Source organism: Streptomyces sp. NPDC050211 (assembly GCF_040656035.1).
Taxonomy (GTDB): Bacteria; Actinomycetota; Actinomycetes; order Streptomycetales; family Streptomycetaceae; genus Streptomyces.
The window spans coordinates 1-55,670 of sequence record NZ_JBFALC010000060.1 but is presented as its reverse complement, the minus strand read 5'-3'; the positions used below and the strand labels follow the sequence as shown (position 1 = coordinate 55,670).

The window sequence follows — 55,670 nt, the reverse complement described above, 5'->3', positions numbered from 1 at the left end:
CAGGCCGCCCCGACCAGCGTGGACAGCATGGTGTTGTCGGCGAGTTGCTCGTCGAAGAGCGCCAGCGTCAACGACCCGGCGGGCAGCGAACCGGCCACCATGAAGATGGTCGCCGAGATCACCAGCGCCCAGCCGCTGATGAATCCGAGAAAGGGATGCAGCGTCCGCCCCACCCAGGAGTAACTGGCGCCCGCGTTCACATCGATCCGGCTGAGATAGCTGAACGCCAGCGCGATGCCCAGCATGGGTATCGCGCAGTACAGCAGGGCCGCGGGACTCGCCACCCCCACCGAACCCACCAGGACCGCCGTGGTCGCCGCGATCGAGTACGCCGGCGCGCTTCCCGCGACCGCCATCACCACGGTGTCGAACGTGCTGAGGGCATTGGCCTGGAGCCCTCTGCCCCTGCTGTTGCTCATGCGTGCGCTGCTTTCGGTCGTGCACGCCGCCCCGGGCATGCCGTGGCGGCGTAAGGGTGGGGGGTGAACCCGCCGCGCACCGGCGAGGGTTGACCTCACTGGCACGGACGGCACAAGGGGGGCGGCGGATACCGGCAGCGTTGTGTCGGCAGATGGTCACGCCTTGTGTGCACGTGATGATAGCCCCACCCGACGACCACTCAAGTCGCGTGTCTCAATCGGTATTCAGGCTCTTTCAGCGTCCACCGAGGAGTCCGGCTGATGATCCGTGTCAGTCCCCGATCCGGTCGATCTGCCGCAGCTTGTTGGTCGCGTCCAGGGCGGCGACCTTGTACGACTCCGCGAGCGTCGGGTAGTTGAACACCGCGTCGACCAGATAGTCCACGGTGCCGCCGCAGCCCATCACGGACTGCCCGATGTGAATCAGCTCGGTGGCCCCGGCGCCGAAGCAGTGCACTCCCAGCAGGGAGCGGTCCTCGGGGGACACCAGCAGCTTCAGCATGCCGTGCGAGTCGCCCACGATCTGCCCGCGGGCCAGCTCCCGGTACCGGGCGACGCCGACCTCGAACGGCACGGAGTCCTCGGTGAGTTGGTCCTCGGTCCGGCCGACGAAGCTGATCTCCGGGATCGTGTAGATGCCGATCGGCTGCAGGTTGTGCATCCGGCCCACCGGCTCCCCGCACGCGTGATACGCCGCCGCGCGCCCCTGCTCCATCGACGTGGCGGCCAGCGCCGGGAAGCCGATGACGTCGCCGACGGCGTAGATGTGCGGAACCTCCGTGCGGTAGTGCTCGTCGACCTTGATCCGGCCGCGCGGATCGGCGCTCAGGCCCGCCTTGTCGAGGTCGAGTTCATCGGTGAGGCCCTGCCGGCCGGCCGAGTACATCACCGTGTCGGCGGGGATCTTCTTGCCGCTCTCCAGAATGGTCAGCGTGCCGCGCGGATGACGCTCCACGGCGGCGACGGTCTCGCCGAAGCGGAACGTGACGGCGAGGTCCCGCAGGTGGTACTTGAGCGACTCGATGATCTCGACGTCGCACATGTCGAGCATCGCGGCCCGCTTCTCGACGACGGTGACCTTGCTGCCGAGCGCGGCGAACATGGAGGCGTACTCCATGCCGATGACTCCGGCGCCGACGATGACCATGGAGCGCGGTACGCGTTCGAGGGTGAGGACGTTGTCCGAGTCCATGATCGTCCGGCCGTCGAACTCGACACTGTCCGGGCGCGCGGGCCGGGTGCCGGTCGCGATCACGATGTGCTCCGCGCTGAGCAGCCGCTCATGGCCGGTGACCTCGCGCAGGGCCACGGTGTGGTCGTCGATGAAGTGGCCGGTGCCGGCGTACAGGGCGATGTGGTTGCGGGAGAGCTGGTTACGGATGACGTCGACCTCGCGGCTGACCACGTGCTGGGTGCGAGCGGTCAGATCGGCGACGGTGATGTCCTCCTTCAACCGGTAGCTCTGCCCGTACAGATCGCGCTGGGTGAGCCCGGTGAGGTAGAGCACCGCCTCGCGCAGCGTCTTGGAGGGGATGGTGCCGGTATGGATGGAGACCCCACCGACCATGTCGGGGCGGTCGACGACGGCGACCCGGCGGCCGAGCTTGGCCGCGGCGATGGCGGCCTTCTGGCCACCCGGACCGGATCCGATGACAAGCATGTCGAAGTCGGGCACCTCCGGAGTCTGTCAGCCGGACGACCTCTCGCGAAAGAGTGACCCGGCAAGCACCTGCTCGGGCGGGGCCACCGTAAGTCCCTGAGGACGGTGGGAAGTTACGCCCGCCGCTGCGCCAACCGGCCTCGCGGCGCGATAATGCCCCCATGGGCCATCGACTCGGTGACGTGAGCGCACCCGCCCGGCTGGCCGACCCCGACGAGGGCATCGGCCGCGACGAGCTGGCCCTCGCCACCCGCAACCACGGACTGCCGCTCGAGGCGCTGCGCTACGACATCACGCCGCCGGGCCTGCACTACGTCCTCACGCACTACGACATCCCGTACGTCCCCCAGGACGAGCCCTGGACCCTGGCCATCGGCGGCCTGGTCGACCGCCCGCTCCGTCTCGACCTCGCCGACCTCCGGTCGTTTCCCCAGGTCACCACCCGCGTCACGCTGGAGTGCGCGGGCAACGGCCGCGCCCTGCTGACGCCCCGGCCGGTGAGCCAGCCCTGGCTCGTCGAGGCGGTCGGCACCGCCGACTGGACCGGCGTACCGCTGCGGCTGCTGCTCGCGGAGGCGGGCCTTGCCTCCGACGCGGTCGACGTGGTCTTCACCGGCGCCGACCACGGCATCGAGCGCGGCGTCGAACAGGACTACCGGCGCGCGCTGCCCGTGGACGCGGCCACGGGCGCCGACCCCGAGGTGCTGGTGGCGTACGCGATGAACGGCGCACCGCTGCCGCCCCAGCACGGCAGCCCGCTGCGCCTCGTCGTGCCCGGCTGGTACGGGATGGCGCATGTGAAGTGGCTGCGCGAGATCACCGCCACCGACACACCGTTCACCGGCTTCCAGCAAGCCGTCGCCTACCGGCTCAGGCAGCACCCCGGGGACGAGGGCGACCCGGTCACCCGTATCGCCCCCCGCGCCCTGCTGGTCCCGCCCGGCTTCCCGGACTTCATGTCCAGAACCCGCATCGTCCGGCCGGGCCCGGTCACCATCGAGGGCCGCGCCTGGTCCGGCCAGGCACCGGTCACCCGCGCCGAGGTCAGCACCGACGCCGCACACACCTGGCACACGGCCGAGCTGACACCGGACGACGGCCACCGCTGGGCCTGGCGCCGCTGGCACTTCACCTGGACGGCAACCCCCGGCGAGCACGTCCTCAGCGCCCGAGCCACCGACACCGAGGGCCACACCCAGCCGCTTGAGGCCCCCTGGAACCGCGGCGGCTTCGCCAACAACCTGGTCCAGCGGGTACCCGTGCTGTGCGTAGCCGCTGACGACGCCGCAAGTTAGCGCCCCGCAGGGGCGCGGGGCTGCATTGAATTATGCGGCTCCGCCGCGCGGGCGCGACCAGCCACGACGGCGCCGCAGACGACCGACGGCGCTATCGCGGCACCCCCAGCGGAGCGTTACGGCAATATCTTGTCGAGTGCCGCAGGCCCCTCCTTCGCCAGCTTCCGCTTCGCCCACTCCATATTGCGCGGCGTGATGTCCTTGCCGGAGGCAAGCACCAGGTCCTCCGGCGACACATCCGTGCCGGTGCGGGCGTGGAGCAGGTCGTCCGGGGTGGCGCGGTCCTCGGACGGCCCCGACGCTGACTGTGACGTCGTCATGATCTCTGCTCCTCGGGTCCGGGTCGCTGCTACGGCCCCGCTGCGTTCATCGGGTCCACTATCACCATCGATCCCGGCGGCCCGCCCTGCATCCGGAGGCGCCGACGGATGTGCCCAGAGGGCCCGGAGAAGCGCATGTGACGCCCGGTGCGCGGCCGCTAGAACGGCGTCAGCGTCAGCCGCACACCCGTGGGCGCCGTGTCCTGGATGTACGACGCGAAGTCGGCGACGTCGTCGAAGGCGAAGCCGTAGGCCTTGCCGTCCTCCGTGGCCGCGTGCATCGCCTTGGCGTAGTGGTTGGTCAGGCCGGTCGTGTAGAAGGACGCGGGATCGGTGACCGGCTGGGCCGCGTCGGCGACCAGCGTCGAGCGGTTGAAACCGGCGCCGAGGACGGCGGCGACGGGACCGGTCGTGCCGTCGTTGGGCGCGGCGAGGCTGCCGTCGCAGAAGAGCACGTCCCGGGTCGACGGCTTGGCGAAGGACACCGCCGCAGGCCCCTCGAAGGCGAGCTGGTCACCGCGGACCCGCCCGGTGAAGGTGCCTGCGTTGGTGGTGACCTTGAGGTCACGCCCGGCGTACGTGCTCCACACCTCGTCGATGTACGGGGCGAGGTAGTCGTCCGCGAACAGGCCGGCGTCCAGACCGTGACCGGGCGCGATGACGCGCGTGTCGTCCACGACGAGGGACCCGAAGCCCTCGGTCTCCCGGACGGCGGCGAAGGCGGCCGCACGGCCTCCGTCGCGCAGCGTGCCGGTCGTCTGGTCCTTGGCGCCGGTCAGCCGGATGCTCAGCGGCACGCTGAACATGTCGACCATGGTCGTGTTGCAGAACATGCCGGCCGCGTTGTACGTGAACTCGGCGCAGTCGTGCAGCACCGGGTAGTTGGGGTCGGACTCGACCCAGCCCGCCGGGTACTGCAGCGCGGCGTTGCCGTTGCCGTCCGTGACCGCCTTGAGCTTGAGCTTCTCGCCCAGGGACACATAGATGCGGCCCGACATGTACGGCAGGGTCAGCCGGGTCTCGCCGCTGCCGGCCAGGCTGATCGCGTAGTCGGTGAAACCGTCGGCGCCGTTGTCGGAGGCGGCGATCGGTGCGAGGGTGCCGTCGGGCGTGACGCGGACCTGCTTGCCGTCCTGGTTGCCGACGATGTAGACGTGGACGGAGGCGTTGTCGAAGGAACCGCTGTTGTTGACGAGCGTCAACGGCAGGGCGCCGTCCGCCGCCTTCGTGGTGTCGCCGGCGAGTGCGTGGGGGGCGATCGCGGCGACGCCGGGCGCGGCCACTGCCGCTCCCGCGAGAGCGAGCAGGAACCTGCGACGGCCGAGGGTGCGCTGGTGACGGGGTGTCATGTGGGGCTGTCTCCCGTGTAGTTGACGAAGATCTGAGAGCGCTCTCAGTCGCATCCCTTTTACCTCTGGCCACTTGGGCAGGTCGATGGGTGGCACGATCACTTAATCCACGAATAAGGCGCGCTTAAGCGACCTCCCCGCGGCGGCTGTTGTGAGGGGAAAAGCGATGGACGGGCCCGGCGGAGCCCCGTACCGTGTGACGCCACGCCCCGAGTTGGCCGGAAGGAGGCGAGCGCCGTGCAGTTCACCACCACCGCCCCGCGCTCCCTTTCCGTTGCCCCGGCGTGCTTCGTGTGACCGACCGGGAGCGCTCCCCGCAGGACATATCCCGGAGGAATCCGTGACCGACCTGGTCATCCGTACGCTCGACGAGAGCGACGCCCATCTTTTCGACACGGCCCCCGACCCGCTGGGCGCCCGCGAGGCCCACCGGCTCACCCACCACCGCCCCGACTGGAAGCGGGTGGCGCTGCGCGACGGCAGGGTCGTCGCCCGCGCGGCCTGGTGGGGCGGCCCCGACGACACCGAGCCCCTCAGCATCAACTGGTTCGACGTGGCCGACGGCGAGGAAGAAGCCGGAGCCGAACTCCTGCGCACAGCGCCCTGGCAGGTCGAGGAACTGGAGTTCAACCTGCCCGGCGGCTGGCGCGACACGCCTCAGCTGCGTGCGGCTGCCGAGGCCCGCTTCACGGCCGTACGAGCCGCCGGGTTCGAGCTGTTGGTGGAGCGCTTCCTCTACCGCTGGACCCCCGAGTGCGGGCTGCCCGAGCGCCCCGGACGCCTGCTCTTCGAGCCCGAGCCGGACGACGCGGTCTTCTACGACGCCCTCCGCCGCATCCACTCCGCCACCCTCGACGCCCACGCCCGAGCCGCCATCGACTCAGGCGGCATCGACCAGGCGGCGCAGGAGGAACTCGACTTCTTCCACTGGTGCCCCTCACCCCGGGAATGGTGGCAGGTCGCCCGCACGCGCGCGGGCGATCCGGTCGGCATCCACATCCCGGCCCACAACCCCTCCGGCCCCTGCATCGGCTTCATCGGCGTCCTGCCCGAACACCGCGGACACGGCTACGCCTACGACCTGCTCGTAGAGTGCACCCGCTTCCTCGCCGAACAGGGCGCCGACTTCATCTCCGCAGCAACGGACCAGGGCAACTTCCCGATGGCGGCGCACTTCGCCAAGGCCGGGTATCCGGTGGTGCGGGAACGGATCAACTTCCGGACGATCCAGACGTAGGCCCGGATTGGAGCGCCCCGAAGGGGCGCGGGGCTGCATTGAATTATGCGGCTCCGCCGCGTGGGCGCGACCAGCCACAACGGACCCGCAGCTGACGCACCGGGCCCAGCGGAGCGCTAACTGTGCTGTCTCATGACGTTGGTTCCACGGCGTCGTCGAATGTGAGCTGCTGTGGGCCGGCCTCGACCGGCCCCGGCGGCTCGTCGAACACCACGCGTTAGTCGCTCCCGGCGGTCCGGCTGATCGGCGGTCGGCCTCCGAGCGCGGCGTGGGAACGCTCGTGGTTGTAGTAGTTCAGGAAGTCGGCGAGCGACTCGTGAAACGACGAACTCCCCTTGCTGCCTGGCTGGCACCTCGCCCCGCTGGCCCGCTGGCCAGAATCGAAGAGGGAGGGGCGCACCGGGTGGCCCGCAGCATTGATGGCGACTTCCTGCGTCGGATAGCGAACGCAGATGCGCCAAGGCCCGCCGCGAGGGCCTCTTCCCCGACCTGATCGACACCGCCCGGGAGGTCCGTGTCGCGGAGATGCCCGGTCGGTTCGGCCTCGACCGCACCGAGGGCCAGGAGTACGCCCTGTACGTCGCGGCGGAGAAGGACACCCTGCGAGCAGCTGACCGGCTGACTCGCCGACGCGGGCGTCCCGGTTGGCTTCGTTCAGGTTTGGCGGCAGCACTTGTGCATGAGTTCCGGAGGCAGTTTCTCGGGCAAGGATGCGGACACTACGTGCAAGCTCGGCAAGGACACCTGGTTCCCTGGTACGCCGCGTGGGCCAGGCGGGCCCCGCGCACGCGGCCGAATGCCGCCTTGCCCGTGCAGGCCACGCTGGTCATTGTCGGTGGCATACCCACACGGTGACTACCTCGTTCGGAGACCGCTATGTTGCGGGTGCACTTCACTGCTGAGGACATCGCGCGGCTGCGTGTCGCGGCCGCCCCCGACCCCCTGTGGGAGATCGCCAACAGTTTCCAGATCCTGATCGGCAGGGACAGCCTGCTGGTGTTCGGCCAGTGGCGCAGCCGGGTCCGGCCGCGCCTGATCCGGGACAGCGCTGCGCTGCTGACCGCGCTCCTGCCGCCCCACGGCTACTCCCCGGACTTCCTCACGCCCGACCTGGGCGGCTACCCGGACCTGGAGAGCGCCGTCGACACCGTGCTCCGCACCCCGAAGACCACCCTGCGAGGCGACTTGTCCAGGCTCGTCGCGTCGCCCACCAGGCCGAAGCCGCCGCCGTCGGCGACCGGTCTGCGGGCCCTGGCGGGCGGGGAGCCCGAAGCGCTGCACGACCTGGGCGCCGCCCTGCACGGTTACTACCGGCGGGCGCTCGATGAGTTCTGGCCGCCCATCTGCGCACAGGTGGCCGCCGACGGCGCGCTGCGTGCCAGGGCGGTGCTCACGGGTGGCACCGAGGGACTGCTGGCGAGTTTTGAGCCGGTCATGCGATGGCGGCCGCCCGTGCTGGAGGTCGACTACCCGGTCGACCGCGAACTGCGGCTCGACGAGCGGGGACTGTTGCTGCAACCGTCCTTCTACTGCGTCCGAAGACCGGTCATGCTCGCCGCGCCCTCGCCCGGCCGGACGCCGGTCCTCGTCTACCCGATCCAGCACATCCTCGGTTGGGCCCAGGGGCCCGATGCCGCCTCCGCCGGTGTGAGCCTGGGCGACCTGATGGGCCGTACCCGCGCCGCCATCCTGGAGGACGTCGTGGCCGGCCGCACCACCGGCGAACTCGCGGATCGGTTCGGCATCTCGGGTTCTGCCGTGAGCCAGCACACCGCCGTCCTGCGCCGGGTCGGACTGCTGCTGAGCATGCGCCGCGGCAAGTACATGCTGCACACGACCACCCCTGCGGGGCTCGCTCTCCTGAACGGCGCGTTCCACACACCGCCCGACAACCACTGGACGGATTCCGTTTAAGGCAGGGCTTCAACGTGTGGCGCCGGTGCCGTCGGCTGTCCCAACCTGGAGCGGCGAAGGGCTGGGACGGTCGCGGGGGAGGCATCACCCGCCCCGCAGTCCTCAGACCCGGACCAGGTCCGTGACCACCGACCGCACATGAATCGGGGAAACTCATGCTGATCCGCAAGATGGCAGGCGCAGCCGCAGCCTGTACCGCCGTCGCCGCACTCGCCCTGACCGGTCCCGGCGCCGCGTCCGCCGCGCCGGCTTCCATGGAGGGCGGCCGGGCCGTCGCCCCCACCGGTACTCCTCCCACGACCAGTGGGCCTACCACCACCTCCGCCACCTCCGCCGACGCCGTCGCGGCCGGCTGCTGGTACAGCGCCTCCCACTGGTGGTGCAACAACATCTCCGGCGCCCCCGTCTACGCCAGCGGCACCTCCACCGTCGTCGGGTACATGTGGTCCAACCCGTCCTGGTTCATCTGCCGCTCCGACAACGGCGGCTACGTCGGCGGTCCACACCCCTACCGGTGGGAGTGGACCCAGGCCGACAACGGGAACTGGGGATGGATGAAGGACACCTGGATCTCCAGCGAGACGGACCCGCTGCCCGTCTGCTGACCCCGCACGACCGTCGGCGCCCTTGCCCCGCGAACGCCCCGCCCCGCGCGGGGCGTTCGTCTAGGAGGGCGGCCACCGCTACGTCGTCCTCAGCGACGCCCTGGTTCGCACGCCCGAGGCGTGTTCGTGACAGTGCAGCCGTCTGCCGGAGTGCGCGAACTTCCCGTGCCCGTGGCCCACCGCCGATCATCAGCGCGACGACCTGATGCGGATCCTCCTGGAAACTCCTGTCGCCCATCCCGCAGCCAACTGACACGGCCGTGACACCAATGTCATGAGATGGCACAGCTAACGCAACTCCGCCTCGGCCGCCGCCAGAATCTCCGTGACCCGCAATGCAAACCCGGCGTCGCACGCATGCGGCTGCCCCGTACGGGCGGCGGTCCGCAGCGCGTCGGCCGCCCGCGTCAGCGCGGCCACCGCCCCCTCCGCGCCCTCCGGCAGCAACGTCACTCCGGCCTCGCCCCGCAGCTCGACCTCGGCCCCGCCCGCCGCGGGCGGGGCCGTGAGGCTCAGCGTCAGTGTGCTCGACGCGCCGCCGGCGTGCTCGAGGACGAGATGCGCGGTGTCCCCGGGACCGGACGCCACGGCCGCCACCCGTCGTACATCGCCCAGCACCGGCAGCAGGACGGACAGGGCGTGCGGGCCGACGTCCCACAGCGCGCCCTTCTCCCGACGCCACGGCGTGGCGAACGGGCTGTCACTGGTGAACACCGAACCCAGCCACTGGGCCCGTGCTGTGAACCAGCCCCCTCGCTCCGCCTGTTCGGTGATCCATGCCTCCGTACGGGTCTGGAACCGGGTGGTGAAGAAGACCACCGAGGCGACACCGGCCTCCCGCACGGCCTCGACGACCGTCCGCCCCTCCTCGACCGTCAGCGCGAGGGGCTTGTCCAGCAGCAGATGACATCCGGCCCGGGCGGCCCGCGCGGCGAGCCCCGCCTGGACGTCCGGAGGCAGGGCGACCGCGACGGCGTCCACATCGGCGAGCAGGGCGTCGACATCGTCGTACGCCCGCGTCCCGTGCCGTTCGGCCAGTTCCTTGGCGGCCTCCGGACGACGGCCCCACACGCCGGCGAAGTCCAGGTCGGGGTGGTCGCTCAGGGCGGGTGCGTGAGCCATCTGTGCCCAGGGGCCGGTGCCGAGCAGTCCTATGCGCATGCCGTCGCCTTTCCGCGATGCCGAGCCGGTGCCGGGCGAGCCTCGCACATGGACCCGGCCAGGGAGCAACCCGGTCGACGCAAAGACGCACGCGAGCGCGGATTGAGTGGCTCGGGTGCTGAATGCGTTCTCTTTCTTCTATTGGACTGCTGGCGGCGGGCCCGTAAGGCTAAGGGGTGATCCGCCACGACAGCCGAAAGGTCACGACCACATGCACACTCGCCGCATCGGTGACGTCGACGTCAGCGCGATCGGCCTGGGCGGTATGCCCATGTCGATCGAGGGGCGACCGGACGAGGCCCGGTCTCTCGCGACCATCCACGCCGCGCTCGACGCCGGCGTGACGCTGATCGACACGGCGGACGCCTACCACCTGCACGCCGACGAGGTCGGCCACAACGAGACGCTGATCGCCAAGGCCCTCGCCTCCCACGACCGGGGAGCGGACGTCCTGGTCGCCACCAAGGGCGGCCATCTGCGCCCCGGCGACGGCAGCTGGACCCTGGACGGCAGCCCCGAGCACATCAAGGCGGCCTGCGAGGCGTCCCTGCGCCGGCTCGGTGTGGACGCCATCGGCCTCTACCAGTTCCACCGCCCCGACCCGCGCGTGCCCTACGCCGAGTCCGTCGGCGCGGTGCGCGATCTGCTGGACGACGGCAAGATCCGCATGGCGGGGATCTCCAACGCCGACCCGGACCAGATCAAGCAGGCGAACGAGATCCTCGGCGGACGCCTGGTCTCCGTGCAGAACCAGTTCTCCCCGGCCTTCCGCTCCAGCGAGCCGGAGCTGCGCCTGTGCGACGAGCTCGGCATCGCGTTTCTGCCCTGGAGCCCGCTCGGCGGCATCGCCCGTTCCGGTGAACTCGGTTCCGTCCACGCGCCGTTCGCCCGCATCGCCGGGGCCCACGGCGTTAGCCCGCAGCGGGTCTGCCTGGCCTGGATGCTCGCCAAGTCGCCGGTCGTCGTACCGATCCCGGGCGCAAGCCGGCCGGAGACGATCTGTGACTCCTGCGAGGCGGCGAATCTGGAGCTCACCCCCGAGGAGATCGCCGAGCTGGACGCAGCCTGAGCCGAACGCCGCTACCGGACCCGGTCACCGTGGCGTTCGCCAAGTCCTTCATCAGGAGGGCCGGTTCGCCGGTGGGCTGGTCGCGCGGGTCGCCGGGTCCCTAGGATGTATCCCCAGTCAGGCCAGTCCAGTTGGCGCGGCAACGAGGCCGGGGGAACGATGCACACCGACAAGCAGCTGTCCACGTCGATCGACGCCGATGTGCCGACCGCCGCCCGGATGTACGACCACTACCTGGGCGGCAAGGACAACTACGCCGCCGACCGCGCGGCCTGCGCGGAACTCGACAAGGTCGTGCCCAGCACCCGCCGGCTCGCCGTCAACAACCGCCGTTTTCTCCAGCGCGTCGTCCGGACGCTCGCCGAGGACTACGGAATCCGCCAGTTCCTCGACCATGGATCCGGCCTGCCCACGCAGGACAATGTGCACCAGGTCGCCCAGCGCGTGCACCCCGACTCCCACGTGGTCTACGTCGACAACGACCCCATGGTGCTGGTCCACGGCCGGGCACTGCTGGAGCAGGACGAGCGCACCGCCGTCATCCACGCGGACATGCGCGAGACCGACGCGATCTTCGCGCACCCCGACACCCGGCGCCTGATCGACTTCTCCCAGCCGGTCGCCGTGCTCTTCAACTCGGTGATGCACTGCATCCCGGACAGTGACACGGACGGCCCCCTCGCCCTGGCCCGCCGCGTGGCCGCACGGCTGGTGCCCGGCAGCTTCATGGTCATGTGCCAGCTGGTCAGCGAGGACCCCGAAGTGCGCGCCTTCGTCACGGACTTCATGGACAAGGCCACCCAGGGCCACTGGGGGCGGGTGCGGCAGGAGAAGGACGTCGCCGCACTCTTCGAAGGACTGGAGATCCTCGAACCGGGCCTCGTGGAGGTGTCCACCTGGCGGCCCGACACCGAGGTGGCGCCCCGTCAGCTCACCCACGAGTGGATCGAGTTCGGCGGCGTCGGCCGCCTCCCCTGAGGTCGAGCAGGTCCTGGACAGGTCCTGGACAGGCCCTGGACAGTCCCTGGCTGTCAGGCCTGGGGATACCGCTGCTCCATCGTCTCGCGCAGCCGCTCCAGCGACGCGCGAGGCGTGAGCGCCTCGTCGGCCAGCCGGTCCAGAGCGAGCCGGTACTCCTCCGTCTCGTCCTGGTCCTCCAGGAAGTTGGCGCTCCTGATGTGCTCCAGATAGACGACGTCGGGCAGATCGACACCGCCGAAGCGCAGATACGTGATCGGTATGGCCGGCGCCGACGCGTTCGTCACGTCCAGCGGCACGATCTGCACGGTCACATTCGACCGCTGAGCCATCTCGACCAGATGCGCCAGCTGCTCGCGCATGACGTCCACGCTGCCCAGAACCCGCAGCAGCACCGATTCGTCGATCACCGCCCACAGTTGCGGAGCGTCCGCCCGCAGCAACAACTCCGTCCGCCGCGTGCGTAGTTCGACCCGGCGCCGAACCTCGGCGGCGGGCGCGGTCGGCAGACCCCGCCGCACCACGGCCCGGGTGTACTCCGGAGTCTGCAGCAGACCCGGTACGTACTGGATCTCGAAGGTACGGATCGCGGCCGCCGCTTCCTGCAGCCCCACCAGCCGGTCGAACCACTCGGGCATCAGACGCTTGTCGTAGCGCTGCCACCAGCCCGGCTCACCGGCCCGGTGCAGCAGCTTCAGCAGCACCGACGCCTCGTAGTCGTCCGTGCCGTACAGCTCCAGCAGCGCGCGGACGTCGCTCTCCGCCGGGGGACGGCGGCCCTTGCCCGCCTCGATGCGGGAGAGCTTGGCGGGACTGAAGCCCAGGGCGCGTGCCGCCTGGTCCTGGGCGAGTCCGGCGTCCTCACGGAAGCCCGCCAGCTGCACACCGACCAGCATTTTCAGCAGAGTCGGCGCGGGCTCGGGCCGGTCGAGATAGGGTTCGAGCAGGGAGATGCGATGCGACTCTGCTGACATCCTGACTCCCGCGGACCGGCATGAGGGTGACTCACCCTATCGCACCGGACACAACTGCGGCATGCCCGTCGCAGCAAGGGAGTTGACCGGTCCGGCTACAGCAGATGGTCGAAGTCGCCGTCCTTCGCCCCGGCCAGGAAAGCCGCCAACTCGGCCGCCGTGTAGACCAGTGCGGGACCGTCGGGGTCGCGGGAGTTGCGCAGCGCGACGCCTCCGTCGACCAGAGGGGCGAGCTCGACGCAGTTGCCCTCGGCGTTGCTGTGCCGGCTCTTGATCCAGCGGGCGTCCAGCGAACTGGCCCGCACTCCGTTGTGTACTGACACCGCAGTCTCCTCGCTGTTCACGACCCATGTCCCTGCACATGGGGCATCGCGACGGTCCTACCCGCTCGGGCCCGCTTCTCACGCAATTTCCCGTGCAATTGCACGCGGGCGCGTTCGCTGTGGATAATAGCTGCGGCGTCAACACTGCGTCTGGCGCCCCGTTCTGACGTCGCATCGGGGAGATGCCGTGTCATCACCTGCGGACCGACCACGCCACACGTCGAGCGCGGCAGCACAGCGCGACGTTCGGCCGACGGGCGTGGCACGCACCACGCCCCTGATGGCGCTGGGGCGGATTCCGTGGTGCGAGATCAAGGACTCCACCGGCTCCGCAGCGGCCATCCCGCTGCTTCTCAACAGCGTCGCGTGGGGTGACGCCGCCACCGCCCGCTCCGCACTCGACGACCTGCGCACCCGCATCTGTCAGTACGGCTTCGTGGTGGAGCAGGCGACGGCAGCCACCGTGCCCTTCCTGTGGGAACTCGCCCAACTTCCCCATGTGACCTGCCGCGCGCAGATCATCCAGCTGCTCAGGAGCATCGCCGACGCCCGCCAGTGGGAGAGCACCGCGGCCGTCTACCCGAAACTGCTTCACCACCGCGAGAACCACGTCGTGTGGGAGCGCCAGGCACGCCAGGCCGTGCGTGACCGTCGCGGCGAACTGCGGCGGCTGATGAACGACGAGGACGCCGAGATCGCCCAAGCCACGACGGAACTGGCGCGGGCCATAGGGGCCTGATCGCAGCGGACCTCCACAGGCTGGTGTACGTCCGGTCGGCCGGGGAAGGAAGCGCCGGGGAGAAAGCGCTTGCTCCCCTTGCCCGCCGCACCGTCACCGGCCACCGGGGAGGAAAAGCCGCCCATGGCTTCGTCGTTGGAGAGACCGCTCGACCATCGCTACCGGGGCGAACACCCGATCCGCACCCTCGCCTACCTGTTCCGCGCCGACCGCCACCATCTCGCGGCGGCGGTCGGCGTCTTCACGGTCAAGCACAGCCCGGTCTGGCTGCTGCCCCTGATCACCGCGTCCCTCATCGACACCGTGGTCCAGCACCAGCCGATCAGCCGGCTCTGGACCAGCACCGGGATCATCCTCTTCATCCTGGCCGTCAACTACCCCCTGCACGTGCTGTACGTCCGGCTCCTGTACGGCAGCGTCCGCCGCATGGGCACCACGCTGCGCTCGGCCCTGTGCACGCGGATGCAGCAGCTGTCCATCGGCTACCACTCCCGGGTCAGCGCCGGAGTGCTCCAGGCCAAGGTGGTGCGCGACGTGGAGACCGTCGAGCAGATGGTGCAGCAGACCGCCGAGAACGGCCTCGGGGCGACCACCGTGCTCGTCGGCGGCCTCGTCATCATCGCCGTCCGCACACCCGAGTTCGTCCCCGTCTTCCTGGTGGTCGTGCCTGCCGCGGCGCTCGTCGTGGCCCGGCTCAGGGCCCGGCTGCGCACCCACAACGAGCACTTCCGGCACGAGGTCGAGACCCTGTCCTCCCGTGTCACCGAGATGACCCGCCTCATCCCCGTCACCCGGGCCCATGGCCTGGAGGGCAAGGCGCTGCGCCGCATGGACGGCACGCTGAGCCGACTGCTGACCTCCGGCATGCGCCTCGACCTCGTCAACGGCCGGTTCGGCTCCCTGGCTTGGGTGGTGTTGAACGTGGTCGGCGTGCTCGTCCTCGCCGGCGCCGCGCTGGTGTCGTACTACGACGTCTGGGGCGTCACCCCCGGCGACGTCGTGATGCTCAGCGCCTTCCTGACGACGCTCACCAACTCCACGACAACGTTGGCAGGCCTCGCCCCGGTCATCACCAAGGGGCTCGAGTCCGTGCGCTCGGTCGGTGAGGTGCTCCAGGCTCCCGAACTCGAGGACAACGAGGGCAAGGCCGAACTGACCTCGCTGCGCGGGTCCGTCACCTTCGAGCACGTCACGCATGCCTACGAGGACGGCGACCGGCCCGCCGTACGGGACTTCTCGCTCTCCGTCGCGCCGGGTGAGACCGTCGCGCTCGTCGGCGCGTCCGGCGCGGGCAAGTCCACTGTCCTCAACCTCGTCATCGGGTTCATCCGGCCGACCTCGGGCCGGCTGCTGCTCGACGGCACCGACATGAACACCCTCGACCTGCGCACCTACCGGCGCTTCCTCTCCGTGGTGCCGCAGGAGTCGATCCTGTTCGACGGCACGGTCCGGGAGAACGTCGCCTACGGCATGGACGAAGCCGACGAGGAGACGGTGCGGGCGGCGCTGCGCGACGCCAACGCGCTGGAGTTCGTCGACCGGCTGCCGCAGGGGCTCGAGACGGTGATCGGCGAGCGCGGCGCCCGGCTGTCCGGCGGGCAGCGGCAGCGCCTCGCCATCGCCCGGGCCCTGATCAGGGACCCCAAGGTACTCGTCCTCGACGAGGCCACCTCGGCGCTGGACACCCGGTCGGAGGCGCTGGTCCAGCAGGCGCTCGCCCGGCTGCTGCGCGGGCGCACCACGTTCGTGGTGGCGCACCGGCTGTCCACAGTGCGGGGCGCGGACCGGATCGTTGTGATGCGGGACGGCCGGATCCGGGAGATCGGGACGCACGAGGAACTGCTGCGCCGGGGCGGTGAGTACAGCGCCCTGCACAGCGGGCAGGTCGCCTGACGCCGAGCCCGGTCAGGCGGCGCTGCTCCGTGGGATCCGGTGCGGGCAGGACGCGTCGTGGTCGGTGCCGCAACTCGTCCACCAGCGCTCGCAGCAGGCGGCGTACAGCTCCGAGCGGACGATCTCGTCGGCGGCCCCGTCGCCCCGCCCCCGCGCGGCGGCGGCCTGGGCGCGCAGCGCGGCGACGGTGCGGCGCTCGTCGTGCAGGACCGTTTCCCGTACGACGGCGATGACCGGGACGAGACTGGCGGCCGTGAACAGCAGCGCCGCCCACACGAGACCGCAGAGGAGTTCGAGGACCGCCGTCCAGGCGAGTCCGGCGCTGGTGAGGACGTACAGCCCGCAGAGCAGGCGATGGGAGGCGTGCATGGGCGAAGACCGTTCCTACTGAGGGGGATGCCTCTGGATGCCTCCTGCTCAACTGCCCGCGGTGGCGCGGGGAAGCGGGTGTTTTCGGGCGGATCGTCCGTGACCGGGTGTCTGGCATGACGTTGGTCGGATTCGAGCGGCAATCGTCAGCAATGCGTCAAGTGCGAGCTGGGCAGCGGAAGATGGGCGTCCGAGAGCGGGAGGGCGTCAGGAGCGCTTCGTCGCCCCGGCCTTTCCGTGGAAGGCCGCCCGATATGTCTGCGGACTGGTGCCGACCACCCGGCGGAACCGTTCCCGGAACGCGGTCGCCGAGCCGAACCCCGCCAGCTGCGCGACCCGTTCGACCGGATGGTCGCTGTTCTCCAGCAGATACTGGGCCCGCCGCACCCGCGCCCGGAGCACCCACTGCAAGGGCGTGCTGCCCGTCTGCTCGCGGAAACGACGGCTGAAGGTGCGCTCGCTCATCCCGGAGCGCGCCGCGAGCGCGGACAGGGTGATCTCGTGGGCGAGGTGGTCCTCGATCCACTCCAGCAGCGGCTCCAGCGTCGAGCCGCGCGGCACGGGCGGGTGTTCGTGCACGATGAACTGGGCCTGGCCGCCCTCCCGTTCCAGTGGCATGACGGACAGCCGGGCGGCGTCCGCGGCGACGGCCGACCCCAGGTCCTGGCGGATCATGTGCAGGCACATGTCGAGTCCGGCGGCGGCGCCGGCCGAGGTGAGGATCTGGCCGTTGTCGACGTACAGCACGTCCGGCTCCACCTTGATGTCCGGGAAGCGCTGGGCCAGCACATCGGCGGCCACCCAGTGGGTGGTGGCGCGCTGCCCGTGCAGCAGCCCGGTCTCCGCCAGCACGAACGCGCCGACGCACACGGACGCGATCCGGGTGCCGGCCTGCGCCGCCTGCCGCAGCGCCGCGACCACCCGGTCGGACGGGGGAGGCGCGCCCTGGGCGCAGCCCGGCACGATGACAGTGTCGGCCTCCGCCAGCGCCTCCAGCCCCACGTCGACCTTCAGCGCGAAACCGTGGGTGCGCACCTCCGGGGACTCGGCGCAGAGCCGGACCCGGTAGGGATGGCGGCCGTCGGGCAGCTGCGTCAGCCCGAACACCTGCAGGGGTGTCGCCATGTCGAACGGCACCACCTCGTCAAGGACCAGGATCGCCACACTGTGCATGAAGGCCACGATAGACGGATTCCCGCCACCCCAATTCACCGGCGTGCTCAAGGGAAAGGCCTGGTACACGGCTTGGCGAGAATCCGTTGAAAGCTGTCATTCCAGCCCCTGTGCGGTCGCCCCGAAGATCCATAACGTGGACCGGGCCCGAGGCCCTTCGACCCTGGACGCTCCTCGATGACCAAGATCCTGTTGTCCCTGCACGTCCTCGCCGCGATCGTCGCCGTCGGCCCCGTCACCGTCGCCGCCAGCATGTTCCCGCCGGCGGCCCGGCGCGCGCACGCCGACGGCGAAGGGCCCGATCCCGCGGCGGTGAGCACCGTCCGGATGCTGCACCGCATCTGCCGTGTGTACTCCGGGATCGGGCTGGCGGTGCCGCTGCTGGGGTTCGCCACGGCTGCCGCGATGGGGGTGCTGGGCGACGGCTGGCTGATCACCTCCATCGCCCTGACCGCCGCGGCGGCCGGCGTTCTGGTCGCCTTCGTACTGCCCCGCCAGGACGAGCTTCTCGGCGAACTCGGCGCGAGCCGGCCCGTGGAGCGCGCGCACACGGCCCAACTCGCCATGTTCACCGGCATCTTCAATCTGCTGTGGGCCACGGTCACCGTCCTCATGATCGTCCGGCCCGGTTCCACAACCGGCGCCTGACGTCAAGCCTCCGGGGGAATTCACGCCCCCGTGTGCCGCTGCGCCTACACTCGACAGTCGTGCCCATGCGCATGGGCCATGACTGAAAGGCACGTTGACGGGTGTTCCAGGATTCCCCCATCTACGACCGGCTGGTCGCCGAGCGCGGCGACGTACCCTCCCAGGCCCGCAGGGAGGCCGAACGCGTCAGCAGGGAACTGGAGTTCGCCATGCGGCCGCTACAGTCCCACGGGCATGCGCCCGGCCTTGAGCAACGCCCGTCGCATCCGGGCGCGGGGTGGCAGCGCTCGGCCCTGCCGCCCGCCCCCCGACCGCACTGACCCCCCGCCCGTCCGGCCATCTGTCAAGAAACCGCCCTGTTCGTGCCGTTGACCTGCGAGCGCCGTTCCGGACCCGGTTGCGCCAGCCACTCCGCGATGCTGCGGGCGATCGGCTGACCGGTGTCCACCTCGACGAAGCCGAACTGGCCCGACTGGTTGCACTCCAGGAACCACCAGGTGCCGTCGGAGTCCTCGGCGAAGTCGAAGGCGCCGTAGGCCAGTTCCGCCTCACGGAGATAGAGGCGCACGGCGGCGGCGACACGCGGCGGCACCTCGGCGGGCCGCCACGGGGAGTCGGAGGGGGCGAAGCGGACGTCCACCTGGGCGGGGTCGGTGTCCGCGGCCTTGCGGGCGGCGAGCATCCGGTCGCCGACGGCCGTGAGGCGGATGTCGGCCCGCTTGTCGATACGCCGTTGCAGCAGCGTGGGACCGAACGCGACGGCGGCGAAGTCCGTGCCGGGCGCCACCCTGCTGGTCGGCACCGCCCGCGGCGGGTCCTGCGGGTGCGCCCCGGAGACCGGCTTGACGACCAGATCGGGGTAGCGCTCGGAGAACTCGCGGGCGGCCTGCGGGAACGTCGTGATCAGGGTGGCCGGCACGGGCAGGCCGCACCGCTGGGCCAGCCGGAGCTGCCACGGCTTGTGGCGGGCGCGGCGGGCCGCGTCGGGATGGTTCATCCAGCGCGCGTCCGAACCGCGGAGCATGCCGTACAGAGCCTGTGAGGCCTCCTCCGTCAGCCAGGAGGACGGCGCGGGGGCGCGCGTGGCCGCGGCCCCCGGCCTGCGTACCCAGATCGAGCGCACCCCCTCGATGCTCACCAGCCGCCCCCCGGCCGACAGATGGCCGCGGAACCCGCCGTGCACATACTCCCCGGACAGCCCGACATCGCCGGTCAGGTCGGCCGGGTCGAGCCGGATCACCGGTACCCCGGACACGTTGAGGTGCACCACCACCAGGTCGGCCGTCACATCCGCTTCAGAAGTGAGGATCAGGACGGTCATCGTCGCCGGTCCGTGTTCAGTCGTCGAAGTGAGTCTTCGAGCCCGCGGTCGACGTCGTGGTCCCCAGTTCCCTCAGCAGAGCGAAGTCACGGGCGGCTATCCGCCCGTCCATGAGCACGTTCAACTGCAGTCCGGAGTCATAGATGTACGGAGTGGTGACTTCCAACTCTGCTGCCGGACGTGCGTAGTTGAGCGTGAACGGTTGCATCGTCTCTCCCTCGTCGGTGCTGTGCCGATCAGCTGCGGTCGGCTGGCGGCAAGGCATGGTCCGCCGACTTCCTTCGTTTTCCAGAGACTTATACGAATCGAACGAGTGAATGGTTTCCTTACGCTGCGTAGTCACAGTCAGTTCCCGTTCTTGAGACGCGAAAAGACGTCCTCGGGTTCAGGCGGGACCATTCCGGCGGTCGGCGCGCGAAGCGCCGAGGGGCGCGCGCAGGGAGCGCAGGGCGAGGAGCAGTACGCCGATGTCGTCGAGGTACACCGGGTCCGGAACCAGGTCGGTGGGCAGCACGAAGTAGAGCAGGGCACCCCAGAACACCCAGCGTGGCCCGGTCGGCAGTCCCGCCCGGCGCAGCGCGCGCCGGGCCCGGACCAGCCGCACCAGCAGTGCGACGGCCACGGTCAGCAGGGCCGCCGCCAGGACCGCCGCCACGACGATCCATTCAGTGGTCGAATCCACGGAACCTCCTCGCGCCCGCGCCGGGCTTCCTCTATGCGGATTGCCCGTTTGCGGTGCTTGTATCGCCTGCCGGGGGCAGGACAGTCATACCTGTGGCCCACCTGAGTGGCAGGGTGCCGCGCGTGCGCCTGGAATGGTCAGCGATACGTCGCGTGTCGCGCGTCGGGGGCGCGAGAGCAACCGCACTCTTCCCAGGGAGCCGACCATGACGACCAGTCCCGCATCGCCGGATTCGAACGGACCTGTGATACCCGCCACAGGGGCGCGGTACGGCGACCCGCTCGGCGGCCTCGTGCAGGCCGCCGTCGCCGACCGGCCCCTGGAAGAGGTCGCCCACCTCATCACGCTGTTGGAGCAGTCACCGCAGTACGCGCAGGCCACGGTGGACGCGCTGCGCGCGGTGGGAGTGACCCGGTCCGTGGAGGACGTCACGCGGCTCGTCATCCTGCTGACCCGGCCGCCCCGCGACCCCGGCTGCGCGGACGAGGCGATCCGCGCCGCGGCGGGGGCCCGCCCAGTGGAGGAGGTGACCCGGCTGATGGACCTGATGCACCGGGCGCCCCTGGAACCCCACTGCGGGCAGGAGGCGATACGGGCGGTCGCGACCGGGCGGCCCGTCGAGGAACTCGTGGAGCTGATCGGGCGGCTGGCCGTCGCGCGCAGCGCGGAGAGCGTCGACGAGTCACCCGACTGGCCGCCGTTCGGGCAGGGACCCGACGGCGAACCGACCCCGGGCGCCGTCCCTCCGCCGCCCCCCGGTCGCCCGCCCTCGGTCAACGGGGCTCCCCGCTGGCCGAGCCGGCTCTCCGTCGCGGCCCTCGCCGTCTGCGGCCTGCTCTGGTTCCCGCCGCAACGCGACGGCGCCTCGCCGCAGGTGTACGGCTTCGCGCTCGGCGTATCGGCCCTGTGCCTGGTCCTGGCCCTGCTGCTGACCGTGCGGGCCGCGCTGCCCCTGCTGGCGGCGGCCGTCGTGGTCCCGGCGGCGCTGGCCGCGACCCAGGTCTTCGAGGCCTGGCTGGACTCGCCCGACCTGTCCCGGGCACTGGACCTCACCCTCGCACCGAGCTGGGCCACCGGCCTGACCGCCGTATGCGCGGCACTGGCCGCGCTGATCGCCCTGCTGGTGAACCTGGCGGCACAGTCACCCGGCGCGGACTCCGTGGCACGACTCATGGCGGAGGCGCAGCGCACGGCCGACGCGCCCCGTACGGCGCAGGCGCACCGCACGGGCGACTGACGCCGGCCCCGCTCAGCCGGCGTCGTCCTCCTCACGCCGCCGCGCTCTGGCGGTGCCCTTGAGGCGTCCGAACGTGCGCGTCAGCTGCTGGAGCGGGGAGTTGGCGTGCCCGTCGGGCGCGACCGGTTCCTGGAGTGCGGCGCCGGAGGACTCCCGGTACGCGGCCAGCGCCTCGTTGGCGCGCTCGGCTGCCTCCCGGTACAGATCCCGGGACTTCGTCATGGCGTCGAGTGCTTCGGCGTACATGGCCACCAACTTGCGCTGGCGCACGAGGTCCTCTTCGACCGTCAGCAGCCGCCAGTCCTCCCGGAACGTGCTGATGGCCGCTTCGGCGCCGTCGGGCAGCGGCCGGGCAGAGGCGGCGTACCGCGTCAGGATGCCGATCAGTTCCGTCGGCTCCGACCCGTCCAGGAAGACGCTGCGGACGGCCAGGTCCTCGGCGTCGTCCCCGTCGCGGGCCGACGCCCTGGACAGCACCACGGCGCCGCCGCGCGGCACCTCCACGCCGAACTCGCGCAGCGCCCAGTTCACCGCGCGCAGTTGGTGCGGTGCGGCGCGGTGCTCGACCACGCAGTGCCGCAGGCTCGGCGGCAGCAGCCGGGCGAGCGGCAGCTGTCCGCGCTCGTCGGGGGTCATGGCCTCGTGGACGACGAAGTGGATGCCCCAGCTGCCGCGCACGGAGTCCCGCAGGACGCGCCGCAGGGCCTTGTCGTCCGCGGGCAGGCGGTTGGCGTCCCGGAAGCGCAGTCCCGTGACCGGCTCGTGGTCCCAGGCGGAATCCGGTGCCTCGGGCCAGAACATGGTGACGGGGGAGGGCCAGTCGGGGTCCCACGGCCGCTCCGCCTCCGCGACCAGGACCCAATCCCGTCCGTCCTCGGACTGAGGGGCGAACGTCAGCCGGGCCCGTACGGTCACGCTGTCGGCGACCTGCCATCGGGCCTCGAAGATTCCCTCGGGGGCGTCCTCGGTGACCTCGAGGTGGTCGTCCAGGACCCCGTTCTGCTTGCGACGCCGGAGCGTGAGCCGGACGACGGCGTCCGCGTCGGGGCCGGCGTAGCGGCCACGGGCGAGCCACACGGTGGACGGAATCGTGGAGTGGACGGCGGGGGTGGTCGTCATGAGTCCATCTGTATGCGAGGTGACCGTACAACTGCCAGTATCGTCGCCGCAGGTCCAGCCGGAACACGCGGGGTCCCGCCCGTGTGGGCACACGGGAGGCGCGGCACGCACACGGGGTGTGATCGTCGCACTTCGGCGAGCGGCCCTTCACTCGTGGCCCGGACCCGGCCCGGCCATGACAATGACTCCCGGCGAACAGGACTTGCCCACCATCCGCATTGGGGCGGGTCCTGTTCGCCGCCCCGGCCGGTGACGGAGCGGATCATGACGGGCTTGCACTGCGTGGTCACCAAGGTCGTGCCTTGAGCGCCGCATTGACCGCCCACTGGCCGGCGCGGACATCGACGTAAGACTTCCGTCACCACCCCGGCCATGTGCGAGGACGCTCCGGTCCGATGAAATGGGGGCGACAGACAGTTCTCAGGAAGTGGGGCGGGATGGGGCGCGTGCGCAAGGTGCTGATGAAGCCATGGGTCATCGGGGCGCTGGTGGTGGCATTCGCCGGAGTCGGTGCGGGGCTGTACTGGTTCCAGCCCTGGAAGCTCTGGCAGGACGAGACGGTGGTGGAGGCGCTCCCCGAGGTTGCCCCGTCTTCGTCCCCGTCCCCGTCCCCGTCTTCTTCCGCGTCGGCCGAGGCAGTTCCGTCTCCCGTCGCGCAGGAGCCGCAGACGCTGGCCAGGGGCGAGTTGATCAGCCACGAGCACGCCACCTCGGGCACGGTGAAGCTCGTACGGCTGGCCGACGGCTCCCATGTCGTGCGGCTGGAAAGCCTCGAGACCAGCAACGGCCCGGACCTCCGCGTGTGGCTGACCGACGCGCCGGTGAAGGAGGGCGTCGCCGGATGGCACGTCTTCGACGACGGGGAGTACGTCAGCCTCGGCAAGCTCAAGGGCAACAAGGGCAGCCAGAACTACGCCCTGCCCAAGGAGGTCGACCCCGCCAAGTACAGCAGCGTCAGCATCTGGTGCGACCGGTTCGACGTCTCCTTCGGTGCCGCCGAATTCAGGCCCGCCTGACGCGGTGCACGTAAGGGGTCCGGGAGCACCGCTCCCGGACCCCTCGATCGGTCGCTCTCTTACGCGCCGCTGGCCTTCAGCATGTCCTCACGCTCGACGAGCTTCACCCGCTCGCGGCCCTGCGGCTCGCCCAGCGCCTTCTCTGCGGCGTCCAGCCTGTACCAGCCGTCCCAGGTGGTGAACCGGACGTTCCGCTCGGCGAGGAACGCGTCCACGGCGTCCGGCTCGGGCGAAGTCGGCGTGTGCAGACGGCCGTTCGCGTGGTCGGCCAGCAGGTTGGACACCGTCTCGTTGGCGTCGCCCTTGGTGTGGCCGATCAGACCCACGGGACCGCGCCGGATCCAGCCGGTGACATACGTCGACTGCAGGTGCTCGCCGCTCTCCTGGATGACCCGGCCGCCCTCGTCCGGGACCGTGCCCGAATCGAGGTCCCAGGGCAGCTTGGGGAGCTTGTCGGAGAGATAGCCGACGGCGCGATAGACCGCCGTGACATCCCAGTCCTTGAACTCGCCGGTGCCCTTGACGTTGCCGGTGCCGTCGAGGGCGGTGCGCTCGGTGCGCAGGCCGACGACCTTGCCGTCCTCGCCGAGGATCTCCGACGGCGACTCGAAGAAGTGCAGGAACAGCTTGTGCGGCCGGTCGCCGACGTCGCGGATGGCCCAGTTCTCCAGGGTCTTGGCGACCATGTCGGCCTGCTTGTTGCCGCGCCGGGTCTCGATCGAGCCCTCGTCGTAGTCGATGTCCTCGGGGTCGACGATGACCTCGATGGTGGGGGAGTGGTCCAGCTCGCGCAGCTCCATCGGGGAGAACTTCGCCTGCGCCGGGCCACGGCGGCCGAACACATGGATCTCCACGGCCTCGTTGGCCTTCAGGCCGTCGTAGACGTTCGGCGGTATCTCCGTGGGCAGCAGCTCGTCCGCGGTCTTGGCCAGGATGCGCGCCACGTCGAGCGCCACGTTGCCGACGCCGAGGACGGCGACCTTCCTGGCCGTCAGCGGCCAGGTGCGCGGCACGTCCGGGTGGCCGTCGTACCAGGAGACGAAGTCCGCGGCGCCGTACGAGCCGTCGAGCTCGATGCCGGGGATCGACATCTCGCGGTCGGCCGTGGCGCCGGTGGAGAAGATCACCGCGTCGTAGAAGGCGCGCAGGTCGTCCAGGCTGATGTCGGTCGGGTAGTCCACGTTGCCGAACAGACGGATCTGCGGCTTGTCCAGCACCTGGTGGAGGGCGGTGATGATGCCCTTGATCCTGGGGTGGTCGGGGGCGACGCCGTACCGGATCAGCCCGAACGGGGCCGGCATGCGCTCGAAGAGGTCGATGGACACACCGGGTTCGGCGGCCACGTCGGACTTGAGCAACGCGTCGGCGGCGTAGATACCGGCGGGGCCGGCTCCGACGATGGCTACCCGCAGGGGGCGGGGCATGATCAGGTTCCCTTCGAGCGGCGACAGACGATCTCGAACGGGAAGCCTAAACTAAGGTAACCCTAAGTCGGTACGCGGGTCCGGTCTATGAGCTCATAAGGCTACGTTATGGGGGGTGCGCGCCTCGCGGCGCCCCCAGTGGGCTGCCGCACCAGGTGCGGTGCGGCAGCCGTGCCGGCGGGCTCAGTCGATGTGGTAACTGTCCCCGTAGACCTTCCAGTCCAGCGGCGGGTCGAGGTCCAGGTTGCCCTCGCGCAGGAAGACCCGCTGGGCCGTGTCGACCCGGCTGGTGTCGCTGTGCGCCTCCTCCTGCTTCATCGCCCACACCCGGGCGTCGAGGAAGGCGTCCAGGTACGTCACCTCGTCGCCGCCCTGCGCCGGCGGCCGTGCACTCTGCAGCGCCCGCCTGCGGATGCTGCCGAAACTGGCGCTGTCGGAGCCGTTGCCGTGCATGACAAGGGCGTCGTAGTACGCGAACTGACCGAGCACCCGCAGCCCGTCCGCCTTCCCCTGCCGTACGGCCGGGTTGAAGTACACCCGGTCGCGCTCGTCGTTCTGCGCCTGCTGGAAGGCGCGGTCCTGTGCGGCCCGGCGCCAGTCCCGGGGGTAGTGCGGGTCGAGGCCCTCGTGCGAGTCGGAGCCGTTGACCTCGCGGAGGGCGGGCAAATACCGGGCGAGCACGTTGCTGGGCTTGCGGTCGGCGTACAGCTCCACCAGGTCGAGCATGTCGCCGGTGCCGGAGCAGAAGCCGACGATCCCGGCGGTGTAGCCGCGGCCGTCGCCGATGTCCTCGATGTACTGGTACTGCGCCTTCCAGTCGAGCGAGGAGTTCTCCGCGCTCGACACGAGCTTCATGGCGATCTCCTTCTTCGCCGGGTCGTCGAGTCCGGGCGCGCGGACGGCGCCGGCGTGCGGGGCGTTGAGCAGGGGGATCGCGGTGGCCGACATGCCGATCACGGCGAGCAGGGTACGGCGAGTGGGGTGCCTCACGGGTGCTCCAAGTGATGGTGGGGGGTGGGGGATTGGAGGTACGTGGCACTGATAGGAAGGTTTCCTATCAGAGCTTGGAGGCGTTGGACACCCGTCGCGTCACAACTTCGTAGGGATGAACAAGCGGTCGGGCGTCAGCGCCGCCCGCCAGGAGTCACGGCAGCGGCTGTTCCGCCCAGATGACCTTGCCGTCGGGCGTGTAGCGCGTGCCCCAGCGCTCCGCGAGCTGCGCGACGAGGAACAGGCCCCGCCCGCCCTCGTCCGTCATCGCGGCATACCGCAGATGCGGAGAGGTGCTGCTGCTGTCGAAGACCTCGCAGATCAGGGTGCGGTCGCGCAGCATCCTGACGTGGATGGGGTCGCCGCCGTACCGGATCGCGTTGGTCACCAGCTCGCTCAGGATCAGCTCCGTGGCGAACGTCAGCTCGTCCAGCCCCCAGCGCGCCAACCGGCGCGTGACCTCGGCCCGTACGTCCGCGACGGCCGCCGGGTCGGACGGCACCTGCCACTCGGCGACCCGGTCGGCGTCCAGCGCCCGGGTGCGCGCGACGATGAGGGCGATGTCGTCGCTCGACCGGGCCGTGAGCCGGGAGTCGAGGACCACCCGGCAGGTGTCCTCGGGCGAGTCGTCGGCCTGCTCCAGCGCGGCCCGCAGCAGCTCCAGACCGACGTCGATGTCCCGCTCCCGGTCCTCGACCAGCCCGTCCGTGTACAGCACGAGCCGGCTGCCCTCGGCCAGCTCGAGATCGACCGTCTCGAACGGCAGACCACCGAGGCCGAGCGGGGGACCGGCGGGGACGTCGGCGAACTCGACGCTGCCGTCCGGGTGGATGAGAGCCGGTGGCGGGTGCCCGGCGCGGGCGACGGTGCAGGTACGGGAGACCGGGTCGTAGATCGCGTACAGGCAGGTCGCCCCGGTGACCGGAGCGCTGCCGCCCTCCACCGTCTCGTCCTGGTCGATGCGGCCCACCAACTCGTCCAGCAGGGACAGGAGTTCGTCGGGCGGCAGATCGAGCGCGGAGAAGTTGTGCACGGCCGTGCGCAGCCGTCCCATGGTGGCCGCGGCATGCAACCCATGGCCGACGACATCGCCCACGACGAGGGCGACCCGGGCGCCGGACAGCGGCAGCACGTCGAACCAGTCCCCGCCCACGCCCGCCTGGGCGGGCAGATACCGGTAGGCGATCTCCAGGGCGTTCTGCTCGGGCAGGTTGCGCGGCAGCAGACTGCGCTGCAGCGTCACCGCCATGCTGTGCTCGCGCGTATAGCGGCGGGCGTTGTCGATGGACACGGCCGCCCGCGCCACCAGCTCCTCGGCGAGGGCGAGTTCGTCCGCGTCGAAGGGCTCCGGCTTCTCGGAACGCCAGAAGTTGACCACACCCAGCACCAGGGAGCCCGCGCGCAGCGGCACCGCGATCAGCGAGTGGATGCCGTACTCCACGACCTGCGCGGACCGCTCCAGGTCCTGGGCCCGCCAGCCCGGCGCCTCGCTCAGGTGCGGTTCGAGGACCGCCTGGCCGGAGCGCACGGCACGGGCCTGGGGCGACGAGGCCACGAGCCGGATCTGCTGGCCCAGCGGGTAGAGCGGCGCGTCCTTGCGGATCCCGCTGACCGCCGTACGGCGCACATCGGCGCCCAGGTCCGGCTGCCCGCCGCTCAGCACCGCCTCGAACAGGTCCACGGTGGTGAAGTCCGCGAACCGCGGTACGGCCAGCTCCGCCAGTTCCTCGGCGGTACGGGCCACATCCAGGCTGGTGCCGATCTCCACCCCGGCGTCGTACAGCATGTTGAGCCGTTCGCGTGCCGTCTCGGCCCGGCCGGACAGGGCCCGCAGCTCGGTCGAGTCGCGGAGTGTGGCCACGCTGCCGGCCGGCGCCCCCTGGAGGTCGGTGGGCCGCTGGTTGACCGCGAGCAGCCGGTCCCCGACCCGGTGCACCTCGTCGGTGGCGATCCGGCCGGAGTCCAGCAGGTCGGCGGTGTCAGGGGCGAGGCCGAGGTCGCGCACCTGCCGCCCCGTGGCGTCCTCGGGCAGGTCGAGGAGCCGGTGCGCCTCGTCGTTGGCGAGCAGCAGCCGCCCCCCGTCGCCGACGATCATCACGCCCTCGCGGACGGCGTGCAGCACCGCGTCGTGATGCTCGTACATCCGGGTCATCTCGTTCGGGCCCAGACCGTGGGTCTGCCGCAGCAGCCGTCTGCTGACCAGCGCCGTACCCGCCATGGCGAGGACGAGCCCCGCGGCCCCGGCGGCCAGCAGGACCGGCAGTTGCTCGTTCGCGGTCCCGCCCACGTTCTCCGTCGTGATGCCCGCCGACACCAGCCCGACGACCTTCCCGTCATCGGCCTTGATCGGCACCACGGCCTGGACCAGGGGACCGATCGTGCCGTGGATCTCCTCGGTCACGACGCCCCCGGCCAGCGCGGGCTGGAGGGTGCCGACGAACTTCTTGCCGATGCGGTCGGGGAAGGGATGGGTGTAGCGGGTCCCGTCGGTGTTCATGACGACGATGAAGTCGACCCCGGTCGCCTCACGGGCCGCCTCGGCCCGCGGCTGCAGCACCTCCGTGGGATCGGGTTCGGCCAGCGCCTCGCGGGTGCCCGGCGCGTTCGCGAACGCCTCGGCGACGGCGACCGAGCGGTTGCGGGCCTCGATCGTGCTGTCGTGCCGCACCTGCAGCACCAGCGCCACCACGGCGGCCACGACCAGCAGCAGCACGATGACGACCTGCAGCACGAACACCTGCCCGGCGACGCTGCGCCCGCTCAGCGCCGACCGCAGCGCCGCGACCGGCCTGCGGCGCTGGTGCGCCCCACGGGCATGGCCGGGTACGCGCTGGGCGCGCGGACCACTGGGGCGACGGGTCGTCCCCACCTCGGATCGACCCCCATGCCGGACCATGTGCCGAGTCTATAGACCGACCATTCGGGAAAGGCCCCAGCCAGGACCCAAATAAAGGGCCAGGTCAGCGGCAGACCACCCGACGTCTCACGCGCAGGCTGTGAGAGAGCACCTGGAAGGCCTTGAAGGAATCCGCGGTCTACGGCGCCGACGCACAGAACCTGATCAATCATGCACTGCAGGCGCTGCACGCACGCTGATCAGCGCAGCAGCGAGACGCCGCACGACTGACCCGGCTCCCGCAGGACAGCGCCCAGGGCCGATCTCTGCCGGCACGCAAAAGCGCCCGCCGCCCGAAGGCGGCGGGGTGTTGGTGGAACTCAGGCGCGATCCAGGGGAACGCAGACGCACTGCTTCCACTTCGCTGGCACTTCGTCGGAGCGGAAACGCAGAATCGGCATCCCCCTGTAGCCGGACCGGAAGAGGTCGCACTCCGTGCTGGCGTGGTAGCAGTCGCTGGTGTCCGTGGTGATGACCTCGGTCAGAGGATCGAACTTCCAGGTACCCGGTCGCATGTACTGGCCGTACTGTTTGCGCAGGCCCGCATCGATTCCGCCGTCCTTGCCGCCCCGGCTGTTGCGAGTGTTGACCCCACACGCTTCGGCAAACTCGTAGACATCGAAGTTCGGGTCGTTGTAGCCAAGTACCTGGGCGGTAACCCACATCGCGTTGGTCTTGACGCGCCGCGCCTCGTCGTCGTCCAGTCTCTGGTCGGTGACCTTGGACTTGGAGTCGCTGGCGCGGCTGTGACCCGCTCGGTCGAGCCGCCAGGGGGCATCGGACCAGTCGTGGTTCCGGATCTCGGCGGCGAACTGCTGGGCAAGCCTACTGAGGGCCATATTGTCCTCTGATCGGACGGCCTGTTCCGCCCCCCGACGGGGCGGCTGAGCGACCCTACGCGCAGGGTCGGGCAGACGCAAGGAGTCCCCCGACCGCCCACCATGAGGCGGATGAGCGCGATAACCCATCACAGGAAGGTCACTGCTCCCTCAGAAGGCGGACACGTCATCTCCCCGGCAGTACGGTCATCCCCTCCAGAACCGCCCGCAGGGGGACGAGATGACCAACCCGCACATGTGGCCGCCCCTACCGCGGCCGCCGCGCCCCGTCCCGAGCTTGGCTCGCAAGCGGTTCGCGCTGGGGCTCGGCTTCGCCTTTGTCTTCCTTCTCGGCATCTTCGTCGGAGCCAGCAGCGACAGCACCACGACCAACAACGCGAGCCCGGCAACGGCCAGCCCGGGCCCGACCGTCACCGTGACCGCAAAAGCCGCGACGGCAAAGGCGAAGCCCGCGCCCACGGTCACCGCGACGAAAACGGTGACGGTGAGAGTGACTGTCACTGCACAGCCTGCCGCAGGCAGCGGCAATGGCTCCGGCAGCAGCGGGACAAGCGGCGGCAGCAGCTCTGACGGCCAGACGGGTGTCCAGTTCGGATACGCCTGCTCCCCTGTCGGCGACCTCGGCACCACAGAAGACGGACGGCCCGCCAGATGCTTCATGGGCAGCGACGGCCGGGCTCGGTGGGGCTACGACTCGGACCGTGGCTAGCCGCTCGCCTGTTCCCCACACACGACCTGGTTCGACGGTTCGCGGCCATACTCGACAACCGTGACGCCGCCCCGCTGCCCGACTGGCTCGAACGCCTCGCAGCCTCCCGGCCATGGCCAGCGTGGCCAAGGCCATCCGTCAACACCAACGCGCAGTCGTTGAGGGGATCACCACCCCGTTCAACTCCGGTGTCAATGAAGGCCGGATCACGGATCTGAAGCTCCAGAAACGGATCATGGCCGGCCGTGCCGGGGTTCCACTCCTCCGCCTCGGCGTCATCCTCATGGGCGGACTCCGGCGCCGCTACCCGTGACGGACCGTCACGGGTAGCGGCAGTGTCGGCGAGTGTGACGACCTCGTACGGATCGTGTCCCCAGACCTGGAGGCGGTGCGGGCGGAGCGAGTGTGTGGCAGCGTGTTCGACGCGGTGAAAGTCTCAAGTGTCCGGCGCCCTACTGCCTAACCGTCCACCCTGGACGCATGACTTCAACCGATCCCGTCAGAGCGAACGAACCGCCGACCATCACGGCGGTGACACGACGTGACATCTTCAAGTACCTGCGCGGGATGTCGCAACCCTGGTGGGGCGAAATGGACGAGGTCACGTTCCTGGAGGGCCTCTACGACCTGGACCAACCTCCAGTCGGCAACACTCAGCTCCCGACTGTCCGCGCCGATATCCAGCAGCACCGGTTCAACAACCCAGACCTGCCCGACGACTGGATCTTTGAGGACTCCCGCTTGGAGCTCTCAGACGGACCGGACGAGATACTGCTCACCTTTCTAGCACGGGTGGTCCATCCTGAAGTGGCAGTCGACGTCGCGGAGGCTATGAAGCACGTCGAAGAGCTGAACTTGCTGCTGGCGCCGGACGGATGGGGTCTGCGTTCGCACGAGTTTCTCTCGGGCCGCCCGCTGTATAGGCCGGTACGAGCTTCGCCTAGAGGCCCGCTGATCCCGCTGCCGCTGGAGGATGATGACACGGGCAAGCTTGACCTGGTCCTCGGTCAGGCTTTCAGTCTCCTGGACTGCGCTGGCGAGGAGACCGCACGCGACCTGCTCCGCACCGCGGTCCTGACCCTCCGCCGTGACGGCGGTTTCTTCCATCCCACACCTGGTGACAATTGGACGGAGGGCACCTACCAAGCGGTCTTGACGGTGGAGCGCGAGCTTCTGGCCACCTGCACCCCGGGGGCGAAGGAGGTGATCTGGCGGACGGTGGAGTCCGTACTCATCCAACTCGGGCGCATCGACGTCCAGGACCTTGTGGTCGAAGGCGACACCCGGCCACTGCCCAACATCCCACCGGACTGGCGGACCCAAGCCGCAGCCCCCGCTACTCCCATCGTTCGAGGCCTCCGACTCTCCTTCTCCACCACCGAGTTCGATGTCACCCGCAGGGACTTCACCGACATAGAGATCCGCGGTTCGCAGGACAGCAGCGGGTTCCACTACCTCTATGACACCCGCGCACGCCGGATGATCACCGACTTCGTCCTCGACGACCGGCCGCAGGTAGCGACCTTGTGCAGCGTCACCATCATTAAGAAGGGCGACACCTTCACACCGAGGATCAAGCTCTGGAAGAAGGACAAGAAGAAGGCTGGAGAAGTCTCCGCCACGCAGACAGTGCCTGAGACCGGGACCACCCGGGCCGTCAAGGCGCTCGTCGACACCGGGGACGTCCACGAGAACTTCTGGAAAGTCATCAACTTCCTCCAGGGCTGCACCGACCTGAGCACACCCGGTAGTTCCCTCCAACTCGTGGCCGGCGACGAGGCCCAACTGGCCCAGCTGCTGACCGGCCAGGACCGGACGACGGTTCTCGGCGCGGTCAGGACAGCCATCGGCGGCGGGCTCACAGAGGAGGACATCCGGCTGATCAGCAACCGCAAGGAACAGCTCCACAGGTTCGAGCAACTGCTGACCGATCCGGACTACTTCCAGCAGGAGAAGAGCCTGGCAACGACACGCGGGGCGGAGGCGATCTGGCAGGCCTTCTTCGAGACGAACCAGTGGATCTTCGGCTACGGCCTCAACCTCATCGCCTGCGAATCCATCAACGACGGCAAACTGGAACGCATCACCACCGGCGCCAACATCTTCGGCGGAGCCGGGAAACGCATCGACGCCATCATGCGTTCCAAGGGCCTGATCAGCAGCATGCTCTTCTGCGAGATCAAGACCCACGACACCGAACTGCTCTCCAAGACCCCGTACCGCGCGGGCGTCTACCAGGCATCCAAGGAACTCGGCGGCGGTGTGGCGCAGGTGCAAAAGACGGCCAGCAAGGCCCAACAGCTCATCTCCCGCGAGTTCCTCACCCACATCTACGAGGACGACGGCACCCCGACCGGCGTCGAACTGTCCACCACCCGGCCCCGGCAGGTCGTGGTGATCGGGAGCCTGCGCGAGTTCACCCACAACGGCGCCGTGAACCCGGAGAAGATCAACTCCTTCGAGCTGTACCGGACATCCATCCAGGACGTCGAGGTAATCACGTTCGACGAACTCTACGAGCGGGCCTGCTTCATCGTCGAGGATCACTGAGGCGGACCGCTGCCAGGCCGCTCGCCGACACTGCCGCTACCCGTGACCGAGTGTTACCGGCGCACGGGGGCACGTCCCGGCTTCACGGAGATCTTGCCAGGGCTGCTTGTCTCCCCGGTCGCGTACGGGCGAACGTCTCCAGTTGTCAGGCCACTTCTCTCTCTCGCGCGATGGCCTTGAGGCGGTGGGTTCGCAGCTGTTGTCATCAGCCTGTGGAGCGCTGCTGGTTCTCGATGTACTGCTTGACGACGGTCAGTGGTGCTCCGCCGCAGGATCCGGCGAAGTAGGACCCGGACCAGAAGTGGCGGCCCCACAGATAGCGGCGTACGTGAGCGTTGTGCTCCTTGCGCAGCAGGCGGGCAGAGACGCCCTTGAGGGAGTTGACCAGCTTGGACAGCTGGACCTTCGGCGGGTAGTACACCAAGAGGCGCACGTGGTCCTCGTCGCCGTTGAACTGCTTCAGTTCGGCCTCGAAGTCGGTGCAGACCTCCCGCATGATCTCCTCGCAGCGGGTCAGCATGGCGTCGGTGAACGCCTCGCGCCGGTACTTGGTGACGAACACCAAGTGGACGTGCAAGTCGTGGACGACGTGACGGCCGGTGCGTATATCGGGGTTTGGATTCCAGCGTGGCGACATAAACCACGGTACTGTGATCGCGTGACTAGGAACGTGCGCTGGAGAAGCGGCAGTTCGGGCATCGCGCCCGGCTGGTGCTGACGCCTGCGCAGGCCCGGCTCATGGACGACCAGGCGCACGCCGCGCGGGCGATGTGGAATCAGCTCCACGACCTGTGGACCATGACACCGAAATGCCAGCGCTCCCTGTCCCGCCTGGACCAGACGCTACGTCAAGCCCGCAAGGAAATCGACTGGTACGCGGTGCTGCCCGCACAGGCCGCACAAGCAGTCCTCAAGACGTACGTCCAGGCGTGGAAGAACTGCTGGGACGGCCGGGCCGAGGAGCCCACCTTTAAGGCCCGCATCCGCAGTGCCATGTCCGTGGACATCCCGCAGGGCCGGGACCTGCAGATCAAGCGGGTGCACCGACGGTGGGGCATGGTCAGCATCCCGAAGATCGGCCGCGTCCGGTTCCGCTGGACCCGTGATCTGCCGGTGGGCAAGGCGGCGAACAAGGAGAACCGGATCACCGGGGCCCGGCTGGTCAAGGACGCGCTCGGCTGGCACATTGCCTTCCGCATCCAGACCCTTCAGCCCCCGCCCGCACCGCACACCGGCCCGGAGGTCGGCATCGACGCCGGCGTGAACCTCCCTCTCGCCCTGTCCGACGGCAACCACCAGGACCACGGACGACCGGCCCGGCTCCCGGATGGCAGCGCCGACCGGGACAAGTGGCTGACCCCGGACGAGAAGGCCAAGCTGCTGCGCCTGGAGCAGCGGGCCGCACACCGCAAATCCTTCCGCAAGCCCAAGGAGCGCACCTCCAACCGGCTGCGGAACACCTACGACCAGATCAAGCAGCTCCGCGCAAGAGCCACGCGCCGCGCGCTCGACTGGCAGCACAAGACCACCACCGCCATCGCCTGCACCTACGGCACGGTCGTGGTCGAACGACTCACCATCACGAACATGGTCAAGAGTGCCAGGGGCACCGTCGAGAACCCGGGGAAGCACGTCGCGCAGAAGTCCGGCCTGAACCGCTCAATCAGCCAGGAGGCATGGGGCCGCACCGTGACAATGCTGACGTACAAGACCGCCCGCCAGGGCGGCACCCTGCACAAGGTTCCCGCTCCGCACACCTCCCGGCGCTGCTCCGCGTGTGGCTTCATCACGCCCGGCAGCCGGGAGGACCAGGCCACGTTCGTCTGCAAGAACTCTGACTGCGGCTGGGAAGGCAACGCCGACCACAACGCGGCCCGGAACGTCTTGCACCTGTACCGGATGCGCCACGCGCTCATCCCGGCTGCCGGGAGGGCAGTCGTCAGGCGCACCCGTGGCGTCAAGCCCGCCACCGCAAGGTAGGCGGGAATCTCCTTCCCGAGCTTGCGAAGGGAGGAGAACACTTCAAACTGCGGGACCTCGTGAGAGAGAGTCGTGAGTCGTCGTCGCGTGAGTCGGTGTGACGTGAGGTGAGGCGAGGGGCGTCACCCAGGGTGACAGCCCTGCCGCGCGGTCACGGGCGTGGGCGTGCGGGACGGCGCGTGGCCAGCAGCAGTGCGATGTCGTCCGGGCGGTCGCGGGCGTGCCGGGCCCGGGCGGTGAGGCGGTCGGCGATGCCCGTCAGGGGCAGGCCGCCCGGTGTGCCCGACTTGGCGAGAGCCACGCGCAGTTCCGTGATGCCGACGTCGATGTCGGTGCCGGGCCGCTCGACCAGGCCGTCCGTGTAGAGCGCGAGGACGGCGCCGGGCTCCAGCCGCAGCTCCGTCACCGGGTAGTCGGCGTGTGGGTCGACGCCGAGCACGACACCGCCGGGCAGATGCAGGACGTGGGTGCTGCCGTCCGGGTCACGCAGCAGGGGCGGCGGATGTCCCGCGCGAGCCGCTTGGACGGCACCGGTCGCCGGGTCCAGGCGGATGTAGCAGCAGCTCGCGAACTGTCCCGGATCGAGGTCGATCAGCAGCCGGTTGACGCCGCTCATGACCTCGTCCGGCGGACGCCCGCCGAGCGCGAACGCCCGTACGGCGCTGCGTAGTTGCCCCATCGTGGCGGCCGCCTGCACCCCGTGGCCCTGGACGTCTCCGATGACCAGGGCGAGTCCGTCCCCGGCCTCCACGACGTCGTACCAGTCGCCGCCCACCTCCATGCCCTGCGTGCCCGGCAGATAGCGCCCCGCCGTCTCCACCCGCGGATGCGCGGACAGGCGCCGGGGGAGGAGGGCCTGCTGCAGTCCGCGGGCGAGGGCCGCCTCGCTCTCGTAGCGCTGGGCCTTCTCCATGGCGTGCGCGATCAGCCCGGCGAGTGCGGTGAGCACCGTCCGTTCCTCGGAGCTGAAGCTGCGGGGGCGGTCGAAGCCGAGGATGCAGGAGCCGACGGGGCGGCCGGAGGCGATCAACGGGAGGAAGGCGCGCGCTCCTTCCGTGGCGTCGAGCGGGATGCCCGGGTATGTGGCGGCGAGATCCTGCATCGAGTCGAAGAACAGCGGCCGGCCCGAGGTCAGCGTCTCCACGCCGGGCAGGTGCGCGTCCAGGGCCACCCCTTCGAACGGGGCGAGGAACCCCGGCGGGAAGCCGGTCTCCCAGGCCAGGTACAGGTGTCGCTCCTGGAGCAGGTAGATGGCGAGCCGGCGGCCGCCGAACGCGGGCAGTAGCTCCCGCATCACCACCGCGGACACCTGGCGGGCGGTGACCGCCTCCGTCAGCGCGATGGCGAGGACGATGGGCCGGTACAGCGGCGCCATGGACGGGGCGCCGGACGCCGACGCGCGCTCGGCCGGCGAGTCCGTGATCCGACCGGCCGGCTGGAGGGTGCAGGTCAGGTGGTCCGGGCCCGGGTAGACGGACAGGGCGAGCCAGTCGCCCTCGAACTCCCCGCCGTCGTCCGCGGGCCGCCGGACATGACAGTGCACCGGATCCGGTGCCAGCAGGGCGCTGCGCAGATGGTCCTCGCAGGCCGGCTGGTTCATCCAGGGCACGGCCTCCCACAGGGAGCGGCCCAGCAGTTCCTCCCGCGACCGGCGCAGCAACTGCGTGGCCCGCGGATTGACGTACACCACCTGCCCCAGCCGGTCCAGGCAGAACACGCCGTCCGGCAGGAGGTCGGCGGCCGTGTCCGCCGCGGTGCCGGGGCCCGGATCCAGTACGACGCCTCGCACCCGGTACGGGTCCGGGGGCTCGGCCGGTGTGTCGTACGCCGTCCAGAGCTCCATCAGCCGCAGCGCCCCGTCCTCGGCCCGCACGTACAGCGGCAGCGACGGAGGTCTGCCGGAGGCCGTCTCCCGCAGGGCGGCCAGGACGCGGGGCGCGTCGGCCGGTGTGGCCACCGCGTCGGCGAGCTCCTGCACGGACAGGGCGTCGTCCGAGCCGCGCAGCAGGGCCTGCAGACGCTCGTCCGCCGTCACGGCACCGGTCGCGGGATCCCAGGCGAACCGGGCGGTGCGCCCCGCGGCCGGGGACGCGCTCGGCGGCCGTACGCACAGCGGCTCACCGTCCCAGACGACCGGTGGGACGGCCCCGGCCTCCAGGCCCCGCAGGTCCGCCCCCAGCTCCTCGGCGATCCGGGTGAGGCGGTCGCGGACGGGCAGCAGTTCGGTGGCGTCCGGGGCGGTGGCGCGCAGGACGGTCAGGACGCCGTACACCCCTGACGAGCCGGCGGATCCGGCCGCCGCCACGACGGGCACGTACAGCGAGCCGAACGGGAACGGCAGCCCGGCCGCGAACTGGGGGTAGCGGCGCATCGTCTCCGTGGCGTTCGGCAGGATCACCTGCACGCCGAGCCGATAGGCGTCGGCGACGGGGAACGGGCGGTCGACGTGCATCCGCCACCACGGGCGGAACAGCTGCCCGGGCAGGCCCGAGAGCACCGCCAGGCGCAGCAGCCCGGGCGTGCTGGAGCGCAGATAGACCCCGCCGGCGCGACCGCCGGCCGCGTCGACCGCCTCCGTCGAGGCGTCGGCCAGCAGCGCGGCGAGCCGTCCGGGCATCCGGTACGTGTCCTCGGCGCTCCGAGTCATCGGCCCTACCTCGTCCGTGCGCCGCCACTCGGGCGACACAGCAAGAATGCGCCACGACGCGCCCGGTTCGCACCTGGGCGACGGGAACCGGTCGCTCCGGGCCGGGAGCCGTTCACGGTCCGGTCGGCGCGCGCTGCGGCGTCACCGCTGGAACACATCCGCCGATACTGGAATGGATACGGCGGAAAGGGATGTGGTGGAAGACGACCGGGCTGTCCGACCGGCAGCGGCCTCGGCCGACCGGTTCGCCCTCGCGGAACGGGCCGTGGCCGCGATCGGCACGACGCTCGACGAACGCAGGACGGGCGCCGAATTGGTCGCCTTCCTCGCCGAGGTGCTCTGCGACGCCGTGGCTGTCGACCTGTTCCCGCAGGACCGGGAGCCGGACGCCCCGCCGGGTTCCCTGCGGCCCGTGGCGGCGGCGGGCCGGCGTGATCTGCTGGACGACCTGCGCCGGACGCCGCGCGGCGACGTCCTGGTCCGGGCCCTGGACGAGGGCCGCCCCCTCACCGCGTCGTTCACCCGGGCAGGCGGCCACCGGCTGGCCGCGCTGTCCGTGCCGCTCCTGGCCTGGGACCGGGCCTTCGGGGTGGTCCTCGCCGTCCGCACCGACCGTGCCTTCACCGACGACGAGGCGGCCGTCGCCCACTACGCCGCCCGCCTGGCCGCCGCTCACCTCCATCACGCCGCCGAGCACTACGCGGCCCGCAAGACCGTCCTCAACCTCCAGGAGGTCCTGCTCCTCGCCCCCAGCCAGCCGCACCCGAACCTGGACATGGCCACCCGCTACCTCCCCCTCGGCAGCGGCGCCCTCGTGGGCGGGGACTGGTACGAGACCGTACGGCTGCATTACGGCCGCACCCTCCTCGTCATCGGCGACGTCATGGGCCACGGCCTGGACGCCGCCGTCGACATGAACGCCTACCGGTCGATGCTGCGCTACGTCGCCTCCACCGATCTGCCCCCGCACCGGATCCTGCGTCAGATGGACACCTCGATGTCCGAGGACAGCAACCGCAGGCCCGCGACCTGTCTGCTCGCCCTCCTGGACCCCGCGCGCGGGACCGTCGCCTTCTCCAGCGCGGGCCATCTGCCGCCCGCCGTCTTCCACCGGGACGGCACCGGCGAGCTGATCGAGCTACCCGTCGGCCCGCCCCTCGGCACCGGCTTCTCCGACTACGAATCGGCGACGGTGCCGCTCACCCCCGACGACACCTTGCTGATGTTCACCGACGGTCTCGTCGAACGCCGCGACGAGGACATCGACACCTCCCTCGCCCGGCTGGCCCGCCTTCATGTGAAGCCCGACCTCGACGTCTCCCACCTGCTCGACGAGGTCCTCGACCGCCTGGGCGCCGACGCGGCGGACGACGACGTCGCCGCGCTGGCGGCACGCCTGCGACACCGGGTCAGGTGACGCCGGGACCGTCTCTCCCGGTCCCTCCCGAAAATACCCCCGGGGGTACTCGTGCTAGTCTCCGACGCATACCCTCGGGGGTAATTTTCGTCCTCGGGAATCGCGACCGGAAGTTCGACTGGGAACTTCGACCGTGAAGTTCGACTGGGAAGGGAGTGCTCGCGTGTTCTTCGTCGACACCATCGAGGTGGCAGGACTCGGCAACCGCGGCTATCTGGCGGGCGGCGAACGGACGGCGGTGGCCGTCGACCCGCCGCGCGACGTGGACCGGGTGATCGCGGTGGCGGCCCTGCGCGGCGTCCGGATATCCCACGTCGTCGAGACGCATGTCCACAACGACTACGTCACCGGCGGCCCGGAACTGGCCCGCCTCACCGGTGCCGCCTACCTCGTCCCAGCCGCCGCCCGGATCTCCGTCGGCCACACCCCCGTCCACGACGAGGACGTCATGGTCGTCGCAGCCGAAGACGCCCTGACCCTGCGTGCGCTGGCCACGCCCGGACACACCCCGCACCACACCTCGTACATCCTCGAGGAACACGGAGCCGCCGTCGCGGTGTTCACCGGCGGATCGCTGCTCATCGGCACCGTCGGACGCCCCGACCTGGTCGAACCGCGCCTCACCGCGGACCTGGCCCGCGCCCAGCACGCGTCCGTCCACCGGCTCGCGGCCGAACTCCCGGACGAGACGGAGGTGTTGCCCACCCACGGCTTCGGCAGCTTCTGTGCCTCCGGCACGGCCGACGGCACCGCCACGACGATCGGCAAGGAGAAGGCGGCCAACGCGGCGCTCACGCGCGACGCCGACACCTTCGTCGCCGAACTGCTGGCCGGTCTCGACGACGTCCCCGCCTACTACGCGCACATGGGCCCCGCCAACGCCGCCGGCCCCGCACCCGTCGACCTCACCCCGCCCGCCGTGGCCGGCGCCGACGAGATCGCCGAGCGCCTGGCCGCGGGGGAGTGGGTGGTCGACCTGCGCAACCGGGTCGCCTTCGCCGCCGGGCATGTCGCGGGCTCCCTCAACTTCGAGGCCGAAGGACAGCTCGCCACCTATCTGGCCTGGCTGATCCCGTGGGGCAAGCCGGTGACCCTCCTCGCTGAGTCCCCCGCCCAACTGGCCGCCGCACAGCGCGAGTTGGTCCGCGTCGGCGTGGACCGCCCGGCCGCCGCGGCGACCGGCGATCCGTTGGGCTGGGTGCGCCCGGGGGAAACCCCGGCTACGTTCCCGCGCGCCACCTTCGCCGACCTCGCCACACAGCGCCGGACGCGGGACATGGCCGTACTGGACGTCCGCCGGTCCTCCGAACGCGCCGCGGGCTTCGTCGAGGGCTCGCTCCACATCCCCCTGCACACCCTGCATCGGCGGCTCGCTGAGGTTCCGGCGGGCCAGGTGTGGGTGCACTGCGCGGGCGGTATGCGTGCCGCCATCGCCGCCTCCCTGCTGGACGCGGCGGGCCGTGATGTCGTCGCGGTGGACGACACGTTCGCCGCCGCCGAGCAGGCCGGACTCACGGTCCGCGGGTGTCCGGGCAGCGAGCAGCGCCGATGAGCCGATCCCGGTACGGCCCCGGCCGGATCACCGCCGCCGAGGCCGCCCAGCGCACGCACCCCGCTGTCACCGCGACGTCCGTGCTGCTCGACGTACGGGAAACGGACGAATGGCAGGCGGGCCACGCTCCCTGGGCGATCCACCTGCCCCTTTCCACGCTGAGTTCAGAGGTACGACTTCCTCCCGAGGCCCGGGACAGGCGCCTGGTCGTCATCTGCCGCTCGGGCAACCGCTCCCGGCAGGCCGCCGAGCTGCTCACCGCACAGGGCGCCGACGCCGTCGACGTGATCGGCGGCATGCGGGACTGGGCGACAGCCGGCCTGCCCGTGATCGACCAGCACGGTGAGGAAGGCGCCGTCGCGTGAGTGCCCTGATCCTCGCCCTGTGCGCCGGGGCCGTGACCGGTCTGGCGCTCGGGGCGCTCGGAGGCGGCGGCAGCGTACTGACCGTCCCCGCCCTGATCTACCTGCTCCACTTCACCCCGGCCGCGGCCACCACCGCGAGCCTGGCCATCGTCGCCGTCACCTCCGCCACCGCTCTGACCGCGTACGCCCGCGACGGCCACGTCCACTGGCGCACGGGGCTGCTGTTCGCTGCGGCGGGCAGCGGACCGGCGATGCTGGGCGGAGCGGTGGCGGGGCGACTGCCGGAAGCTGTGCTGACGGCCGCCTTCGGCGTGCTCGCGTCCGTGGCGGCGGTACGGATGCTGCGGGGGCCCGGGCCGACGGATGCCGGACAGGCCGTCCAGCTGGAGCGGCCGACACATGCCGGACCGTCGTTCCGACCCGTCGAGCGGACCGACACCCGGCAGCCCGTCAGCTCCGGTCGTGCGACCGCCGCGGGTGCCGGGCTCGGTGCGGTCACCGGGGTGCTCGGAGTCGGCGGCGGCTTTCTCGCCGTACCCGCGCTGACCGGTCTTCTCGGGCTGCGGATGCGCGCGGCGGTGGGCACCAGCCTCCTGGTGATCACGGTCAACTCGCTGGCCGCGCTGGTCTGGCGGGCCGGCTCGGTGGACGCCCTGGACTGGGCCGCCGTAGGACCCTTCGCCGGGGCCGCCGTCCTGGGTGCCTGGGACGGCCGGCGGCTGGCCGCGAAGGCCTCCGCCCGCGCTCTCCACAGAACGTTCGCCCTGGCGCTGCTGGCCGTGGCAGCCTTCATGCTGATCGATTCCGTATTCTGAGACCACGCTTCCGTGTGGTGAGACCCCTGCTCATCAGATCGACCCACCGAAAGGTTCACGCATGACCGCCCCCTCCGCGCCCGTCACCCTCGACACCGACGAGGCGCACGCCCGGTTGCACGAGCTGACCGTCATCGACGTACGGACCCCCGGTGAGTACGCCGCGGGCCATCTGCCCGGCGCGCTCAACATCCCTCTGGACCACATCCGGCGCACACTGCCCGACCTCCGGAACGCCGCGGAACGGTTCGACCTCCTGCTCGTCTGCGCCTCCGGCGCGCGCTCCGAGAACGCCCGTGCCGTCCTGGCCGAACAGGGCATCTCCGCCGCCTCCCTGGCGGGCGGCACCGACGCCTGGGCCGCCGCGGGCCACGACGTGGACCGGCCCGCGACCAGCGCCCCCCGTGCGACCTGGAGCATGGAACGCCAGGTCCGCCTGACCGCAGGCACCATCGTCCTGCTCGGCCTGCTGCTCGCCCTGCTGGTGCATCCGGCCTTCCAGCTCCTGTCGGCAGGCATCGCCGGAGGCCTGGTCTTCTCCGCGCTCACCAACACCTGCGGAATGGCCGTGATCCTGTCCAAGCTGCCCCACAACCGTCCCCGTGAGACGGACCTCGCCACCACGATCGCGGCACTGCGCGACAGGTGATCGGGTGGTAGATCGAGTTGGAGATCGAGTGGTAGTCCGCCGCGCTGCGGCGTACGGTCGAATGGTGGCCGGAACCGGCCACTGATCCGCCGCACGGCGCACTGTCATGACCAGCCCGCAGCCCGCACCCCAAGCACGGACCACCACTCAGCAGGAGAAAGAGGGCGGTGGCCGGGGCAGCGCGATGGCGCTTCTGGTCATCGCCTCCTGCCAGTTGATGGTGGTCCTCGACATCACCATCGTGAACATCGCCCTGCCGGAGATCCAGCGGGACCTCGACTTCTCCACGGCGAGCCTGTCCTGGGTGGTCAACGCCTACACGCTGACCTTCGGCGGACTGCTGCTGCTCGGCGGGCGGGCCGGTGACATCCTCGGCAGACGGCGCGTGTTCATCTTCGGCGTGCTGCTCTTCGTCTTCGCCTCACTGCTGGGCGGACTGTCGCAGAACGCCGGCCAACTCCTCGCCGCCCGCGCCCTCCAGGGCGTCGGTGGCGCCATCGCGTCCCCGACCTCGCTGGCCCTGATCAGCACGACGTTCCGCGAAGGCCCGGAACGCAACCGGGCGTTCGGTGTCTTCGCCGCGGTTTCCGCGGGCGGCGGCGCGATCGGGCTGCTGGCCGGCGGGATGCTGGTGGAGTGGCTCAACTGGCGCTGGGTGCTGTTCGTCAACGTGCCGATCGGACTGCTGATCGTGCTCGCCACCCCGCGCTGGATCCGCGAGTCCGAGCGTCACCCGGGCCACTTCGACCTGACCGGTGCGCTCACTTCGACCGTCGGCATGGTGCTGCTGGTGTACGGGTTCATCCGGGCCGCACAGGACGGCTGGCGGGACGCGCTCACCCTGGCCTCGTTCGGCGCGGCCGTGGTGATCCTGCTGCTGTTCATCCTTGTCGAACGCCGCTCCAGGCAGCCCATCACGCCCCTGCACATGTTCGCCGACCGCAACCGGGCCGGCACCTACGGCATGATGCTGAGCCTCGCCGCCGCGATCTTCGGCATGTTCTTCTTCCTGACGCTCTTCGTGCAGAACGTGCTGGACTTCAGCCCGCTCATGACCGGCCTGGCCTTCCTGCCGGTGAGCGCGGTCATCGCCGTCGGCGCGGGTCTCGCCTCCCAACTCCTGCCGAAATACGGGCCTAAGCCGTTCATGGTGACGGGCGCGATCCTGGCCGCCGCGGGCCTGGCCTGGCTGACGCTCACCGACGTCCACTCCACCTACGCGGGCAGCATCCTGGGCCCGATCCTCGTCTTCAGCCTCGGCATGGGCATGGAGTTCGTGTCCCTGACCCTGATGGCCCTGTCCAACGTGCCCGTCCACGAGACCGGCGCCGCCTCCGGCCTCCTCAACGCGACCCAGCAGGTCGGTGGCTCCCTCGGACTGTCCATCCTGGTCACCATGTTCGGCACGGCCAGCAACAACGAGGCCGACAAACAGATCCCGGCCTTCCTGTCCCAGGCGACCCCCGCCGAACGGCTGCGCTTCGAACGCACTGGCCAGCTGCCCTCCCCCTGGGCCGACGAGATCCTCGCCTCCGGTGTCTCCGCCGCCTTCATCGTGGCCGCGATCTTCACCGGTATCGCCGCGGTGATCGCCCTGTTGGTCATCCAGGTCCGCCCCTCCGACCTGGAACGCCTCAAGGGCGGGGTGGGCCCGGTCCCCTGAGCCACGCCGTCGCGGCTTGCGGCCGACGGAACCGGCACGGCAGGGTTCGCTCTGTGGCCACTTTGCTGATCGTGCATCACACACCGTCGCCGAACTGCCAGGCGCTGTTCGAAGCCGTCGTCTCCGGAGCGACGGCGCCGGAGATCGAGGACGTCCGGGTCGTACGGCGGGCGGCGCTGTCCGCGACGGTGTCCGACGTGCTCGGCGCGGACGGATACCTGCTCGGCACTCCCGCGAACCTCGGCTACATGTCCGGCGCGCTGAAGCACTTCTTCGACCAGGTGTACTACCCCTGCCTGGACGAGACCCGAGGCAGGCCGTTCGGCTATTACGTGCACGGCGGCAGCGACGTCACCGGAGCCGTCCGCGGCATCGAGTCGGTCACGACGGGCCTGGGCTGGCGGCGTGCGGCGGAGACGGTGACCGTGACCGGCACGCCGGACAAGGCCGACATCGACGCGTGCTGGGAACTCGGCGCGACCCTCGCCGCCGGACTGATGAGCTGAAGGGGCGTGGCGCGCAGACCGTCCGGTCCACGCGCCACGCCGGACCGTCAGACGACGTGGTGGACGCGCTGACTGGTCAGCTGGTAGCGGGCGCCCACGATGTCCAGTTGACCGGCGTCGACCTTCGCGGCGAGATCGGGTTCCGCGGCGAGCCGTGCGCGGACGAGCCGTACGTTGGCGTCGATCGTCGCGTCGATGCGGGCGTCGCCCTCCACGGTGTGATCGATGGCCGGGTCTATCTGGTCGGCCAGGTACTGGATATGGGTGGGCAGCCGCTTCCCGGACTCGTCGGCCTCTACGGCGGCCTTCACGGCACCGCACGACTGGTGCCCGAGCACCATCACGAGCGGAATGCCGAGTTCGAGTACCCCGTACGCGATGCTGCCGAGCACTGCCTCGTCCAGCACCTCACCGGCCGTCCGTACGGTCATCAGGTCGCCCAGACCCTGGTCGAAGACCAGCTCCGGCGGCACGCGGGAGTCGATGCAGCCGAGCACGACCGCGAAGGGATGCTGACCCGACGTCAGCGCCTGCCGCACGTCGGGCGTCTCGTCCGGGTGGCGTTCACGGAAGGTGCGCCAGCGCAGATTGCCCGCGGCGAGTTCACGCCGGGCCTGTCCGGGGGTGCTGGGCCGGGTTCGCGTGACCGGGGCGGGGGTGGCCGCGGACGCGTTGGATGCGCCGGTGGCCGCGGCACCGAGGACCGCGGCTCCGGTCAGCCCGGCGCGCAGGAGTGTGCGTCGGGCGGGCGTCGTGGCGGTCGGCTTGAGGCCGGCCGCTCTGTGGGGAGTGTTCACGTCCCTGAACGTATGTGCGGATCGGAGGCTGAACCCCCGCCTTGCCGAATCATGGCCGGCCGTGACGCAATCATGGGCAAGATCGGACCCGTGTTTGGTGCTGGTGAGGGCTGCTCTTGGCAGAACCGCGGGGCGAGCCGGTCGCCCGGCTCGCCCCGCATCCCGTACGGCCCGATCGGCCGGCGTCAGCAGTCCGGGACGCCCTCGATCTTCTCGCCGCCCTGCAGGTACAGGTTGTTGACCCAGGCGATGTCGCTGCCGGCGAACTCCTGGACCGCGGTCCACCAGCTGTTCGTGCCGACGGCGGGGTCGGTCACGGTCTGGCCCTGCTTCTGGCACACGGCGTCCAGCCAGTGCTGCGAGCGGACCGCGAGCACGTTGGACGAGGTGTTCGTGTCCTCGCGGAGCTGGACGTCGGTCGCCCAGATGTAGACGTCGGTGAGGGCCGGGTCGCCGTCGGCCGGGGCGGCCTGGGCCGTGGCGGCGAGGGCGCCGGTGGTGAGCGTGGCCACGGCGAGCGCGGTGGCGGTACGGCGGATGACCTTGTTCATGTGAATCTCCCCCGGAGATGGTGAGTGTGGTGATCGGTGTGGGGCAGCGGTCAGCCGCCTGCCCAGACGCATTCCGTGGGCACCCCGTCGATCCAGTTGGTGGCGTTGTCGATGTAGTAGCTGGGCATCACCCCGTACTTGGTCCAGCCGGGCACCTCGACGACCACCCAGTACGGGTTCCCGCCGATCGTCTGACCCGAGAACTGGCAGCGCACGAAGACCTCGGTCGGTGCGCTCACCTGCCCCAGAACCGACGGGCAGTTGGTCGTGGACGGGTGGTCCCAGCAGGCGTCGGGATAGACCTCGCGAATGTTGACGTCGGTCGCCCAGACGCCGTACATGCCGGGTCCGTGTCCGTCGGCGGCGGCCGTCGGGGCCGTGGCACCGACCAGGGCGAGGGCCCCGGCGGTGGCGAGCAGTCCGATTCTCCTGCGCATGGCGTACGTTCCCCTTCTCGGGCAGGTCAGCAGGTCGCGGAGGCGGGCAGGTCGCCGTACTCGTTGCCCTTGAGGTAGACGGCACTCACATAGCCCTCCACGAGCTGCACCCAGACGTCGTTGGTGATGCCGTGGTCGCTGACGGTCTCGCCGCGCGTCCAGCAGTAGGCGCCGCGCGGCTGGCCTGCCGCGACGCTGCCGACCTTGGCGGTCGAACTGTCCGGTCCCTGGCGGACGTTGACGTTCTCGTACGGGACGACGGCGTACGGCGCCGCCAGGACACGGGCGTCGTCTCGGCCCGCGTCGGACGCGGCGGAGGCAGCCGTGGCGGTGAGCGGGCCGAGCAGGGCGAGTGCTCCGGCGCCGACGAGTGCGGCCCTGGTGAAGGTGCGCGTGGCCATGGTGCGTGTTCCCCCTGTGCTGAGGTGGTGCTCTTCGGTGAGGTGGTGCTCTTCAGCGCGGTGTGTACGCGCTCGTGCCGTACGGATGGCTCAGTGCCAGCCCGTCTCGGCCAGGACATGGCCGTCGCAGGTGAGCAGCGCGTGCGAGACCCGGCCGTCGAGGTTGTTGCCGATCTTTGTGTAGGCGTAGTCGATGCCCGCGTCGACGGTCTCGGAGACCCAGCCGTCGGGGCGCGCGGCTCCGGAGTTCGAACGCTCCAGCACGGCGGCGCAGTTGTCCCGGGAGTTCTCGATCCGGGCGAAGGAGCCGCAGCTGTCGGAGTAGAAGTACTTCAGCGCCATGCCCTCGGCGTGCTGGGTGGCGCCGACCTGCCGGAACGTGCCCGAGCAGCCGGAGACGGTGGGGTACTGGCCCTCGTGGGCGAACGCCCCGTAGTTGCCGCCCGAGTGCGGTGCGGCCTGAGCGGTGAACGGCGTGGTCAGTGCCAGCACGGCGGCGGCACCTCCGGACATGAGCAGGGTCGTGAGCGAACGGCGGCGCATGAGCCCTCTTTCGTGGGTCGCGTTGTTCATGGCGTTACGGCGGACGGTGACCGGCTGCGTGGCTGGTCATCGCCCTTGTTCGCGACCTTAGGGTCCGTCAGCACATGTGCGGCACCTGAGAATTGTCAGGACGGAGAAGGCTCCGCCGGGCAGCCCGGCGGAGCCTTGTGTCGTCGTACGGATCAGGTCGTACGGATCAGGCGGTGTGCAGGGTCAGCCCGTAGCGGCCCAGGATCTCGTTCACGGGCTGGAACCAGGTCTCCCCGCCGCCGGAGCAGTTGCCCCAGCCGCCGGAGGTGACGCCCTGCGCCTGGTCGCCGCTGATGAAGGAGCCGCCGGAGTCGCCCCCTTCGGCGCAGACGCTGGTCTTGGTCATCTGGTGCACCGCGCCCTGGCTGTAGTTGACGGTCTCGTTCATGGCCAGCACCCGGCCGCAGTGCCAGTGCGTGGTCGAGCCGGAGCGGCAGATGGAGCTGCCGACGGGCGCCACGGCCGAGCCGCGCACCAACTGGTCCGGGACCGTGCCCCAGCCGAGGACCACCGGCACGGTCCACCAGCCGCTGCCGACGTTGACCCAGGCGTAGTCGTTGTCCGGGAACGAGGAGCCCTGGAAATTGCCGATGTACGAGCCGTCCCAGCCGCGCACCCCGGCGCCGGCCCCACCGCAGTGCCCGGCGGTGACGAAACCGCCGTGGACGGAGAAGCCGATGGAGCAGCGGACGTTGCCGGTGTAGTAGGGGTCGCCGCCGACGGTGCCGGCCGCGAAGGTCTCCGGTGCGTCCCGGACGGTCCGCACGGTGACCGGTCCGGTCTTGCGGGCCTGGGAGACGAACCGCTGGACATCGTTGTCGGTGCGCTCGTCGTCGACCACGTTCACCACGACGGTGTTGGCGGCCGGATCGACATGCCAGCTGCTCACGCCCGAGGGCGCGGACAGCCGGTCGATACGTGCCTTCGCCGCGTCGAGCTGTCGCGCGCTGTGCTCGACGGTTTGGACGGTGGCGCCGGCCGCCTCGACGGCCCGTACGGTCGTGGGGGAGGCGTCCGGGGTGACGGCGACGGTCAGCCGTCCGCTCTCGGCGTCGAACCATGAACCGCCGTACGCGGCTCCGGCGGCCCGGCGTGCCGTGGGCGCCAGCTCCGTGGCGGTCCGCTCGGCCTTCAGCCGCGCTTCGGCCTGGTCCTTCGACAGTCCGAGGTCCCGCTGCATCGCCTGCAGCAGGCCGGTGGAGAGGGTTGGTGTGTCGGGGGAGTCGCTCGCGGAGGCCGGCAGTGTTCCGGCGGCGGCCCAGCTGCCCAGCATCAGGAGGGCGGCCAGGCCGGCGTGCATGAGTCTGGTGCGTCTCATGGATGTTGCCCTTCGTCGTTCCAACGAGGTGGGGGTGGAACAACCGCAAACTGAGAGCGCTCTCACCGGGGTTGAGCCGAGCTTAGCCACGCGGACCTATCAGGTCCATGCCAATGCCGTTGATTGTTGGGCGGGTCTGCGCCCGAGGGTGCCCCTGGTTTGCGGAACCGGCAAAGAAGCTTTGCGGCGGATGCCGTAGCGGCGCAGGCTGCACTTCTGGATCGCTCACCACCTCAGGGAGACACCATGACCGACATCCCCGTCACGGAGCCCGCCGCGTTCTGGGAGGCCCGCTACCGCGACAGCACCCGAGTCTGGAGCGGGCGCCCGAACGACCTGCTCGTCCGCGAGGCGGCCGACCTCTGCCCGGGCACCGCCCTCGACCTGGGGTGCGGTGAGGGCGCCGACGCGGTCTGGCTGGCATCGCGCGGCTGGCGCGTCACCGGCGTCGACATCTCCGCCACCGCCCTCGAACGCGCCGCCGAGCACGCCGTCGAGGCCGGTGTCGGCGACCGGGTCGCCTGGGAACGCCACGAACTGGGCGAGACCTTTCCGCAGGGACGCTTCGACCTGGTGAGCGCGCACTATCTGCAGTCCCCCGTAGGGATCGATCAGGAGGGGGTGCTGCGGCAGGCCGTCGAAGCGGTCGCCGCCGACGGCACCCTGCTGCTCGTGCTGCACGCCGGCTGGCCGTCGTGGCAGACCGAAGCGCCCTTCGACGTGGAGTTCCCCACGCTCGACGGCGTGCTCGCCCAACTCGCCCTGCCCGATGGGAGTTGGAGCATCGAGACCATGGAGACAGTCCGTCGGCCGAGCATCTCGCCCGACGGCATCGAGGGCCACCGGGACGACAACGTGTGGCGCATCCGGCGCACCGGCCCCTGACCGGATCAGCCTGCCTAGGGCTCCCGCTCGCAGTGCACGAACAGATGCGGCTCGGGCGGGGCATCGGGGAGCGCGGGCGCGAACATCACGGTCTCCTGGGACAGCACCGCCAGGCCCGCGGCGGTGAGCAGGGCGGTGAAGTCCTCGGCGGAGAAGCTGGTCGCGCGCACGGACTGCCCCATGAAGACGGTCTCGAAGTCCTCGACGTCGGCCGGCACCGTGGCGAGCGCCATCTGCCCGGCGGGCTTGAGTGAACGCGCCAAGCGCCGTACGAGGTCGGACTGTTCCCGGCGGGACATCTGCAACAGCGAGAAGTACACGCAGACCGCGTCGAACTCGCCCTCGTCGAGGGGGACTTCGCGGATGTCGGCGCAGCGGAACGTGGCCTCGGGCACCTGCCGGGTGGCGAGGTCCACCATGACGGGGGAGACGTCGACACCGAGGACGTCATGTCCCGCCGCGGCGAGCGTCTCGGCGGTGGGCCGCCCCGTGCCGCTGCCCACGTCCAGCACCCGGCTGCCGGGGGCGAGACGGCCGAGCAGCCGTTCCAGCGAGGCCCGATGCGCCTCGGACCGCGCGAAGGCCTTCTCGTACGTGGCCCCCAACGCGTCGAACACCACCGCGGCCGGCGGACGCTGGTCCTCTGCGGTCACTTTGCCCCCTTCGCTACGCGCGTGCCCGGGCATCGTCGCAACAGGGCCGGACGGCGCACAACCCGCAGTCGGCGCACACGGTTTCAGCGGGGCTCGATGGAGTAGCGGACGCCGGTGAGGAGTTCGGACCGCTCCCACAAGCGGGCGGCGAGCGTGCCGTCGCGTGACGTACGGCTCGGACCGACCGTCGTCGGATGCCCGTGGCGCTGCAGGAACCCGTCCGGCCCGATGCAGGTGCCGCCCACGATCCCGGGAGCCGTCGCCGCGTAGAGGATCGGCAGCGCGCCCATCGGGGGGCTCTGCGCGGGCCCGCCGGCGAGGATCTTTCCCTGGAACGATGTGTCGCGGCGCTGCCCCTCGGTGGCGGCGATGCCGGGGTGGGCCGCCACCGAGATGGTTCGCCGGCCCGCCGCGGTGAGGCGGCGCTGGAGTTCGTGGGCGAACAGCACGTTGGCGAGCTTGGACTGCGCATAGGCAAGCCACCGCTGGTAGCGGCGGCGTTCCCAGTTCAGGTCGTCGCTGATCCGGCCGAGCACGTGCAGGCCGCTGTACACGGTGACGACACGGTCACGTACGCGGTTGATCAGCAGGCCGGTGAGGGCGTACGGCCCGAGGTGGTTGGTGCCGATGTGCCGCTCGAAACCGTCCGCCGTGGTGCCCTGCGGCACCGCCATGACGCCCGCGTTGTTGATCAGCATGTCGACCTCGCCGTCAAGACCGTCGGCGAACGCCCGCACCGACGACAGATCGGCCAGATCGAGGCGGCGCACCTCCGTGTCCCCGCCGATCGGCTCCGCCACCGCCCGCGCCCGGTCCGGGTCCCGGCACGCCATGACCACATGAGCGCCGGCCCCGGCCAGTGCCCGGGTGACCTCCGCGCCGAGCCCGCTGTTCGCGCCGGTGACAACCACCGTGCGCCCGTGCTGGTCGGGTACGTCCGCCGCCGTCCACTTGGTCATGTGGCCTCACTCCCGCCGTGCCCCGGCAGGACGATTCTCGCGGCTCACGGCACCGGGAGCCAGCCGTCGTCACCGGCCCGCAGGTGCGGGTGCATGGGCGCACCCGCACCGGTTCAACGGAGCTTCCCGAGGCGGGCGTCCTGCCACAGGTCGACGCCGCCGTCACCGGCGTACTTGTCGATCTCGGCCAGCTCCTCGGCGCTGAAGTCGGGGTTCTCCAGCGCGGCGACGTTCTGCTCCAGCTGCTCGGTCCGTGAGGCGCCGATGACGAGGGAGGTGAGGCGTTCGTCGCGCAGCGCCCACGCGAGGGCCATCTGGGCCAGGGTCTGCCCACGTCGGTCGGCGATGTCGTTCAGCGCCCGCAGCCTGTGCAGCATCTCCTCGGACAGCCACGTGGTGTCGAACGACGTGCCCTGTGCGGCCCGCGAGTCCTCGGGAATGCCGTCCAAGTAGCGCCCGGTCAGCAGCCCTTGGGCGAGCGCCGTGAACCCGATGACCCCGAAGCCCTCCTCCTGCGCGGCGTCGAGCAACCCGTCGGTCTCGATCCAGCGGTTGAGCATGCTGTACGACGGCTGATGGATGAGCAGCGGGGTGCCCAGCTCCCGGAGGATGGCGGCCGCCTGCCGGGTGCGCTCGGCGTCGTACGAGGAGATACCGACGTAGAGCGCCTTGCCCTGGCGCACCGCGGTGTCCAGCGCGCCCATCGTCTCCTCGAGCGGGGTGGTCGCATCGAGTCGGTGGGAGTAGAAGATGTCCACGTACTCCAGCCCCGTCCGGCGCAGCGACTGGTCCAGCGAGGCGAGGACGTACTTGCGTGAGCCGCCGCCCTGGCCGTAGGGCCCCGGCCACATGTCCCAGCCGGCCTTGGTGGAGATCACCAGCTCGTCCCGGTACGGGGCGAGGTCCCGCCGCATCAGCCGACCGAAGTTGATCTCCGCGGCCCCGTACGGCGGGCCGTAGTTGTTCGCGAGGTCGTGGTGCGTGATGCCGAGGTCGAAGGCCCGCAGCGCGATCTCGCGCTGGGTTTCGAAGGGGCGGTCGTCGCCGAAGTTGTGCCAGTAGCCCAGGGACAGCACGGGCAGGTCGAGTCCCGAGCGTCCGGTGCGCCGGTAGCGCATGGTGCCGTTGTAGCGCTCGGGATTCGCGATGTGGTTCATCGGGTGGTCTCCGGGTGGTGCGGTGCGGGGTGCCCCGCCGGAACCGCGGGACATGCCCACCCTGCTCCTGCGTGATCGTGAAGTCCAACAGCTCGCCGTCATGCCACTCAGCGGTCGCGTTTCTGAATCGGTTCGGGGGCGCGGGTGCCGCCTGCCGGCCGAGGTGCGCTTCGAACAATCTGAGAAATTTCCAAGAATCTGTGAGGGGTTTGAACACGCGAGGGCTGAGTTCCGTATGGGGCGTGGGGATTCCATGCCGAGCAGATCCACACGCGTAGGAGTACTTCCTTGACTCGCACCTCGCGCAGACGTCCAACGGGCAAGCGGCGCGCGACCTTTGCTGCGGTCGCGCTGATGTTGGGCGGAGGTGGACTGATAGCTGCGAACGTCTACGCGTCGGCGACCGAGGACGGCGCCACGCAGAGCGGGACCGATCAGGTCCTCGCCTCCGGAGCCGCCACGATCGACTGCCCGGACGTGGGCAGCCGGCTGACGACGGTGCCGGACACCGCACGGCCGGACGTCGACCGTGAACTCGCCGTGCTCGATCAGCAGATCACCGACGCCTACCAGCGGCTGAGGGAGGCCCAGGCCGCGCAGCAGGACGGCGGCTCCGTCGACGGCGGGATCATGAACCCGCTGAAGGAGGACCGGACCGCCACGATCGACCGCATCACCCAGGCCATCGACGGCGCCGGCGACCGCCCCGAAGGACTCGACGCGCTCGCGGCCTGCGAACTGCGCGCCCCCGAGGCCCCGTTCGAGAACGGGGACCAGGGCGGCCAGGACCAGGCCGAAGGCGACGAGGGCCAGGAGGCGGGCCAGGGGCAGGACCAGGAGCAGCAGGACGGCCAGGACGGGGGCGACCAGCCGGCCGGCAACGGCCCCGTGGCCGCCGACTACGCGGACATCACCGCCGTCCAGCCCAACGCGCCGAGCCCGGCGAACGCCTCCCGCGGCACCTTCACCACCAGCTGCGGCGTCAACGAGAACGGCCTGTTCAACTCGGACAACGTGATCGTGGCCCCCGGCGTCACCAACGGCGCCCACCACTTCCACGACTACATCGGCAACCAGGCCAACGACGCCTTCGCGAGCGACGACGACCTGGCCGCTGCCGACACCAGCTGCGAGGACCAGGGCGACAAGTCCACGTACTACTGGCCCGTGGTGCGCCTGCAGAACGGCGTCCAGGAGCAGGACGCGAACTCTCCCGGCGGCGGCATTGAGGGCAACGCCGGTGAGATCGTCACGCCCAAGCAGGTCACGCTGAACTTCGTGGGCAGCCCGCAGGGCGACGTCACGGCCATGCCGCGATTCCTGCGCATCATCACCGGCGACGCCAAGGCGTTCGTCAACGGCACCGCCAACGCCAACGCCTCATGGAGCTGCACCGGCTTCGAGGACCGGCAGCTGAAGGACAAGTACCCGCTCTGCCCGCAAGGCAGCGACGTCGTGCGCACCTTCAAGTTCCAGAGCTGCTGGGACGGCTCGAACATCGACAGCGCCAACCACCGCACGCACGTGGCCTTCGCCGCGGCCGACGGCAGCTGCCCGACCGGCTTCAAGGCCATCCCGCAACTGGTGCAGCGCATCGTCTACGACATCGACGCACCGAGCCTCGACGACGGCGGCCGTACGACGCCGCTGTTCGCCGTGGACTCCTTCCCCGAGCAGCTGCACAAGCCGGTCACGGACCACGGCGACTTCATCAATGTCTTCGACGAGGACCTGATGACGGAGATGGTGGACTGCATCAACAGCGGCCGCCAGTGCGGTGCGGGGACCGGTGACGGTGGGGGCGAGGAGCCCGAGCAGCCGTCTCCGCCCGCGGACGAGCCCGAGCAGTCGGCCCCGCCCGCGGACGAGCCGGAGAAGCCGTCGCCGAGCGCCGACGACCCGTCCGGCGGCGACAACGGCGAGGCCACTCCCGGCGACCCGGGTAACGGACAGCAGACCGAGGAGCCCCCGGCCGACACGCCGGCCACCGAGCCGGAGAACGGCGCCGCGAACCCGCCGGCCGAGGCCGACGAGCCCAAGGTCTACGCCTCGCCGTCCCCGGAACAGTCCGACGCCGCCCCCGCACAGGGCAGCGGAGGACAGGACGAGGAGATCGGGGAGGCCGCGACCCAGCAGCCGGTGGCCAACGACGCCGGCTCCGACCAGCAGGCGGCGGGACAGACCGAACCGCAGACCGTCGACGGCTCACTCGCCGAAACCGGCGCGAAGTTGTGGCCGGCCGCGGCCGGGGCGGTCCTCCTGATCGCCGGTCTGCTGTTGTTGAAGCGACGCGGCTCGGCGTGACACCGACCGCTCCTGCGGGCACCTGAACGGCGGCCGGACCTGCGAGACAGGTCCGGCCGCCGTCGTTCCTTCACCGGGAGGGGCCTCGCAGCCCGGCCGGTCACCTCAGGACCGCCTCCCACGTGTCGACGGCGTAGTGGACGGTCATGCCGTGGCGGGCGTACAGCCCGGGAGCCCCGGTGGCGTTGTCGGTGTCCACGCCGAGTCCCACGGTGTCCCGTCCCCGTGCGGCGAAAGCGCCGAACGCGTGCCGCAGCAACAGGCCGCCCAGGCCCCGGGCGCGGGCTTCGCCCAGGACGCCGATGCTCCGGATCCACCCCATGGCCGCGCGGTCGTCACGGGCGATCAGGAACCCGACGTCGCCCAGGTCCTCGGTGCTCACGATCCACACCAGGGACCAGTCGAGGCTCTCGGCGTCGATGTCGTGCAGCCACTGCCGATAGGTACGCGGCTGGAAGTCGAAGTGCTCGGCGAACGTGCCCTGGTACAGGGCGTGCACCCGCACCCGGTCCGCCTCCTCGGCGCACGCCCGCAGACGCACCCCTGGCGGCAGCGGTGGCACACCGTCGCGGGCGGGATCCAGGGGGCGGTGCAGCACGTGATAGCGCCGTACGACGGACCAGCCCCGCGCCCGGATCAGCTCCGTGTCCAGCGTCGGCGAGGTGTTCAGGTGCAGATGCACGACGGCCCTCGCCGCGCCGTTCTCACGGGCCTTGCGCAGGGCCCTGGCCTCCATCGCCTCCAGCATGCGCAGCCCGGCCCGCTGGTGATCGGGGAGCACATAGTGGTCGATGTCGATGCGCTCACCACCCGACTCGTCCCACAACAGGCCGTAGGCCACGGGCCGGTCCCCGTGGAAGGCCAGCCAGGAGTCCTGCTCCAGGTCGGTTTCCGGGTGCTTCAGGTCGGCCTGCACGGTGTGCAGGTCGGTCTCGGGCCGACCGATCTCGATCCGGTCGATCTCATTCAGCAGGTCGGTGATGAGGGCCGCGTCGGTGAGCGCGGCGGGGTGCAGGGGGTAGGCCATGGGGTCAGGGTCCGGGGGAGAGTGAACTGACCGCAACGCATTAACGGCCGCTGAGCAGACGGCCGTACAAGACACGGGCAGCGCCTCGGCCGATCGGCCGAGGCG

The 55,670-nt window shown here is 70.5% G+C and carries 54 protein-coding genes (1 of these 54 running past the window's edge); 25 read left to right on the top strand and 29 right to left on the bottom strand.

Annotated features, from left to right (window positions below):
- Nucleotides 1–419: the beginning of an APC family permease gene (locus AB0I98_RS39215; RefSeq protein WP_362950241.1), read on the bottom strand. 1,054 nt of this gene lie to the left of the window's left edge; 419 of the gene's 1,473 nt are visible here — the first part of the coding sequence; it begins with the start codon at nt 417–419; its stop codon lies off the left edge, out of view.
- Between the two features lie 271 nt (nt 420–690).
- On the bottom strand, nt 691–2,094 hold the full coding sequence (sthA, locus tag AB0I98_RS39210; protein WP_362950239.1) for a Si-specific NAD(P)(+) transhydrogenase: 1,404 nt from the start codon (nt 2,092–2,094) through the stop codon (nt 691–693).
- A gap of 146 nt (nt 2,095–2,240) precedes the next feature.
- On the opposite strand from sthA, the gene AB0I98_RS39205 reads away from it, so the two are divergent.
- Complete coding sequence (locus AB0I98_RS39205; RefSeq protein WP_362950237.1) at nt 2,241–3,374, top strand: sulfite oxidase; 1,134 nt, start codon at nt 2,241–2,243, stop codon at nt 3,372–3,374.
- 116 nt (nt 3,375–3,490) lie between these two features.
- On the opposite strand, the gene AB0I98_RS39200 is transcribed toward AB0I98_RS39205, so the two are convergent.
- Entirely contained in the window at nt 3,491–3,694 is a 204-nt protein-coding gene (locus AB0I98_RS39200) for a hypothetical protein (RefSeq protein ID WP_362950235.1), read from the bottom strand.
- Nucleotides 3,695–3,852: 158 nt separating this feature from the next.
- Nucleotides 3,853–5,043, bottom strand: coding sequence for a glycoside hydrolase family 64 protein (locus tag AB0I98_RS39195; RefSeq protein WP_362950234.1), 1,191 nt, complete (start codon nt 5,041–5,043; stop codon nt 3,853–3,855).
- A 340-nt stretch (nt 5,044–5,383) separates the two neighbouring features.
- Between AB0I98_RS39195 and AB0I98_RS39190 the strand changes: the two genes are divergently transcribed.
- From AB0I98_RS39190 to AB0I98_RS39180, 3 genes are all read left to right on the top strand, one after another.
- Nucleotides 5,384–6,280, top strand: coding sequence for a GNAT family N-acetyltransferase (locus tag AB0I98_RS39190; RefSeq protein WP_362950232.1), 897 nt, complete (start codon nt 5,384–5,386; stop codon nt 6,278–6,280).
- Between the two features lie 876 nt (nt 6,281–7,156).
- Nucleotides 7,157–8,194, top strand: coding sequence for a helix-turn-helix domain-containing protein (locus tag AB0I98_RS39185; protein ID WP_362950230.1), 1,038 nt, complete (start codon nt 7,157–7,159; stop codon nt 8,192–8,194).
- Between the two features lie 155 nt (nt 8,195–8,349).
- Nucleotides 8,350–8,799, top strand: a complete 450-nt coding sequence (locus tag AB0I98_RS39180) for a hypothetical protein (RefSeq protein ID WP_362950228.1) — start codon at nt 8,350–8,352, stop codon at nt 8,797–8,799.
- A 288-nt stretch (nt 8,800–9,087) separates the two neighbouring features.
- Here AB0I98_RS39180 and AB0I98_RS39175 read toward each other — a convergent pair whose 3' ends face one another.
- Nucleotides 9,088–9,960, bottom strand: coding sequence for a Gfo/Idh/MocA family oxidoreductase (locus AB0I98_RS39175; RefSeq protein WP_362950226.1), 873 nt, complete (start codon nt 9,958–9,960; stop codon nt 9,088–9,090).
- A 211-nt stretch (nt 9,961–10,171) separates the two neighbouring features.
- On the opposite strand from AB0I98_RS39175, the gene AB0I98_RS39170 reads away from it, so the two are divergent.
- Together AB0I98_RS39170 and AB0I98_RS39165 are read left to right on the top strand one after the other, a co-directional pair.
- A complete protein-coding gene (locus tag AB0I98_RS39170; protein WP_362950224.1) occupies nt 10,172–11,029 on the top strand; it encodes an aldo/keto reductase in 858 nt (285 codons plus the stop codon).
- 159 nt (nt 11,030–11,188) lie between these two features.
- A complete protein-coding gene (locus AB0I98_RS39165) occupies nt 11,189–12,007 on the top strand; it encodes an SAM-dependent methyltransferase (protein WP_362950222.1) in 819 nt (272 codons plus the stop codon).
- Between the two features lie 53 nt (nt 12,008–12,060).
- Here the strand turns inward: AB0I98_RS39165 and AB0I98_RS39160 are convergent, their stop codons facing one another.
- The gene (locus AB0I98_RS39160; protein WP_362950220.1) at nt 12,061–12,981 is read right to left on the bottom strand and encodes a helix-turn-helix transcriptional regulator; all 921 of its coding nucleotides are present in this window, start codon (nt 12,979–12,981) and stop codon (nt 12,061–12,063) included.
- A 95-nt stretch (nt 12,982–13,076) separates the two neighbouring features.
- Complete coding sequence (locus tag AB0I98_RS39155) at nt 13,077–13,304, bottom strand: DUF397 domain-containing protein (RefSeq protein WP_362950218.1); 228 nt, start codon at nt 13,302–13,304, stop codon at nt 13,077–13,079.
- Between the two features lie 280 nt (nt 13,305–13,584).
- Between AB0I98_RS39155 and AB0I98_RS39150 the strand changes: the two genes are divergently transcribed.
- Nucleotides 13,585–14,043: a hypothetical protein gene (locus tag AB0I98_RS39150; RefSeq protein WP_362950260.1), complete on the top strand. Its 459-nt coding sequence runs from the start codon at nt 13,585–13,587 to the stop codon at nt 14,041–14,043.
- Between the two features lie 123 nt (nt 14,044–14,166).
- Nucleotides 14,167–15,936, top strand: coding sequence for an ABC transporter ATP-binding protein (locus AB0I98_RS39145; protein ID WP_362950216.1), 1,770 nt, complete (start codon nt 14,167–14,169; stop codon nt 15,934–15,936).
- A gap of 12 nt (nt 15,937–15,948) precedes the next feature.
- Here the strand turns inward: AB0I98_RS39145 and AB0I98_RS39140 are convergent, their stop codons facing one another.
- Together AB0I98_RS39140 and AB0I98_RS39135 are read right to left on the bottom strand one after the other, a co-directional pair.
- A complete protein-coding gene (locus AB0I98_RS39140) occupies nt 15,949–16,305 on the bottom strand; it encodes a hypothetical protein (protein WP_362950214.1) in 357 nt (118 codons plus the stop codon).
- Between the two features lie 207 nt (nt 16,306–16,512).
- Nucleotides 16,513–17,478: a helix-turn-helix domain-containing protein gene (locus AB0I98_RS39135; protein WP_362950212.1), complete on the bottom strand. Its 966-nt coding sequence runs from the start codon at nt 17,476–17,478 to the stop codon at nt 16,513–16,515.
- Nucleotides 17,479–17,655: 177 nt separating this feature from the next.
- Between AB0I98_RS39135 and AB0I98_RS39130 the strand changes: the two genes are divergently transcribed.
- Nucleotides 17,656–18,126, top strand: coding sequence for a hypothetical protein (locus AB0I98_RS39130; protein WP_362950210.1), 471 nt, complete (start codon nt 17,656–17,658; stop codon nt 18,124–18,126).
- 101 nt (nt 18,127–18,227) lie between these two features.
- Nucleotides 18,228–18,446 (top strand): hypothetical protein, encoded by a 219-nt coding sequence (locus AB0I98_RS39125; protein ID WP_362950208.1) that lies wholly within the window; start codon nt 18,228–18,230, stop codon nt 18,444–18,446.
- 23 nt (nt 18,447–18,469) lie between these two features.
- Here AB0I98_RS39125 and tgmB read toward each other — a convergent pair whose 3' ends face one another.
- From tgmB to AB0I98_RS39110, 3 genes are all read right to left on the bottom strand, one after another.
- On the bottom strand, nt 18,470–19,447 hold the full coding sequence (gene tgmB / locus AB0I98_RS39120) for an ATP-grasp ribosomal peptide maturase (protein WP_362950206.1): 978 nt from the start codon (nt 19,445–19,447) through the stop codon (nt 18,470–18,472).
- A gap of 16 nt (nt 19,448–19,463) precedes the next feature.
- Nucleotides 19,464–19,655: a putative ATP-grasp-modified RiPP gene (gene tgmA / locus AB0I98_RS39115; protein ID WP_362950204.1), complete on the bottom strand. Its 192-nt coding sequence runs from the start codon at nt 19,653–19,655 to the stop codon at nt 19,464–19,466.
- Between the two features lie 177 nt (nt 19,656–19,832).
- Complete coding sequence (locus AB0I98_RS39110; protein WP_362950202.1) at nt 19,833–20,129, bottom strand: YkvA family protein; 297 nt, start codon at nt 20,127–20,129, stop codon at nt 19,833–19,835.
- Nucleotides 20,130–20,334: 205 nt separating this feature from the next.
- Here AB0I98_RS39110 and AB0I98_RS39105 point away from each other — a divergent pair, with 205 nt between their 5' ends.
- A complete protein-coding gene (locus tag AB0I98_RS39105) occupies nt 20,335–21,366 on the top strand; it encodes a hypothetical protein (protein WP_362950200.1) in 1,032 nt (343 codons plus the stop codon).
- Nucleotides 21,367–21,378: 12 nt separating this feature from the next.
- Here the strand turns inward: AB0I98_RS39105 and AB0I98_RS39100 are convergent, their stop codons facing one another.
- Nucleotides 21,379–22,485 (bottom strand): hypothetical protein, encoded by a 1,107-nt coding sequence (locus AB0I98_RS39100; protein ID WP_362950197.1) that lies wholly within the window; start codon nt 22,483–22,485, stop codon nt 21,379–21,381.
- Nucleotides 22,486–22,922: 437 nt separating this feature from the next.
- Here AB0I98_RS39100 and AB0I98_RS39095 point away from each other — a divergent pair, with 437 nt between their 5' ends.
- Entirely contained in the window at nt 22,923–23,501 is a 579-nt protein-coding gene (locus AB0I98_RS39095) for a DM13 domain-containing protein (RefSeq protein ID WP_362950195.1), read from the top strand.
- A gap of 59 nt (nt 23,502–23,560) precedes the next feature.
- Here the strand turns inward: AB0I98_RS39095 and AB0I98_RS39090 are convergent, their stop codons facing one another.
- From AB0I98_RS39090 to AB0I98_RS39075, 4 genes are all read right to left on the bottom strand, one after another.
- Nucleotides 23,561–24,925 carry an FAD-dependent oxidoreductase gene (locus tag AB0I98_RS39090; RefSeq protein WP_362950192.1) on the bottom strand — a complete coding sequence of 455 codons (1,365 nt, stop codon included), beginning with the start codon at nt 24,923–24,925 and terminating at the stop codon, nt 23,561–23,563.
- Between the two features lie 183 nt (nt 24,926–25,108).
- Nucleotides 25,109–25,873 (bottom strand): chitosanase, encoded by a 765-nt coding sequence (locus tag AB0I98_RS39085; protein ID WP_362950258.1) that lies wholly within the window; start codon nt 25,871–25,873, stop codon nt 25,109–25,111.
- A 196-nt stretch (nt 25,874–26,069) separates the two neighbouring features.
- Nucleotides 26,070–28,811, bottom strand: coding sequence for a SpoIIE family protein phosphatase (locus tag AB0I98_RS39080; protein WP_362950191.1), 2,742 nt, complete (start codon nt 28,809–28,811; stop codon nt 26,070–26,072).
- Between the two features lie 320 nt (nt 28,812–29,131).
- Complete coding sequence (locus AB0I98_RS39075) at nt 29,132–29,650, bottom strand: hypothetical protein (protein WP_362950189.1); 519 nt, start codon at nt 29,648–29,650, stop codon at nt 29,132–29,134.
- Between the two features lie 220 nt (nt 29,651–29,870).
- Here AB0I98_RS39075 and AB0I98_RS39070 point away from each other — a divergent pair, with 220 nt between their 5' ends.
- From AB0I98_RS39070 to AB0I98_RS39060, 3 genes are all read left to right on the top strand, one after another.
- Nucleotides 29,871–30,359 carry a flagellar motor protein MotB gene (locus tag AB0I98_RS39070; protein ID WP_362950187.1) on the top strand — a complete coding sequence of 163 codons (489 nt, stop codon included), beginning with the start codon at nt 29,871–29,873 and terminating at the stop codon, nt 30,357–30,359.
- Nucleotides 30,360–30,471: 112 nt separating this feature from the next.
- Nucleotides 30,472–30,672 carry a hypothetical protein gene (locus AB0I98_RS39065; protein ID WP_362950185.1) on the top strand — a complete coding sequence of 67 codons (201 nt, stop codon included), beginning with the start codon at nt 30,472–30,474 and terminating at the stop codon, nt 30,670–30,672.
- Nucleotides 30,673–30,839: 167 nt separating this feature from the next.
- Nucleotides 30,840–32,909, top strand: coding sequence for a Shedu anti-phage system protein SduA domain-containing protein (locus AB0I98_RS39060; protein ID WP_362950183.1), 2,070 nt, complete (start codon nt 30,840–30,842; stop codon nt 32,907–32,909).
- A 205-nt stretch (nt 32,910–33,114) separates the two neighbouring features.
- On the opposite strand, the gene tnpA is transcribed toward AB0I98_RS39060, so the two are convergent.
- Complete coding sequence (gene tnpA / locus AB0I98_RS39055; RefSeq protein WP_362950181.1) at nt 33,115–33,546, bottom strand: IS200/IS605 family transposase; 432 nt, start codon at nt 33,544–33,546, stop codon at nt 33,115–33,117.
- 71 nt (nt 33,547–33,617) lie between these two features.
- Here tnpA and AB0I98_RS39050 point away from each other — a divergent pair, with 71 nt between their 5' ends.
- Nucleotides 33,618–34,889: a transposase gene (locus AB0I98_RS39050; RefSeq protein ID WP_362950256.1), complete on the top strand. Its 1,272-nt coding sequence runs from the start codon at nt 33,618–33,620 to the stop codon at nt 34,887–34,889.
- A 151-nt stretch (nt 34,890–35,040) separates the two neighbouring features.
- Here AB0I98_RS39050 and AB0I98_RS39045 read toward each other — a convergent pair whose 3' ends face one another.
- A complete protein-coding gene (locus AB0I98_RS39045) occupies nt 35,041–37,536 on the bottom strand; it encodes a SpoIIE family protein phosphatase (protein WP_362950179.1) in 2,496 nt (831 codons plus the stop codon).
- Between the two features lie 172 nt (nt 37,537–37,708).
- Here AB0I98_RS39045 and AB0I98_RS39040 point away from each other — a divergent pair, with 172 nt between their 5' ends.
- The 7 genes from AB0I98_RS39040 to AB0I98_RS39010 all read left to right on the top strand — a co-directional run bounded on the left by AB0I98_RS39040 (nt 37,709) and on the right by AB0I98_RS39010 (nt 44,503).
- Nucleotides 37,709–38,953, top strand: coding sequence for a PP2C family protein-serine/threonine phosphatase (locus AB0I98_RS39040; RefSeq protein WP_362950178.1), 1,245 nt, complete (start codon nt 37,709–37,711; stop codon nt 38,951–38,953).
- 163 nt (nt 38,954–39,116) lie between these two features.
- Nucleotides 39,117–40,505, top strand: coding sequence for an MBL fold metallo-hydrolase (locus AB0I98_RS39035; RefSeq protein WP_362950176.1), 1,389 nt, complete (start codon nt 39,117–39,119; stop codon nt 40,503–40,505).
- Nucleotides 40,502–40,870, top strand: coding sequence for a rhodanese-like domain-containing protein (locus tag AB0I98_RS39030; RefSeq protein WP_362950174.1), 369 nt, complete (start codon nt 40,502–40,504; stop codon nt 40,868–40,870). Before AB0I98_RS39035 ends, AB0I98_RS39030 begins: the two co-directional genes overlap by 4 nt.
- Nucleotides 40,867–41,685: a sulfite exporter TauE/SafE family protein gene (locus tag AB0I98_RS39025; protein ID WP_362950172.1), complete on the top strand. Its 819-nt coding sequence runs from the start codon at nt 40,867–40,869 to the stop codon at nt 41,683–41,685. Before AB0I98_RS39030 ends, AB0I98_RS39025 begins: the two co-directional genes overlap by 4 nt.
- Before the next feature lie 61 nt (nt 41,686–41,746).
- On the top strand, nt 41,747–42,334 hold the full coding sequence (locus AB0I98_RS39020; protein WP_362950170.1) for a rhodanese-like domain-containing protein: 588 nt from the start codon (nt 41,747–41,749) through the stop codon (nt 42,332–42,334).
- Nucleotides 42,335–42,518: 184 nt separating this feature from the next.
- Complete coding sequence (locus tag AB0I98_RS39015) at nt 42,519–43,997, top strand: MFS transporter (RefSeq protein WP_362950254.1); 1,479 nt, start codon at nt 42,519–42,521, stop codon at nt 43,995–43,997.
- A 53-nt stretch (nt 43,998–44,050) separates the two neighbouring features.
- Complete coding sequence (locus AB0I98_RS39010; protein WP_362950168.1) at nt 44,051–44,503, top strand: NAD(P)H-dependent oxidoreductase; 453 nt, start codon at nt 44,051–44,053, stop codon at nt 44,501–44,503.
- A gap of 47 nt (nt 44,504–44,550) precedes the next feature.
- On the opposite strand, the gene AB0I98_RS39005 is transcribed toward AB0I98_RS39010, so the two are convergent.
- The 6 genes from AB0I98_RS39005 to AB0I98_RS38980 form a co-directional block, all read right to left on the bottom strand.
- A complete protein-coding gene (locus tag AB0I98_RS39005; RefSeq protein WP_362950166.1) occupies nt 44,551–45,300 on the bottom strand; it encodes a carbonic anhydrase in 750 nt (249 codons plus the stop codon).
- A gap of 185 nt (nt 45,301–45,485) precedes the next feature.
- Nucleotides 45,486–45,851 (bottom strand): peptidase M23, encoded by a 366-nt coding sequence (locus AB0I98_RS39000; RefSeq protein ID WP_362950163.1) that lies wholly within the window; start codon nt 45,849–45,851, stop codon nt 45,486–45,488.
- 50 nt (nt 45,852–45,901) lie between these two features.
- Entirely contained in the window at nt 45,902–46,288 is a 387-nt protein-coding gene (locus AB0I98_RS38995; RefSeq protein ID WP_362950161.1) for a hypothetical protein, read from the bottom strand.
- A gap of 26 nt (nt 46,289–46,314) precedes the next feature.
- Nucleotides 46,315–46,689 (bottom strand): SH3 domain-containing protein, encoded by a 375-nt coding sequence (locus AB0I98_RS38990; protein ID WP_362950160.1) that lies wholly within the window; start codon nt 46,687–46,689, stop codon nt 46,315–46,317.
- A 90-nt stretch (nt 46,690–46,779) separates the two neighbouring features.
- Nucleotides 46,780–47,232, bottom strand: a complete 453-nt coding sequence (locus AB0I98_RS38985; protein ID WP_362950159.1) for a hypothetical protein — start codon at nt 47,230–47,232, stop codon at nt 46,780–46,782.
- A gap of 196 nt (nt 47,233–47,428) precedes the next feature.
- On the bottom strand, nt 47,429–48,580 hold the full coding sequence (locus AB0I98_RS38980) for a S1 family peptidase (protein WP_362950157.1): 1,152 nt from the start codon (nt 48,578–48,580) through the stop codon (nt 47,429–47,431).
- A 246-nt stretch (nt 48,581–48,826) separates the two neighbouring features.
- Between AB0I98_RS38980 and AB0I98_RS38975 the strand changes: the two genes are divergently transcribed.
- A complete protein-coding gene (locus AB0I98_RS38975; protein WP_362950155.1) occupies nt 48,827–49,465 on the top strand; it encodes a class I SAM-dependent methyltransferase in 639 nt (212 codons plus the stop codon).
- Nucleotides 49,466–49,479: 14 nt separating this feature from the next.
- On the opposite strand, the gene AB0I98_RS38970 is transcribed toward AB0I98_RS38975, so the two are convergent.
- From AB0I98_RS38970 to mgrA, 3 genes are all read right to left on the bottom strand, one after another.
- On the bottom strand, nt 49,480–50,151 hold the full coding sequence (locus AB0I98_RS38970) for a class I SAM-dependent methyltransferase (RefSeq protein WP_362950153.1): 672 nt from the start codon (nt 50,149–50,151) through the stop codon (nt 49,480–49,482).
- 50 nt (nt 50,152–50,201) lie between these two features.
- A complete protein-coding gene (locus AB0I98_RS38965) occupies nt 50,202–51,077 on the bottom strand; it encodes an oxidoreductase (protein WP_362950152.1) in 876 nt (291 codons plus the stop codon).
- 113 nt (nt 51,078–51,190) lie between these two features.
- Complete coding sequence (gene mgrA / locus AB0I98_RS38960; protein WP_362950252.1) at nt 51,191–52,234, bottom strand: L-glyceraldehyde 3-phosphate reductase; 1,044 nt, start codon at nt 52,232–52,234, stop codon at nt 51,191–51,193.
- A gap of 354 nt (nt 52,235–52,588) precedes the next feature.
- On the opposite strand from mgrA, the gene AB0I98_RS38955 reads away from it, so the two are divergent.
- Entirely contained in the window at nt 52,589–54,538 is a 1,950-nt protein-coding gene (locus tag AB0I98_RS38955) for a DUF1996 domain-containing protein (protein ID WP_362950250.1), read from the top strand.
- Nucleotides 54,539–54,638: 100 nt separating this feature from the next.
- Here AB0I98_RS38955 and AB0I98_RS38950 read toward each other — a convergent pair whose 3' ends face one another.
- Nucleotides 54,639–55,565, bottom strand: coding sequence for a GNAT family N-acetyltransferase (locus tag AB0I98_RS38950; RefSeq protein ID WP_362950150.1), 927 nt, complete (start codon nt 55,563–55,565; stop codon nt 54,639–54,641).
- Nucleotides 55,566–55,670: the final 105 nt, after the last annotated feature.

Coding starts and splice junctions, on each gene's coding strand:
- AB0I98_RS39030 (WP_362950174.1), top strand. CDS start 40,502: ATGAGCCGATCCCGGTACGGCCCCGGCCGGATCACCGCCGCCGAGGCC.
- AB0I98_RS38995 (WP_362950161.1), bottom strand. CDS start 46,288: ATGCGCAGGAGAATCGGACTGCTCGCCACCGCCGGGGCCCTCGCCCTG.
- AB0I98_RS38990 (WP_362950160.1), bottom strand. CDS start 46,689: ATGGCCACGCGCACCTTCACCAGGGCCGCACTCGTCGGCGCCGGAGCA.
- AB0I98_RS39040 (WP_362950178.1), top strand. CDS start 37,709: ATGGATACGGCGGAAAGGGATGTGGTGGAAGACGACCGGGCTGTCCGA.
- AB0I98_RS39160 (WP_362950220.1), bottom strand. CDS start 12,981: ATGTCAGCAGAGTCGCATCGCATCTCCCTGCTCGAACCCTATCTCGAC.
- AB0I98_RS39045 (WP_362950179.1), bottom strand. CDS start 37,536: ATGACTCGGAGCGCCGAGGACACGTACCGGATGCCCGGACGGCTCGCC.
- AB0I98_RS39140 (WP_362950214.1), bottom strand. CDS start 16,305: ATGCACGCCTCCCATCGCCTGCTCTGCGGGCTGTACGTCCTCACCAGC.
- AB0I98_RS39135 (WP_362950212.1), bottom strand. CDS start 17,478: ATGCACAGTGTGGCGATCCTGGTCCTTGACGAGGTGGTGCCGTTCGAC.
- AB0I98_RS39205 (WP_362950237.1), top strand. CDS start 2,241: ATGGGCCATCGACTCGGTGACGTGAGCGCACCCGCCCGGCTGGCCGAC.
- AB0I98_RS39130 (WP_362950210.1), top strand. CDS start 17,656: ATGACCAAGATCCTGTTGTCCCTGCACGTCCTCGCCGCGATCGTCGCC.
- AB0I98_RS39165 (WP_362950222.1), top strand. CDS start 11,189: ATGCACACCGACAAGCAGCTGTCCACGTCGATCGACGCCGATGTGCCG.
- AB0I98_RS39150 (WP_362950260.1), top strand. CDS start 13,585: ATGGCGCTGGGGCGGATTCCGTGGTGCGAGATCAAGGACTCCACCGGC.
- AB0I98_RS39000 (WP_362950163.1), bottom strand. CDS start 45,851: ATGAACAAGGTCATCCGCCGTACCGCCACCGCGCTCGCCGTGGCCACG.
- AB0I98_RS39015 (WP_362950254.1), top strand. CDS start 42,519: ATGGCGCTTCTGGTCATCGCCTCCTGCCAGTTGATGGTGGTCCTCGAC.
- tgmA (WP_362950204.1), bottom strand. CDS start 19,655: ATGCAACCGTTCACGCTCAACTACGCACGTCCGGCAGCAGAGTTGGAA.
- AB0I98_RS38980 (WP_362950157.1), bottom strand. CDS start 48,580: ATGAGACGCACCAGACTCATGCACGCCGGCCTGGCCGCCCTCCTGATG.
- tnpA (WP_362950181.1), bottom strand. CDS start 33,546: ATGTCGCCACGCTGGAATCCAAACCCCGATATACGCACCGGCCGTCAC.
- AB0I98_RS39075 (WP_362950189.1), bottom strand. CDS start 29,650: ATGGCCCTCAGTAGGCTTGCCCAGCAGTTCGCCGCCGAGATCCGGAAC.
- tgmB (WP_362950206.1), bottom strand. CDS start 19,447: ATGACCGTCCTGATCCTCACTTCTGAAGCGGATGTGACGGCCGACCTG.
- AB0I98_RS39200 (WP_362950235.1), bottom strand. CDS start 3,694: ATGACGACGTCACAGTCAGCGTCGGGGCCGTCCGAGGACCGCGCCACC.
- AB0I98_RS38970 (WP_362950153.1), bottom strand. CDS start 50,151: ATGCCCGGGCACGCGCGTAGCGAAGGGGGCAAAGTGACCGCAGAGGAC.
- AB0I98_RS39145 (WP_362950216.1), top strand. CDS start 14,167: ATGGCTTCGTCGTTGGAGAGACCGCTCGACCATCGCTACCGGGGCGAA.
- AB0I98_RS39060 (WP_362950183.1), top strand. CDS start 30,840: ATGACTTCAACCGATCCCGTCAGAGCGAACGAACCGCCGACCATCACG.
- AB0I98_RS39070 (WP_362950187.1), top strand. CDS start 29,871: ATGACCAACCCGCACATGTGGCCGCCCCTACCGCGGCCGCCGCGCCCC.
- AB0I98_RS39095 (WP_362950195.1), top strand. CDS start 22,923: ATGGGGCGCGTGCGCAAGGTGCTGATGAAGCCATGGGTCATCGGGGCG.
- AB0I98_RS39105 (WP_362950200.1), top strand. CDS start 20,335: ATGACGACCAGTCCCGCATCGCCGGATTCGAACGGACCTGTGATACCC.
- AB0I98_RS39185 (WP_362950230.1), top strand. CDS start 7,157: ATGTTGCGGGTGCACTTCACTGCTGAGGACATCGCGCGGCTGCGTGTC.
- AB0I98_RS39065 (WP_362950185.1), top strand. CDS start 30,472: ATGGCCAGCGTGGCCAAGGCCATCCGTCAACACCAACGCGCAGTCGTT.
- AB0I98_RS38975 (WP_362950155.1), top strand. CDS start 48,827: ATGACCGACATCCCCGTCACGGAGCCCGCCGCGTTCTGGGAGGCCCGC.
- AB0I98_RS39175 (WP_362950226.1), bottom strand. CDS start 9,960: ATGCGCATAGGACTGCTCGGCACCGGCCCCTGGGCACAGATGGCTCAC.
- AB0I98_RS39085 (WP_362950258.1), bottom strand. CDS start 25,873: ATGTCGGCCACCGCGATCCCCCTGCTCAACGCCCCGCACGCCGGCGCC.
- AB0I98_RS39170 (WP_362950224.1), top strand. CDS start 10,172: ATGCACACTCGCCGCATCGGTGACGTCGACGTCAGCGCGATCGGCCTG.
- AB0I98_RS39195 (WP_362950234.1), bottom strand. CDS start 5,043: ATGACACCCCGTCACCAGCGCACCCTCGGCCGTCGCAGGTTCCTGCTC.
- AB0I98_RS38985 (WP_362950159.1), bottom strand. CDS start 47,232: ATGCGCCGCCGTTCGCTCACGACCCTGCTCATGTCCGGAGGTGCCGCC.
- AB0I98_RS38965 (WP_362950152.1), bottom strand. CDS start 51,077: ATGACCAAGTGGACGGCGGCGGACGTACCCGACCAGCACGGGCGCACG.
- AB0I98_RS38955 (WP_362950250.1), top strand. CDS start 52,589: ATGTTGGGCGGAGGTGGACTGATAGCTGCGAACGTCTACGCGTCGGCG.
- AB0I98_RS39100 (WP_362950197.1), bottom strand. CDS start 22,485: ATGACGACCACCCCCGCCGTCCACTCCACGATTCCGTCCACCGTGTGG.
- AB0I98_RS39180 (WP_362950228.1), top strand. CDS start 8,350: ATGCTGATCCGCAAGATGGCAGGCGCAGCCGCAGCCTGTACCGCCGTC.
- AB0I98_RS39080 (WP_362950191.1), bottom strand. CDS start 28,811: ATGGTCCGGCATGGGGGTCGATCCGAGGTGGGGACGACCCGTCGCCCC.
- AB0I98_RS38950 (WP_362950150.1), bottom strand. CDS start 55,565: ATGGCCTACCCCCTGCACCCCGCCGCGCTCACCGACGCGGCCCTCATC.
- AB0I98_RS39090 (WP_362950192.1), bottom strand. CDS start 24,925: ATGCCCCGCCCCCTGCGGGTAGCCATCGTCGGAGCCGGCCCCGCCGGT.
- AB0I98_RS39020 (WP_362950170.1), top strand. CDS start 41,747: ATGACCGCCCCCTCCGCGCCCGTCACCCTCGACACCGACGAGGCGCAC.
- mgrA (WP_362950252.1), bottom strand. CDS start 52,234: ATGAACCACATCGCGAATCCCGAGCGCTACAACGGCACCATGCGCTAC.